The sequence below is a fragment of the Bradyrhizobium sp. genome (assembly GCF_049519115.1).
Lineage (GTDB): Bacteria > Pseudomonadota > Alphaproteobacteria > Rhizobiales > Xanthobacteraceae > Bradyrhizobium.
Genome location: NZ_JBEKRB010000044.1, coordinates 1 through 51,236 on the forward strand (window position 1 = coordinate 1; position 51,236 = coordinate 51,236).

Below are 51,236 nucleotides of genomic sequence, written 5' to 3' on the forward strand. Positions count from 1 at the left end.
AATGGTGGGCGCACAAGGGATCGAACCTTGGACCTCTCCCGTGTGAAGGGAACGCTCTCCCGCTGAGCTATGCGCCCGGCCGCCATGGGTGAGGGCCAGAGCCGGGATTTACGAAGCACGGGGCAGGGGTGTCAAGCGCAATACTGGTGATGGCGGCTTCAATTGCCGTCGTCCCTGCGAAAGCAGGGACCCATAATCACCGGATCACCGGCCGTTGCTACGGGCAGAGAGCCGTCCAGAAGCCTGCGTCAAGAGAGGTCCCGGCGTATGGGTCCCCGCGTGCGCGGGGACGACACTTGAGGTGGGTGATGCCCAAGCAATTGCCGATCACTTGACACGATTTCCGCCCGCGCACCTGATTTGCCCGTCGTGTTAATCGGTCGCAGCTGGTTGCGGCGCTCTGCCAAATCACCGGCAGAATCCGGCCCATCCCGTGCCCGATCAAGAGGGACGTTTCGCGATCGTCACGAACGTTGGGCGCGGGGAGCGATGGACGCTTTGGGCGCGAAACGACGAGCGCGTGTGAGGCGGACGGCGAAGTCGTGTGGTCCTGACGTCTCGACGCTGGCGTCAACTTGGCGATGATGCTTCGCATCACGCCGGGGATGGTGACAAGAAAGCCCGATCAGAGCTCGGAATAAGCCGTTAAAACCATTCCCTGCGCCCTCTGATGTTTCGAGGGGCGTTGTTGTGCAAAACTCGGGCGGGAAGCGTCGCGGGAATGTATCAGCGCGTCATTGCGAGCGCAGCGAAGCAATCCAGTCGTACCAAAGAACAGATTCTGGATTGCTTCGTCGCTAACGCTCCTCGCAATGACGAAGAAGAGGCGAGATTCTCAGGTGCGCAATTGCGCACCATAGTTCGCGCTATCGCGCGCCCCGGAATGACGGAAGACGAGAAGGCTGCGCATCGCCCCAGCAATGACAGAAGAAAGAGCCCCGGAATGACGGGAGCGTCACGCCCCTTGCTGGCGGGCGCGGGAGGCGTGGGATTGCAGCGCGCGGATTCGTTCGGCGAGCGTGCCGCCGCCCTCAGTCGGGCTGCCATGGGGCGCTGTGCCGTTGACCGCGCCGTTGGCGGGTTTGGCGGGCTCCGCCGCAAGCAGGGCCTCGATCGGCGAGTTCGGCCCTTCAAGCTGCATCGCGAGCTTGGCGACTTCGGCGGCGATGTCGTTGATGCGTTCGCGTAAGAGCGCATTTTCCATGCGCTCGGTGGCCCAGGAGCTTTCCGCCTGCTGCTGGATCGCGTTGACGTCGCGTTGCAGCTTGGCGCGCTCGTCGCGGGCGACGCGAAGCTGTTCCTCGACCGCGGCCTTCTCCGACTTCAACTTGTCCAGCGCCGGCCACGCGCCCGAATTGGTCTGCGCCAGCTCATCGCGCAGGTCCTTGATGGTGCGTTCGGAGACGTCCTTGGCCTGACGCAACTGGTTGGCTTCATATTCGCGCTCGGCCAGCAGTTTGCCTTGCGTCGACAACCGCGCCTCGAGATCGTTGACTCGATTGCCGAGTAACTCGGCTTCCTTGACCTGAAGGATCAGCTGGCGATCCAGATCCGTGACCCGCTGGCTCAGGTTCTCGACCCGGCCGCGCGCCTCGGTAAGTTCGCGGCTTGCGGTCTCCGACGCGTTGCGTTCCTGCTCGAGCCGGGCTTGCGTCGCCGAGAAATCCTTCTCGGCATCGCCGACGCGATTTTTCAGCGCGTCGATCTGGGCGTGCACGGCGACAAGCTCGACCTGCCGGCTTTCCGCCATCACCGAACGGTCGTTCAGCTGGGTGTTGATCCTGCCGAGTTCGCTTTGCTTGTCGGTCAGCGCCTTTTCCGCCTGGCGTAGCGCCTCGGTCTTGGCGGCGAATTCCTCTTCAGTGGCGCGAAGCTGTTCCTTCACCGCCTTCTCGCGCGCTTCCAATGAGAAGATCGTCGCGTTCTTCTCGCCGAGTTCGAGCTTCATGCGATTGATCGCGTCGGTCTTCTTGCCGAGTTCGGCGAGCTGGCTCGTGGTCTTGTGCTTGAGCTGGTCGACGCTCATCTCGAGCCGCCGCGCCGACATGGCAAATTCCGCGCGCAGCTGGTCCTTGTCGGCCTGGATCTCGGCCATCGACAGCGGGGTTGCCGCTTCCATGCGCCGCGTGGTGAGCCGCACCGCGCGGTTATGCACCAGCGGCACGATCGTCAGACCGAGCAGCATCGCGACCAGAAAACCGATCGCCAGATACATGATCGGCTCGACCATGGGACCTCCACACGACGACACTTACAGTATTTGTTAACAATGCCACGAGGCGCAGGGTGAAGGCCAGCCCCAACACCATTCGAGCGCCGTTAACATTGACCGGGCTGCATCACGCGTTCCAATTTGGAAACCCGCACCTTGTTACGGCTGCAATCTCAGAACGGATTCCAGGTCGCGCGCGGGGTGTATTTCAGGTAGCCGATATTGGCGCCGAGACGTAAGCCCAGGCCGGAGCGGATCGGAACCAGCACGATGTTGTTGGCGGTGAGCGCCGTCATGCCAAAGCCGCCGATGATGTAAGCGGAACCGTCGATGCCGGCGAAGCGCTGATAGATCGCGGCTGTCGCGGGCAGGTTATAGACAAGCGTCATGGTGCGCGCGCCGTCGCCGCCCCAGTCGAAGCCGACCGACGGCCCCTGCCAGTAGACCCGCAGATCGCCGGCGTTCTTGGTGTAAAGCGTTCCCTCGCCGTAACGTAAGCCGGCGACAAACGCGCCCGAGCCTTCCTCGCCCAGCACATAACCATTCGGCAGGCCCCACTGGCTGACCGCGCGTTCGATCACTGATGCGAGACCCCGCGAGACATTGCCGAAGAACTTGTGGCCGGCGCCGACCAGTTCATCCGGCCCGTAGGTGGTTGGACCTGGCTGACGTTGCGGCGGCTGCAGATCCGGCGGAGGTGCTCCCGGCGGTGGTGCCCCCGGCGGCGGTTCGTAAACCGGCGGCGGTAGCGGCGGCGCGGCCTGCTGCGCCGAAACCGGCACAGCCCAGCACGTCAGCGCGGTGAGCGTCGCGGCAAGCGTCACAGCGGCGAAGCGCGTGGCGAAAGTCATGAAAAGTCCCCTAGGCGTCGATTCCGAGTGTCGTCCTTAACCTAATGCTGACCAGCATGAACTTAGGCTGAACCCGATAACCCCCCGACTCGGACGTTATCAGGGTCAACTATGACGCTACAACGGCAGGAAGCAAACGCCATCGCGGCGAGGCCGCAATTCGGTCCCCGGATGGCCCTGATTGCGGTCAGCCTTCTTCTGGGATTGGGCGCAACTGTGGCATTCGGATGCTTGGCGGGATCCCTGGCCCTGGCCCAAACAACGGAGCGGGTCATCACCAACCGCTATAGCGGTCTGGCCATCGGGGGCTATGACGTGCTGGCCTATTTCATCGACTCCCGTCCGGAACTCGGCCTGCCGGACTTCGAGGCCGCACAGGGCGGCGCGGTCTGGCGTTTTCGCAACGAGGGCAACCGCGACTCCTTTGTCGCGCATCCCGAAGTTTATGGCCCCCAATTCGGCGGTTATGATCCCGTGGATTTGGCGCGTGGCATTACGGTCGCCGGAAACCCGCTGTTCTGGCTCGTCTCCGGCGATCGGCTTTATCTGTTCGGGCACGAGGACGCCCGCGACGCCTTTGCCGCCAACCCGGCGCCTTATCTGAAGGAAGCCAAAGCGCGCTGGCCGGCGATTGAGGAGCAACTGGCGCAGTAGACCTGCTGCTAAGCGCGATTGCGTTTGGTTGAGGTAGCCTATCGGCCGAGCAGCTCACCTCTCCCAAGGGGAGAGGTCGGATCGCATCGCGATCCGGGTGAGGGGGTTCGGTACCAACAGAAACCGTAACCCCTCATCACCCCACCCCTCTCCCACGGTGAGAGGGAGCCGTCTTCCGTTGTCGCGCCATTCGAATCAATCCTGTTAGCTCCTAACCCTCCGTCGGATCGCCCCAGGCGATGAAGGCCGGCACGATAAAATCCTTCGCGCCTATTCCGGATCCTTGTCGAAGGCATCGGCCGTAGCGCAAGTCGCCTCCTTCCGCATCGGTGACCTTGCCGCCGGCGGCCGTGACGATGGCGTGACCGGCCGCGATGTCCCATTCGCTGGTCGGCGCCAGCCGCGGATAGATATCGACCGTGCCCTCCGCGACCTTCGCCAATTTGACCGCCGAGCCGAGCCGCTCGCGGATCGCGCCGGGACGGGCGTCAATAAAGGCTTCCGTCGCGGCGTCGCCATGCGAACGGCTCACCGCCGCGATCCAGGGTTTTCCGGGCGACGGGAAAGGCCGGGTGCGGATCGGTTGCGCAAGTCCGATCTCAAGTCCGATCCCAAGTCCGATCCCAAGTCCAATCCCAAGTCCAACTCCATGGCCGGTCCCGTTGTTGGTGACGACAAGCCGCTCGGCGTGCTTGTCAGTGCCTTGCTTGTCAGTGCTTTGGCCGACCAGGCCGCGCCAGATCAGTCCGAGCGCCGGCGCGCCGATAATGCCGAGCAGCGGCGTTCCATCGACCACCAACGCCAGATTGACCGTGAATTCGTCGCGGCCGGCGACGAATTCCTTGGTGCCGTCGAGGGGATCGATCAGGAAGAACGCCCTTGGGCAGTCCTTTGGGCAGCCGCCGCTTCCCGGCGCTACGCGCTCTTCCGACAGCGCCGGAATATCAGGCGCCAGCCGATCGAGGCCCTCGGCAATGACGCGATCGGCGGCGAGGTCGGCTTCCGTGACCGGCGAGCCATCGGCTTTGCCGTCGATGCGCATCCGCGTGCGATCCGCTTGAAGGATCGCGGCTCCCGCGTGCGCGACGAGCTCGGTCAGGGGCGCCATCAAGCGGGCCGCGGCTTCCCGGTCGATCGTCGCGGACAAAACGGGTCGGTCGGTTGGCAAGCCCATCAAAAGCCTTATCTCGTGTGTAATTTTCTCTCGTATGTAACCAATTGTCGCACCCGGCGGGTCCGTGCCGCGACGATTGCGGGCGGAAGACCGAAAGGATCCGGCGTCCCGCCGTGCTGGCACCACGGGGCTGCCCAGTGTATCAAGCCTACCGGCCGGATAGTGGTCCGATTCGCATCATCCGCGCTGTCATCGATTTTCAGGAACACTCTATGTCCGATGCCCCGTCCTCCGGTCCCGCCCCCGATGCCCTTGAGCTGGCGGCGTTGCTCTGCTCGCGGGTATGCCACGACCTGATCAGTCCGGTGGGGGCCATCGTCAACGGGCTGGAAGTGCTGGACGACAATCCCAAGCCCGAAGACCGTGACTTTGCGCTGGACCTGATTCGCAAGAGCGCCAAGACCGCATCCGCCCGTTTGCAGTTCTGCCGGCTGGCGTTCGGCGCGGCCGGCTCCGCAGGCGCCCAGATCGATCTCGGCGACGCGCAGAACATGGCTCGCGGCCATATCGAAGACGGCAAGATCACCATCGCCTGGAACCTGCCGCGGCTGCTGTTGCCCAAAAATCGCGTCAAGCTGCTCTTGAACATGATGGTGATCGCGCAGCAGACCATTCCGCGCGGCGGCACGCTCACGGTCGACCCGATCGGCGAAGGCGAGGGGCTGAGTTTCCGCGTCACCGCCAACGGATTGAATGCCCGGCTGCCGCAAAATATTGCCGATCTGTTAAGCTCCGAGCAGCCGCCGGCGAGCGACGCGCATTCGGTGCAGCCTTATTATACGCGCCTGCTCGCGCAGTCCTGCGGACTGAAGGTCAGCCTTGTGCCTGAGGGCGAAGCCGTGGTGGTCACCGCTTCGTAGAGGCGCGCCGGCGCTTGAAATGACGGCATTTTTCGCGCGCGTGGCCGATCGTGCGGCTTTGCGATTCGCGCTCGGCCCGCGGCAAAACGTTAATCAAAGGTTGATCGATCAATGACCCCGGTATTTTACGGGAGTACCTTATCTCTTTGTTGAGCCCGTTCTTTTCCATTTGCTCAACCAATATTAAACGCTTTGCATAGAAGCTGGCCACACTCGGAAAGCGCATCGAACGCGCGCGCGTGGGTGAAGGCCAGATTTCATGGACGATCTTTTGAGAGAGTTTTTGACGGAAACCAGTGAAAGCCTGGACACCGTCGACAATCAGCTGGTGCGGTTCGAACAGGAACCGAACAACGCCAAGATTTTAGACAACATCTTTCGTCTGGTCCACACCATCAAGGGGACGTGTGGTTTCCTCGGCCTGCCGCGGCTGGAAGCGCTGGCGCATGCCGGCGAAACCCTGATGGGCAAATTCCGCGATGGCATGCCGGTCACCGCCGAGGCGGTGACGCTGATTCTGGGCAGCATCGACCGCATCAAGGAGATCCTTGGCGGGCTGGAGGCGACCGAAGCCGAGCCCGAGGGCAACGATCAGGATCTGATCGTGCAGCTTCATCAGATGGTCGAACGCGGCATGGCCGCGATGGAGGCTTCTCCTGAAGTGGCGGCGGCGCCGCCGCCGCTTGCGCCTGTCGCGCCGGCCCCTGAAAAGGCTGCCACCGAAGGCAAGTTGACGTACCAGGTATTGGAGCGCGAGTTGCGACCGGGCGAAGTGTCGCTCGACGACCTTGAGCGCGCTTTCCGCGAGACGGCACCTGAGGTCGCTCCGCCAGCGCCGGCCCCGGCGCCAGTATCAGCGCCCGCGCCGGTCGCAAAGTCGGCCGCGCCGAAGGCCGAGGTCGCCGCTCCGCCGGCTCCCAAAGCTGAGGCCGAGCCACATGCAGCGCCTGAAAAGGCCGAGAAGGCCGCGAAATCCGTGGCCAAGAAGGCCAAAACCGCGGTCGAGGTTGACCCGGCCGCAGCCGACGGCGATCGCGTCGCCAACCAGTCGATCCGCGTCAATGTCGACACGCTGGAACACCTGATGACGATGGTGTCCGAGCTCGTGCTAACGCGTAACCAGCTCCTGGAAATATCGCGGCGTAACGAGGACACCGAATTCAAGGTGCCGTTGCAGCGGCTGTCGAATGTCACCGCCGAACTGCAGGAAGGCGTCATGAAGACGCGGATGCAGCCGATCGGCAATGCGTGGCAGAAGCTGCCGCGTATCGTCCGCGATCTCTCGAGCGAATTGCACAAGCAGATCGAACTCGAGATGCACGGCGCCGATACCGAACTCGACCGGCAGGTGCTGGACCTGATCAAGGATCCCCTGACCCACATGGTGCGCAACTCGGCCGACCATGGGCTTGAGACCCCGGCCGAGCGTGCCGCCGCCGGCAAGCCCGAGACGGGTACGATCCGGCTGTCCGCCTATCACGAAGGCGGCCACATCATCATCTGCATCGCCGACAACGGCCGTGGTCTCAACACCGAGCGGATCAAGGCCAAGGCGGTTCAGAATGGCCTCATCACCGAGGCTGAGCTGGAGAAGCTGACCGAAGCGCAGATCCACAAATTCATCTTCGCGCCGGGCTTCTCGACCGCAGCCGCCGTCACCAGCGTGTCGGGCCGTGGTGTCGGTATGGATGTGGTGCGTACCAATATCGACCAGATCGGCGGCACCATCGACATCAAGTCGGTGGCCGGCGAGGGCTCCTCCGTCACCATCAAGATTCCGCTGACGCTTGCGATCGTCTCGGCCCTGATCGTGGAAGCCGGCGGTGACCGCTTTGCCATTCCGCAGCTTTCGGTGGTCGAACTGGTTCGGGCCCGCGCCAATTCCGAACATCGCATCGAACGGATCAAGGACACCGCGGTGCTGCGTCTGCGCAACAAGCTGTTGCCGCTGATGCACCTGAAGAAGCTGCTCAAGATCGACGACGGTTCGTCCTCCGATCCGGAAAACGGCTTCATCGTCGTGACCCAAGTCGGCAGCCAGACCTTCGGCATCGTGGTCGACGGCGTGTTCCACACCGAGGAAATCGTGGTCAAGCCGATGTCGACCAAACTGCGTCACATCGCCATGTTCTCCGGCAACACCATTCTGGGCGATGGCGCCGTCATCATGATCATTGACCCGAACGGCATTGCCAAGGCGCTCGGTGCTTCCGCCAACGCGACCCACGAGATCAACGACGAGAACGCGGCGCATCGCGCCGCCGGTGCCGAGCAGCTGACCTCGCTTCTGGTGTTCCGCGCGGGCTCGAATCAGCCCAAGGCCGTGCCGCTGGGTCTGGTCACGCGTCTGGAAGAAATCGCCGCCGAGAAGATCGAACTCTCCAACGGCCGTTCGATGGTGCAGTACCGCGAGCAGCTGATGCCGCTCGTGCAAATGAACGGCGTGACCATCCGCACCTCCGGCTCGCAGCCGATCCTGGTGTTTGCCGACGACGGCCGCTCGATGGGGCTCGTGGTCGACGAAATCATCGATATCGTCGAGGAGCGCCTCCACATCGAGGTCGCCGGGTCGAGCGAAGGCATTCTTGGCTCCGCCGTCATCAAGGGGCTGGCGACGGAAGTGATCGACGTCGGTCATTTCCTGCCGATGGCGTTCGCCGACTGGTTCCACCGCAAGGAAATGCGGCCCTCGCTGTCGGCGCAGCAGGTGCTTCTCGTCGATGACTCCGCGTTCTTCCGCAACATGCTGGCCCCGGTGCTGAAAGCGGCGGGCTACAAGGTTCGCGTGGCGCCCAACGCCCAGGAAGGCCTTGCGGCATTGCGTTCCGGCCAGACCTTCGATGCGGTGCTGACCGACATCGAAATGCCCGACATGAACGGCTTCGAATTTGCGGAGACGATCCGGGCCGATGCGCATTTTGCGTCGATGCCGATCATCGCGCTGTCCTCGCTGGTATCGCCGGCGGCGATCGAGCGCGGACGTCAGGCGGGATTCCACGACTACGTTGCGAAGTTCGACCGCCCAGGGCTGATCGCGGCGCTAAAGGAGCAGACCGCCGAGATGAACCGGGCGGCGGCATGAGTTCGGGCATAGGGATGACAGTATGAGCAGCAAAACCGACAACGTCGAAGGCACTGTGGCCGAATACGTCACCGCCATGATCGGGGGACAGTTGTTTGGCCTGCCGATCTCGCGGGTACAGGACGTGTTCATGCCGGAACGCGTCACCCGCGTTCCCTTGTCCTCGCGCGAAATCGCCGGCGTTCTCAATCTGCGCGGCCGCATCGTCACCGTGATCGACATGCGCGCCCGGCTCGGCTTGCCGAAAAACGACGACGGCAAGCCGCCGATGGCGGTTGGCGTCGATCTGCGCGGCGAATCCTATGGCCTGTTGATCGATCAGATCGGTGAAGTGCTCAGGCTTGCCGACGAAAGCCGTGAAGAAAATCCGGTCAACCTCGACCCTCGCATGACCAAGCTCGCCGGCGGTGTGCACCGCCTCGACGGTCAGTTGATGGTCGTGCTGGACGTCGATCGGGTACTCGAAATTCAGCCCGACATGATGGCGGCTTGAGATTCGACGAACGCATAACGGAAGTGTGGTTTGGGAACAAAGGCAACGACAATGAAAACATGTCTGGTCGTGGATGACTCGAGTGTCATCCGAAAGGTCGCAAGGCGCATTCTGGAAGGCCTGGATTTCCAGATCGTGGAAGCCGAAGACGGCGAGAAGGCGCTCGAGATCTGCAAGCGCGGATTGCCCGAAGCGATCCTTCTGGACTGGAATATGCCGGTCATGGACGGGTATGAATTCCTCGGCAATCTCCGCCGCATGCCCGGTGGCGACCAGCCCAAGGTGGTGTTCTGCACGACGGAAAACGATGTGGCTCACATCGCGCGTGCGCTTCACGCCGGTGCCAATGAGTACATCATGAAGCCGTTCGACAAGGATATCGTCACGGCCAAGTTCCAGGAAGTCGGCCTGATCTGATTTTTATGCCTGCCCGGGGGCTCGCCAGCCTCCGGTGATATTGCGGAACAGTGCGTTTTAGTACGGCCATCGTGTCGCGTTCGGCGGCTGATTTGAGTTCGGTGAGTATGAGTATTGCGTTGACAAATCCCGTGGCTGCAAGCCCGGTCCACCAAGAGCCCCTGCGGGTCATGCTGGTTGACGACTCCGTCGTCATCAGGGGCATGATTTCCCGCTGGCTCAGCGCCGAGCCCGACATCGTTGTCGCGGCATCGTTGCGTACCGGCCTTGAGGCGGTCAATCAGGTTGAGCGCATCAACCCCGACATCGCCGTGCTGGATATTGAAATGCCCGAGCTCGACGGCATTTCCGCGCTGCCGCAGCTCTTGGCCAAGAAGCGCAATCTGATCGTCATCATGGCGTCCACGCTGACCCGCCGCAATGCGGAGATCAGCTTCAAGGCGCTGTCGCTCGGCGCATCGGACTATATCCCGAAGCCGGAAAGCACCCGCGAATCCTCCGCCGCCGAGACATTCCGCCATGATCTCGTGCAAAAGATCCGCCATCTGGGCGCCAAGGTTCGCCGCTCGTCTTCCAATACGCATGCACACCCGCATGCGCCTGTCGCGGATCGCGCGCTTCGTGCGCCGGTCGCACCGGCCGTCGCCGCCCCGATCGCGCGCCGCAATTTCTCGACGCAGAATCCCCGCGTGCTGCTGATCGGTTCGTCAACGGGCGGCCCGCAGGCGCTGATGAGCGTCATTGCGGAAATCGGCCCGGTGATCGACCGCTTCCCCGTGCTTATCACCCAGCATATGCCGCCGACGTTCACGACCATTCTGGGCGAACATCTGGCGCGCGCCAGCCATCGGCCGGCCCGGGAAGCGATCGACGGCGAAGCCGTCAAGGCGGGCCATATCTATCTCGCGCCCGGCGGTCGTCATATGCGCGTGGCACGTCACGGCACTGAGACGGTGATCGTCCTAGACGACGGCGCGCCGATCAATTTCTGCAAGCCCGCGGTCGACCCGCTGTTCACCTCCGCGATCGACGTCTGGCACGGCGGCATTCTGGCGCTGGTTCTGACGGGAATGGGGTCGGACGGAATGCGCGGCGGCAAGGACATCGTTGCCGCCGGCGGCAGTGTAATTGCGCAGGACGAAGCGACAAGCGTGGTGTGGGGCATGCCGGGCGCGGCCGCCCATGCCGGGATTTGTTCGGCCGTGCTGCCACTCAATCAGATCGCACCAAAACTGGTGAGGTTGTTTTCAGGAGATCGCTCGTGACGCCGTTGGATTATGAGTTCTTGCGGAAGCTCCTGAAGGAGCGTTCCGGACTCGATCTGTCTGCCGACAAGCAATATCTGGTCGAAAGCCGGCTGGTGCCGCTCGCGCGCAAGGCGGGCCTACCCGGCATCAGCGAACTCGTGGTGAAAATTAAGGCGGGATTTGCCGAGGCGTTGACGGCGGAAGTGGTCGAGGCCATGACCACCAACGAAACCTTCTTCTTCCGCGACAAGCTCCCCTTCGATCATTTGCGGGACACCATGCTGCCGGCGCTGTTGCAGGCGCGTAGCGCGCGGCGCTCTTTACGCATCTGGTGCGCGGCTTCGTCCACCGGACAGGAGCCTTATTCGATCGCGATGTGTCTGAAGGGCCTTGGCGCCGCTATTGCCGGCTGGAAGATCGATATTGTGGCGACTGACCTCTCGCAAGGCGTTCTGGAAAAATCGAGGGCCGGCATCTTCAGCCAGTTCGAGGTTCAGCGCGGACTGCCGATTCAACTGCTGGTCAAGCATTTCACGCAGATCGGCGACATGTGGCAGCTCAATGCCGATATCCGCTCCATGGTTCAGCACCGCCAGCTCAATCTGCTGCAGGACTTCGGTCACCTCGGAACGTTCGATGTGGTCTTCTGCCGCAACGTCCTGATCTATTTCGATCAGGATACCAAGGCCGGCATCTTCGAGCGCCTTTCCAGGGTGGTCGAATCCGACGGCTTCCTGGTGCTGGGCGCGGCCGAATCCGTGGTGGGCATCTCCGATGCCTTCAAGCCCTATCCGGAGCGGCGCGGGCTCTATCGTCCGAACGGCACCCGCAACGCCAAGCCCAGCTTTGTCGGCATGATACCGCAAAAGGTCTCGGCGCTGGCGGCGCGATAGATCTGCTCTTTTGTTTGACGCGTTTTCTACCGCAGATAAGTCGACGCAATCTGCGTAAACTTGATTGCTGTGCGAACCGGTTTCCACCCCCGGATCAAGTCCGAGGGCATGCTTCGCTCGAAAACGCCCTGGCTCAAAGGATCGCGTGCGGCAAAAAGCGCGATGTGTTGCCCGTGATCGGATTTTCGTCCTCGCGGATCGATAGCCCGCAAGGCACGTGATCGACAAGCCAGCTTCCGAGCACCGGATATTGGCCGGAGAAATTCGGCAGCGGCGCGAGCGCTTGGCGGATGTAGCCCTCAGCCCCGTATGGCCCCTGTTGTGAGGCGACGACATCGCCGTGACGCACGATGGCGATATTGGCGCCTTCGCGCGATAGCAGCGGCTTGCGCACAAAAGAAGAGCTGAGGGTTTTTGCGCCCGGCTCGTCTTCGAAGAAAGCCGGCAACAGATTCGGGTGGCCCGGAAACATCTCCCACAGCAGGGCCAGCAGGCCCTTGTTGGACAGGATCGCTTTCCACGGCGGCTCGATCCAGCGGGTAGAGGCGCCCGCGAGTTTTTCGCCGAACGCGTCGTGAAACATCCATTCCCAGGGATAGAGCTTGAAGGCGAGCGCGATCGTCTCATCGTCGAGACCGACGAAGCCGCCAGGCTCGCGCCAGCCGATGCTTTCGATGGCAAGTAGAGTGGTTTCGAGGCCGGCTTGTTTCGCGGTGTCTTCGAGATAAGTGAGCGTGGTTAAGTCTTCCGGATTGTCGAGCATTCCCGCCAGATGCAGATGGCTTGCGGCGCCAAGCTTTTTCCACGCCTCGATCAGGCGCTCATGCAGCGAGTTGAACTGGTCGGCGCCGCCCTCAAGCAGACGCCGTTCGATCGCCTGTTCGAGCCATGTCCATTGAAATACCGCGGCCTCGAAGATCGAGGTCGGGGTGTCGGCGTTATATTCGAGAAGTTTTGCAGCGCCACTACCGCCATAGCTGAGATCGAGGCGGCCATATAGGCTGCCATCGTGGCGGCGCCAGGAGTCGCGGATCAACGGCCAGAACGCCTCGGGTATTCGCAGTCGCTTCAGATGCCGCTCGTCTTCGACCACCGAACCGCAGAGCTCGCGGCACATCGCGTCGATCTCGCCGGTCGGCGCCTCGATCAGGTCCTCGATCTCGGCGAGCGTGAAGGCGTAAAAGGCGCGCTCGTCCCAGTAGCGCACACCGTCGATGGTATGAAAATCGAAGCCGCAGGCTTCGGCCGTCGCCTGCCAGTCGTCGCGCTCTCTGCAGGGGATACGCTGCACGGGAGTTTACCCGCCGCCGGAAAAATGCGCCGAAATGGCGTGTGCGAAGCCGCCGAATCCGCCACGCGTCGTTTCGGTTGAACCTGAGGCGCCCGACGTGCCGGACGATGACGAACCATAGAAATTGCTGTGCGACCACCATCCGCCCGAACCGCCGCCATGGGCGCCGCCGGAAGATGAGCGCGTGCAGGCGGCGGCCGCTTCCGGCGACGCCGGCGCTGCCATGCCAGGGCTATTCGGCTGGCAATTTCCGCGCGGCATCAGCGCATAGGCGCCGCCACCGACCGCCATCGTGCCCATCACCAGAAGCGCCACATGGCTGGACCGCTTCACCGGCGGCGATGCCACCTCCGGCATCGCCGGCTTGCGCTTTCCGAATTCTCCCCGCGGCGGGCTTTCCATGTCGGCCGGCCGCCGTCAGTAGATCATCGAGGCGGCATTGAGCGCGCCGGCTGCGAGCGAGGACAGCCCGAGCCAGATCGCCGGCGCCAGCTCACCCGCCGCGATCTTGGCCGACAGGTTCGGCACCGGAATCTTGATTACGAAATAGACCACGATCTGAACGATCAGCGCGATCAGGCTCCAGATCAGGCAATCCACGATATTGGCGGAATGGGCGATGGCGCTGACCAGCGGCAAGGTGAAGCCGAGCAGGCTCAAGCCCAGCGCAACCGCGGCTGCCGGATCGTTGTCGCGGATCAGCTTGAATTCGTCATGCGGGGTGATGCGCGTATAGACGAACAGATAGACCACGACCGCAAAGATCGCCGTGCAGAAATAGACCAGGAAAGCCGGCAGGCCGGTGAGCGATTGCAGGATCATTCATTGCCCCTTGGAGTCGCGGGAATAGTGCACCGGCTTGAGATTCGCACAAACCCATCCGTCGCGACACGCTAGTGGAGTGGATTTGACATTCGCTACCCACCTGGCCACGCGCTTCGTCAGGCGAATGTCAAATCCCAAACTCCACTAGAAAATTCGAATTTGCTAGTGGTCCCTTGATTCTAACATTCGCAAAGGTGCCTGCTGAGAAGGGATGCGAATGTTAGTATCGGACCACTAGGAGCCGGTTCAATCCCCAAATAAAAACCCCGCCGTTTGCGGCGGGGTCAAGTCTTGGGAGGAGTGGGCCCAACGGCCCACTTAACGTAAGGATCAGGCGGGAATGCGCTCTTCGACCTCGTGCGGCTCGCGCAGCACGTAGCCGCGGCCCCACACGGTTTCGATGAAGTTGCGGCCTTCGGAAGCGTTCGCAAGCTTCTTGCGCAGCTTGCAGATGAAGACGTCGATGATCTTCAGTTCGGGCTCGTCCATACCGCCATAGAGGTGGTTGAGGAACATTTCCTTGGTGAGCGTGGTGCCCTTGCGGAGCGAAAGCAGCTCCAGCATCTGGTATTCCTTGCCGGTCAGATGCACGCGCTGACCGCCGACCTCGACCGTCTTGGTGTCGAGATTGACCACGAGATCGCCGGTCTGGATCACCGACTGGGCGTGGCCCTTGGACCGGCGCACGATCGCATGGATGCGGGCAACCAGTTCGTCCTTGTGGAAGGGCTTGGTCATATAGTCGTCGGCGCCGACGCCGAGACCCTTGACCTTGTCCTCGATGCCGGCGAGGCCGGAGAGGATCAAAATGGGTGTCTTGATCTTGGACACCCGAAGCTGCTTGAGCACGTCGTAGCCGGACATGTCGGGCAGGTTGAGGTCGAGAAGAATAATGTCGTAGTCATAAAGCTTACCGAGATCGACACCTTCTTCACCGAGATCCGTCGTATAGACGTTAAAGCTCTCGGATTTCAGCATCAATTCGATCGACTGCGCGACGGCGCTGTCATCTTCTATCAGCAATACGCGCATGCCAGTCCCCTATCGTCGCCGCTCCGGGCGTCAGGTCGGCCGCACTTGCGGCACTCAAAACGCCTTTGAACAACTGATTCGGATCCTGACGAGATATGGTTAACAAAATCTGATTCTGATCCGCAAGATACTTCAGTGCAATTTTTTTCGAATCGCCCTAAGATATTGCGTCGAAGCAGCTTTTCGTATCCGATCTCGCTCAAGCTCTACATTAAGAGGCGGGTTTAACCGACTCTCAAGACTCGCCCTTCCTTCGCAGGTCGAGCGTCCTCAGTCACCAAAGACAGTGACGTAATGATTAACGATGCGGGTAAACACCAAGTTAAGGTCCGGCCGCTAAGTCGCGAAAACTTAAGGTTTTCGCAATGAAGGCGCTTGCCGAACAGATCGGCGATATCGACGGCATCAACATCTATGGCCGCGTGGTCGGGGTTCGCGGCCTGATGGTGGAGATCGCAGGCCCCATCCACGCCATGAGCGTGGGGGCGCGTATCGTGATCGATACCGGCGGCAACCGCCTCATCCCCTGCGAGGTCATCGGCTTTACCGGCAACAACGCCGTCGTGATGCCATTTGCCGGTCTCGACGGGGTGAGGCGCGGCTGCCGCGCCGTGATCGGCAATTCCGGCAATCAGGTGCGGCCGTCGCCGCTGTGGCTGGGACGGGTTCTCAATGCCATGGGCGAGCCGATCGACGGCAAGGGGCCGTTGACGCAAGGCGCTTCTCCCGTGCCCTTTCGCAATACGCCGCCGCCGGCGCATTCCCGCAAGCGGGTCGGCAACCCGCTCGATCTCGGGGTGCGGGCGCTCAATACATTCCTGACCTGCTGCCGCGGCCAGCGGATGGGTATCTTTGCCGGCTCCGGCGTCGGCAAGTCGGTGCTGCTGTCGATGCTGGCGCGCAACGTCGATGCGGATATCACCGTCATCGGGCTCGTCGGCGAACGTGGCCGCGAGGTGCAGGAATTTCTACAGGACGATCTCGGCGATGAGGGCCTGGCGCGTTCGGTGGTGGTGGTGGCGACCTCCGATGAGCCTGCTCTGATGCGGCGGCAAGCCGCCTACCTTACGCTTGCGATCGCCGAGCACTTTCGCGACGAGGACAAGGACGTCCTGTGCCTGATGGATTCGGTAACGCGTTTTGCGATGGCCCAACGCGAGATTGGCCTCTCCGCCGGCGAGCCGCCGACCGCCAAGGGTTACACGCCGACCGTGTTCACCGAACTGCCGAAGCTGCTCGAGCGCGCAGGCCCCGGCGCCGGCGGGGGTACCATCACCGGCATCTTCACGGTGCTGGTCGATGGCGACGATCATAATGAGCCGATTGCGGATGCGGTTCGCGGCATCCTCGACGGCCATATCGTGATGGAGCGGCGGATTGCCGAGCGCGGAAGGTTTCCGGCGGTTAACATTCTCAAGTCGGTCTCGCGCACGATGCCGAAATCGGCCGATCCGGCCTTTCTCCCGGTTATCACCAAGGCTCGCCAGGTGATGTCGACCTATTCCGACATGGAGGAATTGATCCGGCTCGGAGCCTATAAAGCAGGCTCAAGCCCGGAGGTTGACGAGGCGATCCGCCTCCACGAGCCGATCGAGGCCTTTTTGCGTCAGGCCAAGGACGAATCGACTGGCCTTAAAGACGGTTATGGGCGGTTACAGCGAATCCTTCAGGGTTTGGAAACGGAACGCTAACTTTGTCAGGCCATCATCCGCGCCACAGTTGGTATGCCGGCGGGGCCCCAGTGGGGAGCCGGCCCTGTCCCGCGAGTAAATCGGGACTTCTGGGGAGTACGAGTCGATGAAGTCACGTGAAACGCTGATCCGTCTGAAGAAGTTTCAGGTCGATGAAAAGCGCCGTCGGGTCTCGCAGATCGAAGGCATGATCGCTGACTTTCAGCGCATGTCGGTCGACCTGGAGCGCGAAATCCAGACCGAACAGGAACGCGCTGGAATCAATGATCCCTCGCATTTTGCCTATCCGACCTATGCCAAGGCCGCGATCCAGCGCCGGGAAAATCTGACCCGTTCCGCTGAAGAGCTGCGCGTCCAGCTCGAAGACGCGCGCGGTCTTCTCTCTGAGGCCTTCGATGAACTGAAGAAGGTCGAACTGCTCGACGAACGCGATCAGGCACGTGAGCGTGCCGAAGAGAGCGCCCGCGAACAGGCCGATCTCGACAGCATCGGTTTGATGCGTGCGCGCATCGGGGCGATCGCCTAAAACCTTTCGCCGCTCACAACGCCGTTTTGAATTGTCGAAACCCGGGTCTTCCAAGACCCGGGTTTTTGGCTTGGCGTTATACCGTCCGGGTGTTGCGAAAGCGGCCCACGCGATGCCGTGCGCACTTCGGAATCGGAACTCCGGCCGCTTTCCCGATGGACGGTTTTGGCCCAAGATGTGATACGACACGCTGATGCATGCGGAAACGACGGGCATCGCGATTTGGGGGACGCTAAATGCTGACGCCAGCTGAGCTGGTCTGGCTGATTGCCGCCGTGGCGAAGGGTGATGAGGCCGCTTTCGAGCGGCTCTATGCCGCCACGCGGGCGAAACTCTTCGGCGTCGTTCTCCGTATCTTGCGGCGACAGGATCTCGCAGAGGAGGTCATACAGGAAGCCTACGTCAAGATCTGGCACAGCGCCGGATCGTTCGATCCTGGGCAATCTTCGCCGATCACATGGATGGCGTCGATTGCGCGCAATCGGGCGATCGATGTCGTGCGCAAGCGCAGTGAGGCGTCGATCGAAGACGAGCCGTCTGCGATGGAAGTGGCAGCCGACACGCCGGATCCGCTGGCGCGGCGGGAGATGACGGAAGACCTGAAGCGGCTTCTGGAGTGCGTCGGCCGGCTGGAGCCGGATCGTCAAAAGCTGGTGCTGCTCGCCTATTACAACGGCTGGAGCCGCGATCAACTGGCGGAGAAATTCGCGGCGCCGGTGAACACGGTGAAGACATGGCTGCGTCGTAGCATGATGGACATCAGGGAGTGTCTCGGACTCTAGGGTCCCGATTCCGAAGTTCGTAGCATTTTACGAAGCCACGTTTCGAACTTCTGAACCGCCACACTAGCAGTGCCTTGAGGAATGGTTTGGACTTTGAGGAGTGATTTGGATTTTAGATGATGGCCTATAGCGAGGACCATATCGCGCTCGCCGCGGAATACGCGCTCGGCACACTCGATGCCGACGAGCGGGCGCAGGTCGAAACCATGATGTCCGCCGATCCGGGCTTCATAGCGGTGGTCGTCGCATGGGAGCACAAGCTCGGTGCCCTCAACCAGATGGTCGGTTCGGTCGAGCCGCGGCCGGAATTGTGGGAGAAGATCAGAGCCGCGGTCGGTCACGTCGAACGCCAGTCGCAGGTCGAGCCCCCGGAATCTGCGTCGTTGTCCGCCATAGCCGAGGCTCTGGCGTCACACGGGGTTGTCGGCCCCGTCGCTACCCCCGCTGTCGTCGATATGCCTAGCGTCGATACGCCAAGCATCGACGCTTCTGCTGTCGATCCTTCCAACGTGATCCGTCTGGCCAGAAGTGCTCAACGTTGGCGCATGATTGCGACCGCGACCTCGGCCATTGCGGCGGCGCTGGTCGTGATGATCGGTGTCGGGGTTTCGCTACCGGACCTGCTTCCCGACGGCATGCGGCCGAAGCCGAAGACGCAGGTGGCAGCGGTCCAGGCGCCGCCACCGGCGCCGAGAGCGTCGGGACAATATGTGGCCGTGCTTCAGAAGGATGGGGGCGGACCGGCCTTCATTCTCACGGTGGACCAAGCGACGAGGAATTTCACGGTGCGCAAGGTCGGCGCGGCCGCAGAACCCGGCTCGAGTTTCGAACTGTGGCTGATCTCAGACAGACTGCCGAAACCGCGCTCGCTCGGCGTGATCGGCGCCAACGACTTCACCTCGCGTCCGGTGCTATCGTCGTATGATCCCGAGCTGGTCAGGGCTGCGACTTACGCCGTGACGGTCGAGCAGGCCGGTGGATCGCCGGACGGCAATCCGCATTCGACGCCGATCTTTGCGGGCAAGCTGATCGAAACCGTGCCGCCGCCGCGTTAAATCGACAATTTGATTGATTTTCAAGTGAAGCCGCATCGGCCAACCTCCCCTTGAAAAGGGGAGGTCGCTTTGCTCTGCCAAGAGCAAAAGCGGGTGGGGATCAAATATCCATCCGAAATTCTGCCCCCCTCCCTAACCCTCCCCCTTGCAGGGGAGGGGACTCACGAAAGCTATCCCACAAAAAGAAAACGCCCGTGGGGGGCGGGCGTTTTCGTGGGGCCAACTTGGGGACAGTTGGGTCTTCCATTATCCACGCTGCGTTTTGGGGGCTGGTAAAGCGCCGCGTGAATTCGCAAAAACTCTTATCTTACCACCGACGTGTTCGAACTGGTTACCACCACCGGCTTGCCTGCTTTGATGACCCGCGCGGTTTGCGTCGAGCCGTCGTCTGAGAACGTGCGAGCCGAAATTCCAAAACCTGCCACTACTATGCCTGCGACGAGCGCCATCACGACGATCTTGAGGTGCGTCGTACGGTCAGCGCTGTAAATCGAGTAGTTCATCACAAGCCTCCTGCCGCCTACCCCTTTGCCGGATTCGTCGCGATCACCCGCCGTCAGGTTCATTATCTTGTGTCTAGAAACGTAGGAACTAGCCCGTTGTTTCCAAAGAGGCGATCACAAGGCAGTGATAATACGTGATCTTTCGAGAGCTATTTTGCGCCAAAAAGCTATAAAATCATAAAAATCGTAGCAATTACAGATATTTATGAATTTTGTCATGGTGAAATTTTAAAACGGGCAGATTACAGAAAATCAAGAAATCAGTTGCCTGTGGCTAAAAAACAAGCGCTGCGCCGCACTGATTTGCGGGCCAAGGTTTGCGGGCCAAGGGCTTCCTGGGGCTTTCGGGCTTGGAATCTGGCTAGACGCTGCCGACGGTTTTCAGCCGGGCGCGGGGATGGATTTCCGCCTGCGACAGCACGGTGGTCTGGGCGCGGAAACGCTCGACCAGCGAACGCACGAAGGGCCGGATCGAAGCGGACGTGACCAGCACCGGCGCCTCGCCCTCGCGTGCGGCCTGCTCGAACCGTTCGCGCACGATCGTCATGAATTCGGACAGGCGTGACGGCTGCATCGCGAGGCTGCGCTCCTCGCCCTGGCCGATCAGCGATTCCGCAAATGCCTGCTCCCATTTCGCCGACAGCGCGATCAGCGGCAGATAGCCGTTGATCGAGGTGTTCTGCGCGCAGATCTGGCGGGCCAGGCGGGCGCGGACATGTTCGACCACGGTCGCCGGGTTGCGCGAGAAGGCGAGCGCGTCGGCGACGCCTTCGAGGATGGTGGAGAGATCGCGGATCGAGATGCGTTCGGCCAACAAAAGCTGAAGCACGCGCTGGATGCCGGAGATCGTGATCTGGGCCGGCACGATGTCCTTGACCAGTTCGCCCTGCTCCTTCGGCAGTTCCTTGAGGAGTTTCTGTACCTCGCCATAGGACAACAGGTCGGACATGTTGTTCTTCAATAGCTCGGTGAGATGGGTCGACATCACAGTGGCGGCATCGACCACGGTATAGCCTTTGAGCGAGGCTTCTTCCTTCAGGCTGGCATCGACCCAGGTCGCGGGCAATCCGAAGGTCGGCTCGGTGGTGTGGATGCCCGGCACGTCGACCTGGCTTCCGCCGGGGTCCATCGCCATGAATTGGTTGGGCCAGATCCGCCCCGTGCCCGCATCCACTTCCTTGATCTTGATGATGTAGGTGTTGGCCTCGAGCTGCACATTGTCGAGGATGCGCACCGAGGGCATCACAAAGCCCATCTCGATGGCGAGCGACCGGCGCAGCGCCTTGATCTGTTCGGTCAGCCGGTCGGTGCCGTCGGGGCCGTTGACCAGCGGCAGCAGCGCGTAACCGAGTTCGATCTTGAGATCGTCGATCTTGAGCGCTGCCGAGATCGGCTCTTCGGCCGCAGCCGCCGCGGCGGCGGCCGCCGCTGCAGGGGTCGGCGCCGCAGCGCTAGCGGCCTCAGCGGTCGCCGTGCGCTTGCGCTTGCGCGCCGAAAACGCCAGCACGGCCGCGCCGCCGCCGAGCGCCAGGAACGGCAGCATCGGAATGCCCGGCAGAAGCGAAAGCACCAGCATTACGCCGGCCGACATGCCGAGTGCCTGCGGGTAGCCGGAGAGCTGCTTCATTAGCGCCTTGTCGGCCGCGCCGGAAACGCCGGCCTTGGAGACCAGCAGGCCCGCCGCGGTCGAGACGATCAGCGCCGGGATTTGCGTGACCAGGCCGTCGCCGACCGTGAGCAGCGTATAGGTGTGGCCGGCTTCGGCAAAACTCAGGCCCTGTTGCGCCACGCCGATGATGATGCCGCCGACCACGTTGATGAACACGACGAGCAAGCCCGCCACCGCGTCGCCGCGCACGAACTTCGAGGCACCGTCCATGGCGCCGAAAAATCCGCTTTCGTCTTCCAGCGCCTTGCGGCGTTCCTTGGCGACCTTCTCGTCGATCAGCCCCGCCGAGAGATCGGCGTCGATCGCCATCTGTTTGCCCGGCATGGAGTCGAGGTGGAAGCGGGCGGCGACTTCCGCGATACGGCCCGAGCCCTTGGTGATGACGACGAAATTCACGATCACCAGGATCGCAAAGACGATGATGCCGATGACGAAATTGCCGCCCATCACGAAGCTGCCGAAGGCCTCGATGACGTGGCCGGCCGCGTCCGTGCCCTCATGCCCGCGCGAGAGGATCAGCCGCGTCGAGGCGAGGTTGAGCGACAGCCGCAGCATCGTCGAGATCAGAAGGATCGTCGGAAACGACGAGAATTCCAGCGGCGCTTGAATGAACAGCGACGTCATCAGGATCAGGATCGACAGCGTGATCGAGATCGCCAGAAACAGGTCGAGCACGATCGAGGGCAGAGGGAGGATCAGCACCACCAGAATGGTGAGGATGCCGAAGGCGAGCGCGAGATCGCCACGCTTGAGGATGGCGCCGATTTCACTGAGGCTCGGGAAGTTGGTCGAGGGGGCGGCGACACCCTGACCTGCCGTGACGTCAACCATGGAGCCTACACCCTCTCGCGACTGCCGTTCACGGCGGCCAAACGTCTGCGCGGCGGCCGCAGGACCACCGTTTCGAAAGTGAGGCACCGCACTGGCGTCCACGGAGTACTCCCCCGTTTTACGCGGCTGACGACACTCGACTTCGCAACTGGGCAAATTTTGCCCGGTGTATGGTTAGTAAAGGGTTAATGCGGGGGTGATTTCGGCGAATCGGCCGCAAATGGCGGCCATTCGCCGCTAGTGCCAGTCAGATGTGCTGTCGCACATCTGGAAATCTCGAGATTCCGGGTTCGCTTCGCGCTTTGCGCAAACGAGAGCTGCAATCAGGCGAACGCCTTTCCAGGGTTTCGATCACGACTTTAAACGACCGGTCGTGACGGGTGATGGCAGGCACGGGACGGGCGATTTTCAGGAGTTGGTAGACCGCCATCTGCGCCGCCCGCACCGAATATTCCACCGTGAATACGACGTCGTCCGCGATTTCGACGAACTGGCTGACAAAAGCCAGATTCCTGGAATTTGCCGGCACTGGCAACGGCCGGTCGGATTTCTGGCGCGGCATGAACATGCTGGTGATGTAGGGCATCCGGCAAGGAATGCAGCTTGCCTGCTCGAAGACGGCCGAATCGAAGTTCAGATGGCCGCACAGTTCGCGCAGGATATCCGCACCGCCGCAGTCCGACATCGGTTTGGCGACGAAGTCGCCGACCTGGTCCGGGTGCAGAGCGTAGCCCCAGAACACCTGCTCGTTGTCTGATTTATCCGTAAAATGCGGCTGGCGATAGAGCACGACCGACATCAGCCAATTGGAGTCCTTGAAAGTGAGGAGGCCGCCGGTGCCGGCTTCATTGCCGGTAAACGCCTGCATCTGGTCGAAGAAGCGGCTGTCACGGCAGGTGACGGTGAAGGAAGCCCAGTAGGATTCCGGGATCGAAGCGTTGAAGGCGGCTGGATTGCCGAATTCGGGGTGGCCGATCCCGATCTTCTCCCAGAGTTCCCATCCCCGGCCATCGGCCTTGGTCAGCCGCGGCGGCGGCGCCGTCATCGAACCGAGACCTGAGGCGTCCGTCATCGAGCCGTTCTGGAAGAACACGAGGCCGTCGTCGTCGAGCGTGACCTTGCGGCTCGCACCGTCCTGTTCAATCGAAAGAGTCTTGACCGCGAGCTTGCCTCCTGCGTCCGCGAATTGCATATCGACCACCCGGGCGCCGCGCTCGAACCGCACGCCCTGTTCGCCGAGCCACTTCGTCAGGGGCCGAACGATCGCGTCGTATTGGTTGTAGACTGTGCGCTTCACGCCGGCGAGCGTCTCGACGCGCGGAAACTCGTTCATGAAGCGATGCAGATAGCGTTTGAGCTCGACCGCGCTGTGCCAGGGCTGGAAGGCAAAGGTGGTCTGCCACATGTACCAGAAATTGGTCTCGAAAAATGGCGGCGACAGCCAGTCGATGATGCGGCTGTTGCCGAGCTTGTCCTCCGAGGCTTCGACCAGAGCCAGCAGTTCGATGCGGTCGTGCATGGTAAAGCCCATGGCCGCGACATCGACCTTGAAGCGGTTGCGGTCGACCAGACGGGCGCGCGAATGGGCCGGGTGTTCTTCGTTGAAGGTGATGGTCTCATCCCGCACCGAGCGCCCGGGATGGGCGAGCGAGGGAATGGGCGAGAGCAGGTCCCAGGTGCATTCATAGAGGTCTGTCGTCAGCATGCGGCCGCCGCGCAACGAGTATGAACCGTCCGAAAGTCTGGCGCCGTCCAGGCTGCCTCCGAGCAAGGGCGACTGCTCGTAGATGGTGACGTCGGTGCCGGCGACGCCGCCGTCGCGGATCAGGAAGGCGGCCCGCGGCAAGCGATCCGATGCCGCCGCCGATAAAGTGAGCTTTCATTGGAGAATCCGGTCAATTGGAAAAATGCCAAGTCGGATTGTCCGTCTCCGGACCCGGCCACTGCCGCGCATTGTTCAGAGGCCGCAGCCTCACAGGTTGAGCTGGATCAATCGGAAAATCGCGCCGTCGTGGCTGCATATGCATGCCTAATATCGCGGCAATGTGGGTTGACCTTGAGCAGCGTGCCGACCAAGTTGCCCGCGCCGTGGACACTTCCGTTGATCTAAGCCGACCTTCGCCGCTGTTCATTCCCGATTCGCGCCGGGCATGGATCCGGCTTGCCGTGGCTGTGCTGATCGGCTCGCTCGGCAGCGTCGGCATGTGGTCGGTCGTGGTGACGCTGCCCGCCGTCCAGGCCGAATTCGGCGTGGCGCGCGGCACCGCCTCGCTCGCCTTCACGCTGGTGATGCTTGGTTTCGGCATCGGCCAGGTCGTGACCGGCAAGATCAGCGACCGCCACGGCATCGTTATCGCGATCGGCGTCGGCATCGGTCTTCTCGGCGTTGGCTATGTCGGCGCCGGGCTGTCGCCTGCGATCTGGCAATACATCCTGCTGCATTTTTTCATCGGCCTGTCATCGGCGGCGACGTTCGGACCGCTGATGGCCGAAGCCTCGCACTGGTTCGAGCGCTATCGCGGACTCGCCGTCGCGATCGCCGCCAGCGGCAACTACATCGGCGGCACGATCTGGCCGCCCATCGTCAACTGGGGCATGCAGACTTACGGCTGGCGTCCCACCCACATCGCGATCGGGATTTTCACCGCGGTGGCGATGACGCTGGCGCTGATCGTGCTGCGCATGCTGATGGGGGCGGGCATTCGGCGCAGCCATGCCAATGCGCCGCCGCCGCGGATTGACCTGCGGCTTTCCACCAATGCGCTGACCGCCATTCTGTCGCTGGCGAGCATCTCCTGCTGCGTGGCGATGTCGATGCCGCAGGTGCATATCGTCGCCTATTGCGGCGACCTCGGCTATGGCGTGGCGCGCGGCGCGCAGATGCTGTCGCTGATGCTGGGCTTTGGCATCGTCAGCCGCATCGGCTCAGGCTTTCTCGCCGACAAGATCGGCGGCATCCGCACCCTTCTGATCGGCTCGATAGCGCAGGGCTCGGCGCTGTTGATGTACCTGTTTTTCGATGACCTCGTCTCGCTCTACATCATCTCCGCGATGTTCGGCCTGTTCCAGGGCGGTATCGTGCCGAGCTATGCCATCATCGTGCGCGAGGCGATGCCGGCGTCGGAAGCCGCCACGCGTATCGGCATCGTGATATTTGCGTCGGTGTTCGGGATGTCGTTCGGCGGCTGGGTGTCGGGCGTGATCTTCGATGCCACAGGCTCTTATGGCGCGGCGTTCCTCAACGGGCTTGCCTGGAATGCGCTCAACATCACCATCATGGTCGGGCTATTGATCCGCGCCCGGCAACGATTGGCGATGGCGTAACGCGCCCGAGCAGGCCGAGCGATAGCGAGGCCGTTAGCGAGCGGCGCAAATCAAACGCTGCCCGAGCAGGCCGAGCGATAGCGAGGCCGTTAGCGAACGGCGCAAATCAAACGCTGCCCGAGCCGTTCGTTTCATCATGGGGATCGGAGCGTATGGAAAACGACGATGTCAAGCGCACGGTTTCAATAGGCTACGACCGCGTAGCCGACGATTACCTCGAACTGTTCGGTGTATCGTCGGTTCGTCAGAGGAAACTCGATGAATTCATCGAGCGACTTCCGCCGGGAGCCGCCGTACTCGATCTTGGATGCGGCGCTGGCGTGCCAGTTGCAAAGGCACTTACTGAACAGAACTTCGAGGTAACTGGCGTCGATATCTCGATCGGTCAAATCGAGCGCGCCCGTCGCAATGTGCCAGCGGCAACCTTCGTGCAGGGAGATATGGGTTCGCTAAATTTCGCGCCAGACACTTTCGACGGCGTTTGTGCGTTCTACTCAGTCACGCACGTGCCCCGCGACGAGCATCGCACTCTTGTCCGTCGCATTTCCGAATGGCTTCGGCCCGGGGGTATCTTCATAGCCAGTCTCGGAGCGTCTTCCGGAGATTGGACGGGGTCTTGGCTGGGCGTGCCCATGTTCTTCAGCCACAGCGATCCGAGCGAGGCCGAACAGATCATTCGGGATGCCGGGCTTGTTCTCGAACTGTCTGAACTGGTTGAACAGGATAATGAAGCGGCGACCTTTCTATGGATGATCGCGCAAAAGCCTTCGCGCCCATAGCCCTCCAGAATTCTACCTCTTACACACCCTGGCCGGTCTTGATCAGCGCGCAGCCTGAGATTTTGAGGCTGCCGTCGCCTTGCTGCTCGAGCGTATAAAGCGCTTCCCACGGCACGCCGTCGGCATCGACGATGTGAACCTGCTGGGCGATCTTGCCATCAGCTGAAACCGCTTCGCCGAATTCGAAACTCTTGTGGCGATAGACCGGGGCATAACTGTGCGCGACCATGCCGAGGAAGGCGTCGGCCTGCGGATACAATTCGTGGATTTCCGGCGCGGCGTAGGCATAGGCGGCTGCCGCATCGTCGCGGGCAAAGGCCTCGGCCTGCGAGCGGATGATACCTTGCGCAGCGGCGACGTCATCACCGGCGACGGCTGGCGAAACGCTGACGATCAGAAACGCGAAGAGCAAAGCGATGATGCGCATGGGATCGGCTCGCACGCGATGGCAATGTTCGAGCCTATATCCGGCGGGGAGGTCGCGCAAACGGGGCGAGCCGTCTTCCACGCGATTGTGAGAGCTTCGTTGTCCCGCCTGATGCCGAAATAGGCGGGATAAGTAGAAGGATTGGGCAGGCGAACGCGGTCTTCGGCACGACTCTTGTATTCATCGTCAATTGAGTGTCACTGCTAGACTTTATTTCAGCGTGATTCGCCTCGGGTGTTGAGGCCTTCTCTTTTTGCATTCAGCTTTTGGATTTCATGACCGATCTCATTTCGACGTTGCCGACGCCGGACGAAACAGAAGATAGTTTGCGGTTCTTGCGCAGATTTGCCGACCTGATGTCGAGCGGCAGCAATTCGGACAATCTGCTCCGCGCGGCCACGACACTCGAAGCGCAGGCCGAACTCCTGAAGGAGACGCGGGAGCTGCTTGGGGTCGAGCGCATCCGGGGCGATGCGAATGCCGAGACGCGCAAGACGCTCGAGGCCAGGATCGGTGAGCTCGGGCGCGAAATCCTCGCGCTGAAATCAAAGCTCGCCGAGCAGCAGTCGCACGCCAATCAAATCGTTGTCGAGATGGAGCGGCGGCAAGGCGAATTTCTATCGCGCGCCGAAGCGGCCGAGGCGGAACTCGCAGCGATCAAGGCGGCGCCTCCCGCGATTCCCTTCGGCTCGATTGCCGTGCCGCTGTCGACCTTGCGGGTAGCGAAAGCCCAGTTTGAATCGCTCGCGGCGGCGTTCGAAAAGTCGGGCAATATCGTCTCGCAGGTGAGGTGCGAAGCCAGCGCCTCGCACCTCGAGCGCGTCATGGCGGATTCAGGCGCTGCTGAAGACGCCGAAGACCGCTCCCAGCACGCGGCCTGATAAATTTCGAAACGCTTTACGCGAATTTGGCGGCCTTTTTGGCGGCCTTGGCGCGGTGCGGTCGTGATTTGTTGGCGACGAAGGGCTCGAAAGCCTTCATGCGCTTGATCAAATGTTGCAAGAGGCCGAGCGTGGCCGGAGGCAATCTGCGGCCGTGGCGGGTGATGATGTGGGCTTCGGCGCTCCGCAGAAGCGGATGATCGATCGGAAGCGCGATCACTTCTCCATCCTGCACCTCCCTGGCGGCCGCGAATGCCGGCATGAAGGCGATGCCGAGATTGGCGCAAACGAAACTCTTCAGGACCAGGAAGGAGTTGGTCCGAACGACGGGATTGAAGCTGGTGCGTTCGGATGCCGCTGCCACTTCCATGAGCTTCTGGGTGCCGAAGGACCCCCGTAATTCGGCGATCGGATAGAGCGCCACGTCGGACAGTTTCGGGGCGCGTCCCAATTTCGCCAGCGGATGTTTCGGGTGAACGATGGCGCAGATAGGCTGTCGGATCCTGGCGTGCGATTGCAATCGCCGGTCGGCGGGTGGGAAATAGACGATGCCGATCTGCGCCTCGCCCTCAATGACGGCCTGCACGATGCCGTCGGTCCCGGTGATTTCCAGCGAAAATGTCAGATCGGGAAAGCGCCGGCAAAACTCCTGAAGCGGTCCTCCGAGCAGGTCCCCGATATAGCCTTCGCCGGTGACGAGTTCGATATGGCCGCGTTTGAGCGTCTTCAGGTCCGCGAGTTTCGCCAGCGTATCCTTGCGGGCGGAGTCTTGAATGCCGGCGTATTCGACCAGCAACTGGCCGGCTTCCGTTGCCCGGACGCCGCGGCCATACCGCTCCAGCAGCGTCGTCGATACCTGCTTTTCCAGGAGTGCGATCTGCCGGCTGACCGTCGAGGGATTGACGTTCAACCGCTCCGCCGCGCCGCGGATGCTCCCGAGCCTGACGGCCTGGCGCAGATAGTGAAGTCGTTCCTGGTCGAAATCCGAGGGCATTGCAACGATCAGAATGGTTGAGGGTAAAGCGTTGCGATTTATGCAACGATAAAATCCGAACACGGCCATATCACGCAACAGCGGAATTCGCAATCATGCCGGCGCACCGAACAGGGAAGGCCGCCTCGATGAGTATTTCAGCCGTGCTGCTCGACACCGGAAGTCTCGACGTTGGCAGCCGCTCGCGGGTACTGGCGCTGGCCTTGCTCATCGTGGTCGCGGCCGAGTCGATCGGGAGCTTTACCGTTCAGGCGGGGCCCGGCCAGATCGTGCTGCTGCCGCTATTGTGGGCGCTGTTGCTCGGATGCGCGGTCGGCCTTGCAAAGGACCATCTTCCTCGGGTCGTGAAGATGGACGCTCGCTCGCAATGGTATGCGTCCGCTGTTCTGCAATCGGCGTTGCTGCTGTTCATTGCCAAGCTGGGCCTTCTTGTCGGCGCGTCGCTGCCGAAGATATTTACTTCCGGCTATGCGCTCTTGCTTCAGGAACTCGGTCATTTCTTCGGCACCATGGTCTTCGGATTGCCGGTTGCACTCCTGCTCGGCATCAGACGCGAGGCCGTCGGCGCCACCTTCTCCGTCGGCCGTGAGCCTAGCCTTGCGATTATCGGCGAAAAATACGGCATGGATTCTCCTGAAGGCCGCGGCGTGCTCGCCGAATACATCACGGGCACGGTGGTCGGCGCTGTCTTTATTGGACTGCTCGCAGGTTTTGTTGCAGCACTTGGTATCTTCCGGCCGTCTGCTCTGGCGATGGGCGCGGGTGTCGGCTCGGGCAGCATGATGGCCGCGGCCTCTGCGGCGATTGCCGCGCAGCAGCCCTCCGAGATCGCGAAGGAGGTCGCGGCATTTGCCGCGGCGAGCAACCTGATCACGACGACGATCGGTACCTACTTCACGCTGTTCGTGTCGTTGCCGTTCGCGAACTGGTCTTATGGCGTGCTCGAACCGGTGCTGGGTCGTATCGGGCTCAAGCCGCGGGTCCCATCGACCGATGCGGGCGCTGACGCCGTGATGGACGTTGCCCGGATAGAACTTTCAGGGCCGGAACGTGCGATCGCCTGGATCGCGACAGGTGCTCTCGCGATGATCGGAAATTGGCTGGCCTACAGCAACGCTCCGCTGGATGCGTTGCCGGGATTGGCGATCATGCTCGTGACTGTGGCTGTCGGATACATGCTTTATCGATCGACCGGCTCGCGCATTCCGGCAGTCTGCTGGGTCTCGCTGGCAGGCATGATCACGACCTACCCCGGCGTCCCCTACGCGGCTGCGATCGCCGCGTGGACCGGAAAGATCAACTTTCTGGCGTTGACCACGCCAATGCTGGCGTTCGCGGGGTTGTCGATCGCCAAGGACATACCGGCGTTCCGCAAGCTCGGTTGGCCGATCGTGGTAACGTCGCTGATGGCCAATGCCGGCACTTTCATTGGCGCGACCCTGATCGCCCAATATTTTGGTCACTGAGATGGTAAGATAGATGTCGTCGGCGGAGACCGCCGATGTTGCCCGCGTTGACGTCATCCGAGACTTGATGCCATGACCAAGAATACGAAAACATCCCCGACAAAATTGCCGGTCACCCTCCGCGACGTCGAGGCCGCGGCAGTGACGCTCGCCGGTTTCGTCAAGCGAACGAATTTCGACCATAGCCGGACGCTGTCGGACATCACCGGCGCCGATATCTGGCTCAAATTCGAGAATTTGCAGTTCACCGCGACGTTCAAGGAGCGCGGGGCGCTCAACCGGCTTTCGGCTTTGTCCGCCGATCAGCGCCGGCAAGGCGTGGTTGCGGCTTCCGCCGGCAACCACGCCCAGGGCGTGGCCTATCACGCCGCGCGTCTTTCAATTCCGGCGACCATCTTCGTTCCCGCCGGCACGCCGACCGTGAAGATCGAGAACACCCGCCGTCATGGTGCAACCGTCATCGAAGGCGGCGCGACACTGGAAGACGCCGCCAATCTGGCAAAAGAACACGGCGCGAGCTGTGGCCTCACCTATATCCATCCCTACGACGATCCCCTGATTATCGCAGGCCAAGGCACGATCGCTCTCGAGATGCTGGCGGCGGTGACTGATCTCGACGTGCTGATCGTGCCGATCGGCGGCGGCGGTCTCATCTCCGGCATCGCGGTCGCGGCCAAGTCGCTCAAGCCGGACATCGAGGTCATTGGCGTGCAGGCCACGCTTTACCCGTCAATGTATAATTTGATCAAGGCGCAGTCGCTGCCGATGCGCGGCGATACGCTGGCGGAAGGCATTGCGGTCAAGGCGCCGGGCGCGATCACTTCCGAGATTGTGCGGGCGCTGGTCGACGACATCGTTCTGGTGACCGAGCAGCATATCGAGCATGCGCTCAGTCTGTTGCTGACCATCGAGAAGTCGGTCACCGAAGGCGCCGGCGCGGCCGGCCTCGCCGCCGTGCTCGCCGACCCCGATCGCTTCAGGGGTCGCAAGCTAGGCCTGGTGCTGAGCGGTGGCAACATCGACACGCGGCTTCTGTCAGGCGTGCTGACCCGCCAACTCGCGCGCGAAGGCCGCCTGTCGCGGCTTCGGTTCGACATTGTCGACCGCCCGGGTCAACTGGCCGCGGTTGTCGCGGTACTGAGCAATGCCGGCGCCAACATCGTGGAAGTCTCCCATCAACGAATCTTCACCGATCTGCCGGCCAAAGCGGTGGTGCTCGAAGTTGTTATCGAGACACGTGATCGCTCTCATCTCGCGTCGACGATCGGGGCGTTGCGCGCGGCGGACATCCGGGTGGATGCAAATACCTAACCGACGTTTCGATTTCTGAAGGAGACACCTATGAACGTTAGAGATGCTAGACTTCTAATGAAATCGTTCGACGTCCTGGTTGAACAGCTAAATCTGCCTTTCTACGTCGCTGAGAATTTCTGCGACAGCGACGTCAAGGAGGCTGTCTTTGCCGTCTTCGCCAACGTGATAAAAGAAATTGACTATGAAATCCTACCGAAACTCATCTCGAAGTTTCCTGAACTTAAAGAGGACCTAAAACGATCGCAAGAAATGATGACATAAAGATCGCCGCGCGAGTTCGTCAGCTAATTGAAGTCCGCTTAAGCCAGATGGCGCCATTGCAGATGACGTGTTTTCTTCAGGCGAAGCAGCGCCGGCGCTCTAACCGCCGCCCGTAAACGTCTCGCTGCGCACCGCCCAGCCCGTCACCCGGCCTTCGATCAGCGAAAAGCCCGCATAGAGCGCCACGCCGAGCGCCGCGAGGATGAACAGGCCCGCGAATACCAGCGGCACGTCGAAGCTCGAGCTTGCGATCATCATCAGATTGCCGATGCCGCGGTTTGAGGCCACTGTCTCGGAAATCACTGCGCCGACGAATGCCAACGTGGCGGCGACTTTCAGCGAGGCAAAGAAGTAGGGCATCGTGCGCGGCAGCCCGATATTCCAGAGGATTTCCCACTTCGTCGCCCGCAACGTCCGCATCACGTCCTGCAGCTCCGGTTCGGTGGCCGCCAGCCCCGTGGCGACGTTGACGACGATCGGAAAGATGCACATGATCATCGCGGTCAAGACGGCAGGCACTGTGCCGGCGCCGAACCACAACACGAAGATCGGCACCACGGCGACTTTCGGGATCGAGGAGAACCCCACCAGCAGCGGATAGGCGACGTCATAGGCGAGGCGGGAGGAGCCGATCAGGATTCCCAGCAGCACGCCGATGATAATGCCGAGCGCGAACCCGACCAGCGTCGTGTAGAGCGTCTGCACCGCGTGCGGCCAGATCGCCGGAAAGCGGGTCCATAGCGTGATCAGGATCTGGCTCGGCCGTGGCAGCACGATGTCGGAGACATTGAAGATCAGGCACAGCACCTCCCAGCCCATGAAAAAGCCGATGATGCAGACGATCGACAGGATGCGGCGGCGGGTGGTCTCGTTCATGATTGTGCCTCCTGGACGGCGCGGGCGGCCATGATGCGTTCACGAAGCCGCTGGGTGAGCGAGACGAATTCCGGCTGGAAGGAAATGTCGATGATGCGCGGCCGCTCGAACGGCACCACAGAGTCGTCGACAATACGTCCGGGCCTTGCCTGCATCACACAGATGCGGCTGGCGAGATAGGCGGCTTCCTTGAGGTCATGCGTCACAAGCAGAACGGTGGGACGCTTGTCGATCCACAACTGCTGCATGATTTCCCACAATTCTTCGCGGGTGAACTGGTCGAGCGCGCCGAAGGGTTCATCGAGCAGCAGCAGCGTCGGATCGTGGATCAAGGCGCGGCACAGCGAGGCGCGTTGCTGCATGCCGCCGGACAATTGCCAGGGAAACTTGTCGCCAAAGCCGGCGAGGCCAACGCGAGCCAATGACTGTTCGACGCGGTCGCGGTACTCGGTGCGTTTTTTGCTGGAAAACTCTTTCTTGAACGGCGGCACGATCTTGAGCGGCATCATGACGTTGTCGCGGATGTTCAGCCAGGGCAGCAACGTCGGGTTCTGGAACGCCATGCCGACCCGCGCGCTCTCGGCGCCGACCTCGCGCCCCGCCACGAACACATGGCCTTCGGTGGCTTTGAGCGTGCCGGCGACGAGTTTCAGAATGGTCGACTTGCCGCAGCCCGAAGGCCCGACGAGGGCGACGAATTCGCCATGGCTGATGCGCAAGGAGGTTTCCGCCAGCGCCGTGACCTGATTTTTGGCGCCGCCGAACGTCACCCGGACTTTTTCGAGATCGATGACATTCCCTACCGGCAGCGCGAGCGCATCGGACATCGTGCTAGCCTTTTTTGCCGGCGGTGATCGCGGCCATGGTGGCGTCGGTGTTTTTCGGTGACGGCGTCGGCATCCGCTGGATCGCATGGACCGAACGGCCGGTGCTGCGGGCTTGTTCGTTCAGCACGCGGTTCTTCATGACAAAGTTGCCGCGCACGATGGTGTGGATCGGCAACGCGGTGCATTGCCAGCCCTGCCACGGCGAGATTTTCGAGTGCGACTGGATTTTGGCGTCGTCGATGGTCCAGCGTCGGTTCATGTCGACGATCGCGATGTCGGCGTCGGAGCCGACCGTCAGCGTGCCTTTGCGCGGATAGAGTCCCCAAAGCTTGGCAGGATTGGCGGCGCTCCAGCGCACGTAATCGCGGATGGTGGCGCGGCCGCGATTGATCTCGGTCAGCATCAGCGGCATCTGGGTCTCGACGCCGGGAAAACCGCAATCGACGGTCCAGATGTCGTTGCGCGTCTTTTCTTCCGGTGTATGCGGGGCGTGATCGGTCGCGACTATGTCGACGGTGCCGTCAACAAGCGCGTTCCACAGCGGCTGCTGGTTGGGCGTTTCGCGCACCGGCGGATTGACGCGCACGACGCCGCCGGATTTTTCGTAGTCCTTTTCCGACAGCAACAGATAATGCGGGCAGGTCTCGCCGGTGATATCGACGCCGCGCGCCTTGGCTTCCGCCAGCGGCCGCAATTCGGCGGCCGAGGAGATGTGAAGCACATGAATGCGCGCGCCGGTCCATTCCGCCAGGATGGCCGCGCGTGCGACCGCCTCAACGGCGACAACTGCGGGGCGCGACGCCAGATGCGCGATCGGCTCGGTACGGCCGGCGGCACGCAAACGTTGCTCCCGTCGCTCCATGATCGAGTTGGTCTCGGCATGCAGCGAAATGCGTTTTCCGGTCGGAGCGACGAGTTCGAACAGCTCTAACATCGCGCCGGTGGAGGGGGAGGGGATGCGGCCGAACGTGTTCCCCATGTAGCACTTGAAGCCGATGATGCCGCCTTCGACCAGCGAGGGAATGTGTTCGAGGCTTTCTTCGCCGAGCACCGCGTAGAGGCCGTAGTCGACGTACGCCTTTTCCGACGCGATCTTGTGTTTCGCGGAGAGCGACTCGGCGTCGGCAATGGTCGGCAGTGTGTTCGGCATGTCGAACACGGTGGTGACGCCGCCGAACGCAGCGGCTGCGGTACCGCTGCCGAAATCTTCCTTGTGCGGGTACCCAGGGTCGCGGAAATGCACGTGGACGTCGATGGCGCCGGGCAGGACATGCATGCCGGTCGCATCCAGCGTCTCGGTTGCGGCCGGCATCGCCTCTCGCGCGCCGATCGTGTGAATTTTCCCGTCCTTGATGGCGATGCTGGCGCGAACTTCCGCATCCGGCGAAACGAGAACACCGCCGAGGATGACGAGATCGGCTTTGTCAGGATTGGTCATGATGGCCTCTCGTCACAGCATCGCCCAGCCGCCGTCGACCGGCAAGTCGACACCCGTGATCTGGCGCGAGACGTCGCTGGCAAAAAACAGACAGGCGTTGGCGACGTCGTCATCGACGGTGATGCGCTTCAACGCATAGTCGGCGGCATGCCGTTGCGCGGCTTCTTCTTCCGTTATGCCGAGCTTTTGCGCCATGTCGCGGCAGACTTTTTCGCGGAAACGGGGACCGTCAACCATGCCCGGCGCGACGCAGTTGACGTTGATGTTGTGCTGGCCGACTTCGAGCGCAAAACTCTTGGTGATGCCGCGCAGCCCCCATTTGGAGGCCGAATACGCCACGCGTCCGGCGCGGCCGCGCATGCCGAAGGTGCCTCCGACATTGACGATCTTGCCGTAGTACTGGTCGATCATGGCCGGCAGCACCGCGCGCATGGTGTGGAAGCAGCCGTTCATGTTGAGCGTGACGATCTCGTCGAACTCTTCCGGCGTCGTCTGCACGCCGGTCTTGCCGATCGGGCCTGAGCCGCCGGCAATATTGACGAGCACGTCGATCCGCCCGCCGAACGCCTCTTTGGTGGCCGCGGCCGCAGCGTCGCATTGTTTCGCATCGGTGAGGTCGCAAGCGATCACGATGGCGTTGCCGTTGTGGGACCTGACTTCTTTGGCAACGGGCTTGATCGCGTCGGTGTCGCGGCCGATCAGCGCCAGTTTGCAGCCTTCGCGCGCGAAAGCGTGGGTGACCGCTGCACCCATGCCTTTGGCGGGACCCGTGATCATCACGACGCGATCTTCTAGCGAGAGTTTCATGGCTCTGGTCCGTTTTTGAGATGATGCGTCAGGTCGCGGGCCGCACGGAGGTCGGGCGCTCGCTCGCCGGCGGCAGGAAGCTGCGGTCGAAGATTTCGGTGACGGTGGGCGTGCGCGGCAGTTCCTTGGCCTTGACCAGGATGTCGATCGCCTTCGCCATGCGGTCGTCGCTGATGTCGCCGATGCCGATCTTGGCGATTTCCGGATGGCTCATTTCGTCCGCCATCGTCGCATCGATGCGTGCGCGCTCGATCGCCGGCTTGATCAGGGGCTCGCGTTTGGCGACCGCGTCGGTCGCGGCCTGCGGATCGGCGATCGCGTCCTTGATGCCGTGATTGATCGCCTTCAGGAAGCCTTTCACGGCTTCGGGGTGTTCCTTGACGAGCTTGCGCGAGACGATGATGGCGTTGGAATAAAGGTCCATGCCGTAGTCCTCGAACTTGATGAAGCGGATCTGCTTGTCGGGATCGATGCCGGTGAGTTTGGCGCTGAAGCGGATGGTGGTGACGTAGCCGAACACGCCGTCGACCTGGCCCTGCATCAGCATCTGCTCGCGCAGACTGGGCTGAAAGTTGACGATCTCGACCTTGGTGCAGTCGATCTTGGTCGCGGCACACAGCGCCGGAAACAGTTTCAGCGCGCCGTCATTGGCGGCGCCGCCGAGCTTGCGCCCGACAAAGTCGGCGGGGGTCTTGATCGGGCTGTCGGCCTTTACCGCAACCGTGAACGGCGGTCGGTTGTAGAGCATGAACACGCCGACCGGCGCGTCTTCGGGTTTTTTCGCGGCGAGCTCGATCAGCGCGTTGATGTCGCCGAAGCCCGCGTCATAGGCGCCATTGGCGACCTGGGGGACCGCGGCGCCGGAGCCATTGCCCTGGTCGAAGGAGACTTCGATGCCCTCTTGTTTGAAATAGCCGCGGTCGTCGGCGAGGAAGAACATTCCCTGCGGCCCCTCATATTTCCAGTTCAGCACCATCCTGATTTTGGTCTGCGCCTGGGCCGCGGCTCCAAAGCCGGCGGTAAGGGTGAGAGCGAGGGCGAGCGCCTGCATTCCACGAAATGCGTGGGTCCTGATCATCGGATTTTCCCCTGTGGCTGAAGCAGATGGTTTTCAGGCTTCGCTTTTTCCGTCCGAAGCCGCATTGATGCAAAGACTACAGACCAAAAACTACGCCTTTCCAGTGAGCAAATCTGTTGCTATCTTTTGACTTGAGCGGTGCAAAAAAGGCATCACTCGCTGGAATTGGACCACCGGAACCATGCGCCATTTGAGACTGCTGAGCCATGTCGTGGAGGTCGCTCGCACCGGCTCGATCCGGAAAGCCGCCGAGCAGTTGAACCTGACGCCATCGGCCATGAACCGGCGCATTCAGGATCTCGAGGCCGAAGTCGGCACGCCCTTGTTCGAGCGGCGTCCGCGCGGGGTGAAGCTGACGACCGCCGGCGAAATGTTCGTGCGCTACGCGCAAAGCCAGATGGCCGACGCGGAGCGGATGAAATCGCAGGTCGAGGATTTGCGAGGCTTGCGCAGGGGTCCGGTGCTGATGGCTTGCAGCCAGGCGCTGGCGCTCGACTTCCTGGCCTCGCGCATCGCGGGCTTTCAGAAGCAGCACCCGCGCGTGACGTTTGACCTGAAGACCATCGACCACGAACGGGCCCTGGCCGCGCTCGCCGCCTATGAGGTCGATCTGGCGCTGATTTTCCGCCCGTCGATGCGGCCGACCTTGCGTGTCATCGCGAGCGTCCCGCAGCGGCTGGTCGCGGTCGTTCGCGCCGACCATCCGCTGGCGGGGAAGAAATCCGTGCGGTTATCCGAATGCGCCGCTTACCCGGCGGTCTTGCCGGATCGCTCGCTCGGCGGGCGGCAAATTCTCGACGAGGTTTCGGCGCGGCGCGATCTGCGCTTCAACGTGATGGCTGAATCCAATTCATTCGAGATGCTAAGGGGATTGGTGTATCGCTGCAACGCGATCTCGTTTCAGATCGAGATCGGCGCGCCCTCCGGCGATCTCGGTATGAGCCTGGTTGGATGTCCGATCGATACCCGCGACGTGCCGACCGCCGAGCTGGTGCTGTGCCAGTTGCGCGGCCGGGTGCTACCCATTGCGGCCGCGGCCTTCTCGGAAACCCTGTCCAAGAGCCTGCACGACATCAAGGCTTCCTAAATTTAGTTTTAGGCGACGAATATATTCCGTCCGCTCGGGTTTATCCTTGGATCGGGAGGAGAAGCTCATGAGCCCATTTGCGATCCGGCTATCAATGCTGACCATTTGCGCGACCGCGCTGGTCGTGGCTCCCGCGGTGACGCCGGCCGAGGCGGCCCAAAAGCATATGCATATCAAGAAACATCGCGGACACAGGCAACATCTCGGTGCGGCGTGGTCAATCGGTCCGGCTCAGCCGACCGCCGGATACTACGCTCCGTCCGAGCCGATCTGTCCGGCGATCGGCAAGAGCTTCGACTGCAAGATATGGCCGCCGCCCTATGCGGACGATCCCGATCGGAAAACGTCGCGGTACTGAAGGCTTCGATCGCGCGGCTTCAGTCGACTTTCGTCTCCGTCCCGGACACTGGCAGACCGGACCGGACGGAAGCTTGGCCGGCCCCGCGCGGAAGGCGGTAGCCAGCGACGATCAAAACGAGCTGGAATCCGCACAGCAGCGCAAACGCGTCGCCATATGCGCTCGATACCGGCGCGGCTGCCTGCGCGGCCAGCCGCCATCCGAGAAACGTTGCGCATATCGTGGTTAGCGTCGGCCCGCCCATGCGCATGATGAGGTTGAGCGTGGTTGTCGCCATCGGCAGGTCTTCGCGTTTGACCGACGCGTAGGCGGCCGAGATCGAGGGAATTCCGATGCAGCTCAAGCCCATGCCTCGAACGAACAACGCGCCGGCAGCCAGCGAAATGGCGAGGCCGTGGCTGGCCAGATAGATGAAAGGGACGATGCCCGCGAGCGCTGTCACCGCGCCGCCAAGCAGGACGTTGCGATTGCCAAACCGCTCCACAAGCGATCCGACCAAAGGATAGGTGCAGATCATTCCAAGCCCCTGCGAGCCCAGCAGCAAGCCGACGTCGCTTGGCGAGAGACCGCCGGCGCGCGCGAGGTACGCGGGAACAAGCAGCTGACTGGCGAACGAGACCCCCTGCGCCAGGAAGAGCGCGATCACGGCGGCGGAAAAAGTACCGTCGTTGAACAGGCGCAGGTCGATGATGGCGCCGTCCTTTTTCTTGGTTGCCCACCAGAAAAAGACGGAAAGTAGCAGCAAGGACAGCGCGATCGCCGTCAGACCGAACGGGTCGGTCGTGCGTTCCGATCCGTACAGAAACAGCGCGACGCCGGGACACAGCAATACGAGACCGAACAGGTCGAGACGGCGCGGCCGCTTCTCGTGCCCGTCATGGGGCAGAAATAATGCGGCAAGCCCGATTGCGAGCACGCCGAAAGGAAGATTGATCAGGAAAAGCCAGCGCCAGGAGGCAAACCGCAAAAGCGCGCCGGCGATGACGGGCCCCAGAAGCGGCGCAAGCAAGATCGGCATGGCCGCGAAACCGAAGACACGCGCCATTCTCTGCCCGGCGGCGCGAACCATGATCAACTGCGCGAGCGGCGCCAACAGGCCGCCGCTGATGCCTTGCAGGACGCGAAACCCGATCAGGGAGTTCGCGGACCATGCCAAGCCGCAGAGTGCCGAAGTCAGCGTGAAGGCCGCAAAGGTCCAGAGGTAGACGGCCTTGGTACCGGCGCGGTCGACGATCCAGCCGCTCAGGGGCAACGCGAGCGCAAGCGCGAGCAGATAGCCGCTGGTCACCCACTGAATGTTCGAAAGTGTCGTATGCAATTCAAGCGCAAGGCTCGAAAGCGAGACATTGACGACGGTCGCGTCCATTTGGGACAGAAACGAACCGAGGATGGCGACGGACGAAATCTTCCAGAGGTGTGGATCGGGCGGCGCGGCGTTGAACTGCTCATCGGATGCCATTCGTCTACTCAGGGGAGTTGCCGCCGTGGAAACGGCCGAAGTGGCGCGCGGCGAACAGGCCGATCAAAAGAAAACCAAGCCCGAGAACCGCCACGTCAACGGTGGAGCGCAGGTTGAAGTCTCCGACACGGCAGATCAGGACATAGGCGACAGCGAGGTTGAAAAAGCCCCACAAGACGTTGACGGTCGACGAGGAGAGGCCTTCGCCGCGCGGCGTGGCGAAGGGGCTTTGAAACGGCCGCCCCATCGAGCCAGCGGCGAGGTGGGGGATTGCGTTGCAAAGAAACACCCCGCCGAAAAAATACGAGACGAGCGTCAACCAGTTCATCGTGCACGGTCCTTTGGTTTGATCAGAAGTCGGCAAGCCGGCTGAGTAATTTCACCGCAACGGCGAGCTGCTCATGCTCCCGTGGCGATAGCTGCGCCTGAAGGGCGCGGAACAGCCAGTCCTCCTTCGCCGCGCGGCCGGTCTTGATCGTCTTGACGAAGGAAGGCGTGAGACTGACGAAGGTCTGCCGGCCATCGTCGGGATCGGGCTTCCCGCTCACGGCGCCTGCCGTTTCCAGCGCAGCAACCGTCATGCGCATCGATTGCGGGCGCACGCCTTCGGCGCGCGCGAGCATCGAGACGGTTGCGGGGCCGCCGCGCTCCAGACGCAGCAGAACGGATTTCTGCGCATTGGTGAAATCCCCCGCGTCCGTCTGCTCCCGCGCGCGGCGAACGAGCTTGCCGATCGCGACCCGCAGTTCACCCGCGAGGGCGGTAAGCGGCAGGGATTCCGGCGTTTGCGAGGTCTTGATCATGATGAGACTTATATACAGTTTATCTGTACAGTTATTCTGTATGTTGCCGCGCCGGTTCCGTCAAGGGCTGTTGGGGGCGTAACTCGCTGCGATGCCGTCGCATCAACAAGGCTTCGCGGGGCAGGGCGTTTGGTCTGCACCACGGGCGCGAGGTGCTGCTATGCGCCTCATGGACAGCGGCATGCATGACGGCCTCCGCCCTCTGGACACAGACCTCGGGCAATGTCCTAAATCGCGCAAAACAAGAGGAGCGTCCGGATGCCGATTATCGATTCCCAGGTCCATGCCTACGAGGCCAACACGCCGAAACGGCCCTGGCACAACGTGCCGAACTGGCCCGATCACGTCACGGGTGACGAGATGGTGGCGGCGATGGACAAGGTCGGCGTCGATGGCGCGATCTTCATCTCGGCTTTTTCAATGTACAAGTATGACGCAAGCTATGCGGTCGAGGTGGCACGCGCGCACCCCAACCGGATGGCTATCGTCAAGCCGGTCGATCCGGACGATCCGGCGGTCGATGACGTCATCGCCGAGTGGAAGAAGACGCCGGGCACGGTCGGAATCCGCATCATGCTGACGAAGGAGAATAAGCGCGACCCGAAGCATCCCGGCCTCGACCGGATCGCGAAATCGGCTGTGCGCTATGACTTTCCGGTCAACGTGTTGTGCTGGGACAACCTGGAAGCAGCCACCACGCTGTTCGATCGCAATCCCGACACCCGCTTTATCATCGATCATCTCGGCATCTTGCAGCCGCGCGTGCCGCCCGCGCCGGCGGAGCGGTTTGAACCTTGGGCCGATCTGCCGAAGGTGCTCGATCTCGCAAAGCGGAAGAATCTGGTGATCAAGGTCTCAGGCGCCTGCACGCTGTCGAAAAAGCTTTATCCTTACCCGGACATCTGGGATCCGCTTGCCCGCGTGTTCGATGCCTGGGGTTTTGAGCGCTGCCTCTGGGGGACCGACTGGACGCGCGCGTTTGCGGTCGTCAATTACGAGAACGCCGTCAAACCGTTCTTGGAAACGGATCGCCTGAGCGCCACCGAGCGGGCGATGCTGATGGGCGGTGCCTGCGCCAAGGCCTATGGCTGGTCGCCGGAGAAAAGTTAGCGGCTTACGGCGGACATTCCGCGCCGCTGTCGATCCAGGCTTGCACCAGTTGCCCGGCGGCCTCCTGGTTGCCGGGCGCGGGCTCGCGCCCTTCACCGGGATCCCAGCCATGTGCGACGAGGTCGTCCTTGGCGATGTGTTCCTGCAGCAATGCGAGATCGCGCCCGCCGTTGAGATTGACGTCTTTCAATTGCCGGCAGATCTCGCCCAGCGACTTGTTTTGCCAGGTCATTGATACCGGAGCGATTGCCCAGCGTGGATTGCCGGGGATGCTTTTATAGCTTGCGGCTTCGTGAAGCGTGACGTTTCGCTCGGTGTGACAGCCAGCGCAATTGGTTTCGAGATGTCCGGTTTCGCCGCGCCACACCGGCGGCATGTGTTCGTGCTGGTCGTCGCCCTGCAACGGATGATCGCCCGCCGGATGGCAATTCATGCAGCGGGGGTGCGTGACGAGTTTGCCGATTTCGCCGAACATCGCGCGCGAACGTTCGGTCCTGTTCGTGATGGAGGCGAATTCAGCCGGGCTCTTGAGCGGTTCACCGCTTGATGGGACCGCCGCCAGCGCCGACGATAGCAATACGAACGCCGCGGCGATTTTTCCTCGCGCGATGAACTGGTGCGGCTGGTTTCCAAGATTCGCGGTCATGAGGCAGTAACCGCTTGATCCGCCGATAGTTCCGCGCGGCGCGAAAATCGTGTGAGCGTGCTGGAGGTCTCCATCGAGAATGCTTCGCGATTGATTGCTATCCCGCGTTGCTCGTATTGGAAGTCGAGAGATGGAGGCCGTCGACGGTTGAACCGAATGCTATCGTGTTTCAGCTATACGTGTCTTCCTTGACGAAATTATTTTGTCGCAAAGGTGCGCACGCCGGACTTGCTCCAGGTAAAGACGTTTATTCCTGTGCTGAAAATTTTTTATTCAGGAATAAATTGTGATGTGAAACGGTCGCGTCACAAAATGGCATAACAAGTCGACAATATTGCGCGACGTTTCTCGTCGTTGCGGCTCGTTGCGCCGCGCCTCGCTGTGTCACGTCTCCTCGTGTCACGGCGATGCTTGCGCGCAAGCCGCGCTCAATCCGCGCCTTTGGGGTAGTCAATGATTGGCAAGCGAGTGGCTCTGAGCCTCCTACTGGCTCTTGCCGTTGGCGCGCGCGTGGCCGATGCCGCCACGCTCGACGAGGCGGCCGAGCGCTATCGCCCGTTTGCGATTGAGGGGATCGGATCGGCGCTGGCCGGCGCGCGCGATCTGCGCGAGCGGGCGGCCGCCAAGGATCTCGCCGGCGCGCGGAAAGCCTGGCTCTCGGCCCGCGCCGGTTGGGAGCGTTCGGAAGTCTTCACCGCGGGCTTCGTTCCGGAACTCGACGCGCTGATCGATGCATGGCCCAACGCCGATAGCGGCTTCCACACCATCGAAGCGAAATTGTTCGGCACCGGTCAAACGGATATCGGACCCGATGCCGACGCGCTGGTTCAACATCTCGACGAACTTCACACCAGGCTCCGGAATATGCCGCTTTCGCCACAGGGCCTGCTCGATGGTACGGTGCGGCTCGCTTATGAGGTCGGGGAGAGCAAGGCCGACGGCGGCGAATCCCGAATCAGCGGCACGTCGCTCGACGATATGCGCAACAACGTCGCCGGCGTCGAATTCGCCTATCGCACGATTTTCGCCGACCGCCTCAAAGAGGTCGACGCGGCGTTAGCCGACAGAGTGACGGCGCGGATCGAAGCGCTCAAGACCATAGTGGCCGCGCCCGACCTGCCGCATGTCAATGTTCGCGCGCTGCGGCGCGTCAGCGAGGAACTGGTGATCACGCTGCAGGCTGCTTCAGCCAAGCTGGGATTGCGGCGGTCCACGCTGGAGGCTCAATCGCGATGAGCGTTCGTCGGTGGAGCGGCATCGCTGCCGTCATTGGACTCCTGATGGTGGGCTTGCATGAACGCGTGCTGGCGTTCCCGGTGGACGGCGATCAGGCGGCGTTGCCGGCAAAGACCGAACTGAACGAGGACGCGCTGCGCCGGCCGCGTGAGGTCTTTCATTCGGAGATTACCGGCCGCAGGTCGGAACTGATCAAGCTTGGTAATCTGGCTTTCTCGTCGCCATCGATCCTCGGCAATGTCGCGCAGCAGGCCGGCATCAGCTGCGAGACCTGTCATGTCAACGGCGCCGGTAACGCCAGGCTTTTCGTGCCGAAGATGTCGACGCGCCCTGGTAATTTCGACACCACAGGCCCCCTGTTCAATCCGAAGGCGGACAACGGCGTGCTCGACCCGGTGCGGATTCCCAGCCTGCGCGGTGCGCGCTATCTCGCGCCCTATGGCGCCGACGGGCGCATGCCTTCGCTCCGCGACTTCGTTCGTAACGTCATCGTCAACGAATTTGCCGGAGCCGAACCATCGCCGGCCATTCTCGATGCCATCGTCGCCTACATCCAGGACATCGATTTTCTGCCGAACCAGAGTCTTGGTCCCACAGGCCGGCTCGTCGGCAAGATCAGCGACTCAGAACGCCGCGGCGAGGTGCTGTTCACAAAGCCGTTCCCGCACGATTCCGGATTGAGTTGCGCCGCCTGCCATATTCCTTCCGCCGCCTTTGTCGATCACAGGCAGCATGACGTGGGCTCGGGCGGACTGTTCAAGACGCCGACGCTTCGTAACGCCGATTTCAATGCGCCCTATTTTCACGACGGCCGCTTCGACAGCTACGATCAGGTGGTGGCGCATTTCGACCGCGTTTTCGAACTTGGCCTGAGCGCGCAGGATCAAAAGGACCTGGTGGCCTATCTCACCGCCGTTGGGGACGCGGCGATGCCGTATGACCAGGGGGCCGGCGCCACGCTGAAGGAGATCGACGACTTCGCGAGCCTGCTGGCGACCGCGATCCCGGCCGGCGACAAGGAAACCGTCGCCCTCGCGGTCGACACCATCGGGGGAGAATTGCGCGAATTGACCGAGCATTATCCCGATCGCAAGGACACCAGCGTGCCGGGCGGTGAAGACGAGCGCGCCATGGCGCGTGCCTCGCTCAAGGAAGTCGTGCTGCTGCTGCGGCGAATCGACATGGCGGTCGGCGAAGGACGGACCTCCGATGCGGCCGCCGACTACCGGAATTATCGCTCGCTGATGTTCGCCGCCGTTCCTTCGATATTGGCCCGCGCCGATCGATGGTCGCTCTTTAATGCCGCGGTGCACGACCGGCACTATGAGGCTCTTCGTCAAGTCATGCAGTCGAAGCACATGTCGCAGTAAAGGCGCGCCCAACGCTGAGACTTGACCGACGTGTTTTGTTTTGAGTCCTGTCGCCGATAAAATCCTGCGCGAACTAGCGCGGCATGAACTGAATCTCGCGTCGTCGCGCAGACGACGCGAGCAATGTGCATTGCGATCACATCAGAAAAAATCAACTAAACATATTTCGATCGTCATACCAAGGCCGTTATCGAAAAAGTTTTTGGAATAATACTGATCTTTTCACGCGCGTTCACAACCTTGATACGCGTGCGTCACGTTGATGCACTACCTAGCGCGTCGTTAACAAACCTCTTTTGGAGTCGATGATGACTTTTAATTTCAAAACTAACTGGCGAACTAGCACGGCGCTGTGCATCGTTTCGACGATCTCATTCGCCACCGCAGCCTACGCCGCCAACCCTGGCGGCCTCATCCAGCAGTTGATCGCCGATCTCGAAAGCGACATCAACAAGATCGAGAACGACAACAGCGGCAATAAGGGCGGCAGCAAGAATCCGAGCGACGGCGTCAAGACCGCCTCTCCGATCAAGCACGTCATTGTCCTGATCGGTGAAAACCGTGGCCTCGATCACACCTTCGGTGTCTACAAGCCGAAGGGTGCGGGACAAACGATCTCCAACCTGCTGTCCAAGGGCATCGTCAATGAAGACGGCACGCCGGGTCCGAACTTCGCTCTCTCGCGGCAATTCTCGGTCGCGGGTCAGCCGTCCTATTACATCGGCGCCCCCTCCAACGCGAAATTCGCTTACACTCCGTCGACCAACCTGATGCCGCAGCCGAACACCAACGGTGCGCCTGAGGCTCAGAGCGCGACCGGTGCGCCGTTCCAGACGATTGCCGAGGCAAGCGTCGAGAAGGACATCAATCCCGCCAGCCTCAACATCCTGACGACCGGCGCTGTCGGTCTGACAGCCGACGCGCTCGACACCCGCGTTCCCGGTGCCGGCACCGTCAACGGTTCGTTCCAGTTGCAGGGCCCACAGCTCACTGACGACGACTACACCGGTGACACGACGCACCGTTTCTACCAGGACTGGCAGCAAAGCGATTGCAGCATCGGCTCAGTGACGAAGAGCAACACGTCGGGCTGCCTGGCCGATCTGTTCCCGTTCGTGATGGACACCTATGACCGTTCGAGCGCCGCGGTCCAGAAGAACTTCAGCGAAGGTAACTCGATGGGCTTCTACAATGCCCAGCAGGGTGAAGCCTCCTTCCTGAAATCGCTGGCTGACCGCTTCACCCTGGGCGACAACTTCCATCAGTCGTTCCATGGTGGCACCGGCGCCAACCACTTCATGCTCGGCACCGGCGATGCGGCCATCTGGACAGACGGCAACGGCAACATCGTCACGCCGCCCGCGAGCCAGATCGCCAACCCGAACCCGTTGGCGGGCACGGTCAACAAGTATACGGCCGACAACAACTTCTCGGCTTGTTTCGACGTCACTCAGCCGGGCGTGGGTCCGATTGTGGACTATCTGAACAATCTGCCCTATGCGGCCGAGCCGAACTGCGCGCCCGGTGCCTACTACATGCTCGACAACAGCAACCCCGGCTACCTGCCAAACGGCTCGCTGGCCAACGGAGAAGGTGGCATTCCTCCGTCGCCGGTTCGTACGATTGGCGATTCGCTGCTGGCGGCCAACATCTCGTGGGCTTACTACGGTGGTGCGTTTAACCACGCGGTAGCGCTCTCGAATATCGCTGTTGCGGCGAATGCGGCCAACCCGAACCTGAGTGCTGCGGCGGTCACTGATCCGGCCGACGCACTTGGCGTTGCCTACTGCCAGATCTGCAACCCGTTCCAGTACGCCACTTCGATCATGGCCAATCCGGCTGTGCGGACGGCGCATATGAAGGACACGAGCGATCTGATCACGGCGATCCAGAACAACACCCTGCCTTCGGTGTCGTTCGGCAAGCCGGACGGCCTGCTCGACGGTCATCCGTCAAGCTCCAAGGTCGACCTGTTCGAGGCCTACGTTACCAACATCCTGACGGCGCTGGATGCCAATCCCACGCTCAAGGCCGAGACCGCGGTGTTCATCACCTGGGACGAGGCCGGTGGATACTGGGATTCGGGCTTCATTCAGTCGATCGACTTCTTCGGCGATGGACCGCGTATCCCGATCTTGATCCTCTCGCCGTACTCGACCGGCGGCAAGGTCTACCACAACTACGGCGATCACGTCTCGATCCTGAAGTTCATCGAGCGCAACTGGAGCCTCCAGCCGCTGACGGGCCGCAGCCGCGACAATCTGCCGAACCCGACCTTCAAGAAGGGCAATGCGTATGTGCCGACCAACAGCCCGGCGCTTGCTGACCTCTTTGACGCGTTCGACTTCAGCAACGCGGTCAATCTCTCCTACACCGAGTGATCCAAAACCGGATCACGACGTGAAGTAATACTCGAAAACTGGTGCCGATCGAACCCACGCGGTTCGGTCGGCGCTTTCTTGTTTAATCGTGTGATTTTTCCGGATGTCGAAGATGATCGGAGAGGCGATACCAGTTCGGTTGCGTAAAACGTCGTGGCGCGTGCTTGCCGTGGCCGCTCTCTTTGCAGGCGCTGGTCTTGCGGCCTCTTCGGCTATTGCTGCGCAGGCCCGGCAGTTCTCCGCGGACATTGTCACGCGGCAGGATGACGTGCCGGCGCCTGCGGGACGTTTGCGTGTGCTCGATGGCAAGGTGAGGATCGAGACCACGGAAAATCAAGACGGCTTTTTCCTGGTCGATACCGAGAAACCGTCGGCTTACCTCGTGCGGCCCGGCGCGCGCCTTTATATGGAGGCGCGCCAGTCAAGCCGGCTGACCCGGCTGTTCGTTCCCGTCGATGCCGATGCACCGTGCCGGCAGTGGCAGGCGATGGCGCGCCTCGCGGGCGTGGTCGCTGAAGGCGAATGGCGCTGCGAGCGGACAGGCGAAGAGACGATCGATGGCCATAGCACCGTGGCTTTCCGGGCTTTGTCCGCTGAGGGCCAGGAATTCTTCGGCTGGATCGATCGCGAACGCCGGTTTCCGCTGCAAATCAGAACCGAAGACGGCGTCCTCTTCAAACTCGAACGAATCAAGGACGAGTCTTTGCCGGAATCTTCCTTTGAACTCCCGGCTGGCTATCGGAAGTTCAGTCCAGAAGCGCTGATCGAGCGGATCAAGCAAAGTGACGTCTGGGTTGCCAAACCTGGCGAAGATAAGCCTGGTGAAGCCAAACCTCGCGAAGCCAAGCCCGGCGGGGGAAGCCCATAACAAAAATGGCGGGCCAAAATCCTGGCCCAACATTCCCTCACAGGACTTAAGTTGCCGCTATCGCGCCATCAGATGCGATGCGGCGACAATTATTCAAGTTCGATCGGCTGGAAATGGCCGGTCTCATCGAGCGCGGTTCCCCAGATCTTGTGCGAAGCCTGGTGCTCGCCACGGCCGAAATTGAGGGTCGCGCCGAGGCCGAGATCGAGATTGTGAAGCTCTTCCAGACTGTCGACCAGTCTTTCGTTATCGAGCTGCGGGCCGACGCGCTTCATGGCCTGGATCAGGACATTGGCGGCGACATAGCCCTCCAGCGATACGTAATCCGGTGCCTCGCCTGGAAAATACTTGGCAAGGGCGTTCTTGTATTCGAGCACCACGCTCGAATAGCCGGCAACGGCCGGCACCACCTGGGTGACGACCACCCCATTGGCGAAACGCGGGCCCAACAGCGTGAGTTCGTCGGCGAGCGCAGTAGAGCCCACGAACGATACGTTGGTGTAGACCAGGCCCGGAAACTGGTCATGCGTCTTCTCGATGAACTTGGTCGCGGCCCGGTAGGTCGCCACCATGACCACCGCCTTGATCGCCGGCTTCTGCAGTTTCAGCTGATCGATCGCGTCGTCCACGTCGACCGAGTTGCGCTGGTAGTTGAGCCGCACGATGGCAGAGTCGCTGATGCCAAGCGCACGGAAGGCCTTTGCGACCCCGGCAAAGCCGGCATCGCCGTAGGAATCCTGCTGGGCGAAGACCGCGATCTGCTTCGGCGGAATCCGGCGCAGCTTCACCAGATAGTGCACGGCCGCGTCGGTTTCCTCGGCATAGCTCGCGCGATAATTGAACACGTAGCGGTCCGGAGGATCGTGGCGCAGGATGTTTGCGCCGGTGAAAGCGCTGAAGAACAACATCCGCCGCTCGAGCGCATAGGGCACCGCGACACCGGCCGTCGGCGTTCCGACATTTCCGATGATGCCGAACACCTGGTCCTTTTCGTAGAGCTGCTTCATGGCGTTGGCGGTCCGTGTCGGCTCATAGCCGTCATCAGCCGCGAACAGTTTGAGCATGCGGCCCTCGACGCCACCGGCCTCGTTGATCCGGTTGAAGGCGGTGTCGATCCCGAGCTTCATCTGCCGCCCGAGCTCCTTGGACGCGCCGGAGAAGGGGGCTGCCATTCCAAAGCGGACTTCGTGATCGGTGACGCCGCGGATCGCGCCGCCTGGTAAGGCGGCGATGGGCACGGGGGCGACGGCAACGGGAGCGGTAACCACGGCCGCAGCCCTAGCCGTAGCAGTTGCCGCAGCCGTAGCCGTAGCCGTAGCAGTTGCCGCAACCGGAGTTGCAGCGGGGACGGCAGCGGCCGGCACGGCCGGTATCCCGAGCGATTGTTCGAGATCGGCAAGCTGGCGTCCTGCCGTGCGGCAGTCGATCCGGCCCGCGGTCACGGCCACGCGGCCGTCCGCAACGGTGCGATCGAGCAGCCGGGCAAGATCGCCGCGCTCTGCGTCATTGGACGCGGATTCCCGGATCACGGCGGTAAATTTTCCAGCGATGGAATCAATTCGGGGCCGGGCGATATCGACGCAGGCTGAGGCCGAGCCAATGATCGGCCCGACGCGGCCGGCCAGGTCGCGGACGACATCCGCCCTGCCGGCGGCGTGCGCTTGCACCGAGGCGCCGGCAAGCAAGGCGCTATAAAAAATGGTCATCCAGCGCGGCGTCATTGCGGCCTCCGCGCGAACATCAAAATGGTTTCGCTATTTGACAAAATCGCTCTCCGTATCGGCTATTGCGGTGGTGCATCGGTCGAGTCGAGCTTCTGCTGCCATCGAACAAACTGGTTAAGCAGTGCTTCTGACTGCTCATGCGTTCCGGCGTTCTCTGCCGGTTGGGCGGCCCGATCGGCCGCCAGGATCGTCTCGAACTGCGCCAGGGAAGGCTTGGATTCTGCGGGCCTGGATTCCGCGGACCTGGATTCGCTCGCGCGGGGAGCCTGCGTTTGGGAGGCGGTCTTCGACGATGCGGGCACAAGAGAGGCGGTGCTGTCCTGTACTTGATCCTGGACACGATCTTTCGAAGCCGGAATCACGGAGACAAAGAACAGCGCCACCAAGGCTGAAACGCCAACGGCCGCCGCGAAACGCATCGCAACCGGGATCAGCTCCCGCCATTGGCCAAATCGGTTATCGTATCCGGGAGGCTCATCCATGACCTCGGGGTCGAGCCGATTGCGAAGGGACTTGCTGACCGCTTCGCTGAAGGTGTCGAAGGAAGACGGCGAGGTCGCGCTGCGCTCGGGCAATTCCGGCCTGGTTTCATTCGAAGCGATTGATCGGGATCTCGCTTCCTCCCTGATCCAGCGCGGTGCATAAGACATCGGATTGTTCGGATCGAAATGATCCTCTTGGGTACTCATACGTCACTCCCGCTCACGCTCGAGATTTGCACCGGTGAGCGGCGAAATGAACTCCCAGTACGCGTGCTGAAATTAACTCTAAAAAACCGAGACATTGTAACCGTCATCCGATCGAAAACTGGCGCTCTGTTTTGTTCGCCGACAGTTCGCCGCATGCATCGAAAATGTTAACTACGCAATTGCGATTTCGTATCACAACGCGCACCGGCGGCGGGAAAAACGCCGCAATGTAGTTAACTCGTCTGGGTCGGGAAACGGCCGTATTGCGGCGGCCGCGCGCATGTTTGCATCATATTCGCCGCAGCCGTCATGATAGGTTCAGCATCATGCAATCGGTGGCGCAAGCGCGCGGATAGCGCGACGCTCGATCTGACTCCGACAAGCGTCCGCGCATTAAGGATGCAAGGGGCGAAGCGTTAATCTTCCGATGCGCCGTTGAAATCAGCGCTCCATGGCTCGCGGTCAGTACGCGGGTGGATGGAGATCGGGATCTTCGCCGCCGATCCTCGTAGGGGTCGCGGCCTCTGAAGTCGTCTGTGTTGCGCTGAAACTGCGGGTTCGGATCGAAATGATCGGTCCGCTGGTTATAAGCGCCGCGAAAATACCGATCCTGGAGGTCGTGATGCGCCGGCCCGCGATGGATCCGCAAAGGCATGCCTCAAATGCTCATGGCTCGCGTCACGCGCAAAAACGGGTGCCGCAAGTGTGGTCGAAAGAAGTGCCATCACGTCAGCGCTCTTGCCACCGCCATTTGATTTCTCCTCGCGCCAAGCCGCACGGCTGAGCAACCATAGTTATCGATACTGAGACTTCATCGATACTAAGTGTCTGTCCGGGAAGAAGTTGAATCCTATGAATCATTTGTGATTCAAGAGAGGTGGCCTGATTCGGAGGGGCCGCCGATGTGGACGAATGAAAACCGCGCGCGGTATGACCGCAGCCAAT

46 protein-coding genes, 1 tRNA gene and 1 pseudogene are annotated in these 51,236 nt (G+C 61.7%); 24 read left to right on the plus strand and 24 right to left on the minus strand.

From position 1 onward, the window contains the following. Positions 1-2 precede the first annotated feature (2 nt). The 3 genes from ABSE61_RS26980 to ABSE61_RS26990 form a co-directional block, all read right to left on the minus strand. Positions 3-77, minus strand: a tRNA-Val gene (locus tag ABSE61_RS26980). An 878-nt stretch (positions 78-955) separates the two neighbouring features. Next, on the minus strand, positions 956-2,230 hold the full coding sequence (locus ABSE61_RS26985; RefSeq protein WP_423874200.1) for a coiled-coil domain-containing protein: 1,275 nt from the start codon (positions 2,228-2,230) through the stop codon (positions 956-958). Positions 2,231-2,385: 155 nt separating this feature from the next. Next, positions 2,386-3,063, minus strand: a complete 678-nt coding sequence (locus tag ABSE61_RS26990) for a DUF1134 domain-containing protein (protein ID WP_423874201.1) — start codon at positions 3,061-3,063, stop codon at positions 2,386-2,388. A gap of 111 nt (positions 3,064-3,174) precedes the next feature. On the opposite strand from ABSE61_RS26990, the gene ABSE61_RS26995 reads away from it, so the two are divergent. Next, the gene (locus ABSE61_RS26995) at positions 3,175-3,717 is read left to right on the plus strand and encodes a YHS domain-containing (seleno)protein (RefSeq protein ID WP_423874202.1); all 543 of its coding nucleotides are present in this window, start codon (positions 3,175-3,177) and stop codon (positions 3,715-3,717) included. 211 nt (positions 3,718-3,928) lie between these two features. Here the strand turns inward: ABSE61_RS26995 and ABSE61_RS27000 are convergent, their stop codons facing one another. Next, positions 3,929-4,891 (minus strand): 3'(2'),5'-bisphosphate nucleotidase CysQ family protein, encoded by a 963-nt coding sequence (locus ABSE61_RS27000; RefSeq protein WP_423874203.1) that lies wholly within the window; start codon positions 4,889-4,891, stop codon positions 3,929-3,931. 212 nt (positions 4,892-5,103) lie between these two features. Here ABSE61_RS27000 and chpT point away from each other — a divergent pair, with 212 nt between their 5' ends. The 6 genes from chpT to ABSE61_RS27030 all read left to right on the plus strand — a co-directional run bounded on the left by chpT (position 5,104) and on the right by ABSE61_RS27030 (position 11,883). Continuing rightward, positions 5,104-5,751 (plus strand): histidine phosphotransferase ChpT, encoded by a 648-nt coding sequence (gene chpT, locus ABSE61_RS27005; RefSeq protein ID WP_423874204.1) that lies wholly within the window; start codon positions 5,104-5,106, stop codon positions 5,749-5,751. A gap of 259 nt (positions 5,752-6,010) precedes the next feature. After that, positions 6,011-8,833: a hybrid sensor histidine kinase/response regulator gene (locus ABSE61_RS27010; RefSeq protein ID WP_423874205.1), complete on the plus strand. Its 2,823-nt coding sequence runs from the start codon at positions 6,011-6,013 to the stop codon at positions 8,831-8,833. A 22-nt stretch (positions 8,834-8,855) separates the two neighbouring features. Further along, positions 8,856-9,326 carry a chemotaxis protein CheW gene (locus ABSE61_RS27015; protein ID WP_423874206.1) on the plus strand — a complete coding sequence of 157 codons (471 nt, stop codon included), beginning with the start codon at positions 8,856-8,858 and terminating at the stop codon, positions 9,324-9,326. 51 nt (positions 9,327-9,377) lie between these two features. Further along, the gene (locus ABSE61_RS27020; protein WP_423874207.1) at positions 9,378-9,743 is read left to right on the plus strand and encodes a response regulator; all 366 of its coding nucleotides are present in this window, start codon (positions 9,378-9,380) and stop codon (positions 9,741-9,743) included. Between the two features lie 107 nt (positions 9,744-9,850). Beyond that, on the plus strand, positions 9,851-11,008 hold the full coding sequence (locus ABSE61_RS27025; RefSeq protein ID WP_423874208.1) for a protein-glutamate methylesterase/protein-glutamine glutaminase: 1,158 nt from the start codon (positions 9,851-9,853) through the stop codon (positions 11,006-11,008). Beyond that, positions 11,005-11,883: a CheR family methyltransferase gene (locus tag ABSE61_RS27030; RefSeq protein ID WP_423874209.1), complete on the plus strand. Its 879-nt coding sequence runs from the start codon at positions 11,005-11,007 to the stop codon at positions 11,881-11,883. The genes ABSE61_RS27025 and ABSE61_RS27030 overlap by 4 nt, the downstream gene beginning before the upstream one ends. 133 nt (positions 11,884-12,016) lie before the next feature. Here ABSE61_RS27030 and ABSE61_RS27035 read toward each other — a convergent pair whose 3' ends face one another. The 4 genes from ABSE61_RS27035 to ctrA all read right to left on the minus strand — a co-directional run bounded on the left by ABSE61_RS27035 (position 12,017) and on the right by ctrA (position 15,031). Further along, the gene (locus tag ABSE61_RS27035; RefSeq protein WP_423874210.1) at positions 12,017-13,174 is read right to left on the minus strand and encodes a glutathionylspermidine synthase family protein; all 1,158 of its coding nucleotides are present in this window, start codon (positions 13,172-13,174) and stop codon (positions 12,017-12,019) included. 6 nt (positions 13,175-13,180) lie between these two features. Further along, the gene (locus tag ABSE61_RS27040; RefSeq protein ID WP_423874211.1) at positions 13,181-13,576 is read right to left on the minus strand and encodes a hypothetical protein; all 396 of its coding nucleotides are present in this window, start codon (positions 13,574-13,576) and stop codon (positions 13,181-13,183) included. A gap of 15 nt (positions 13,577-13,591) precedes the next feature. Beyond that, on the minus strand, positions 13,592-13,996 hold the full coding sequence (locus tag ABSE61_RS27045; protein WP_423874212.1) for a DUF350 domain-containing protein: 405 nt from the start codon (positions 13,994-13,996) through the stop codon (positions 13,592-13,594). Between the two features lie 333 nt (positions 13,997-14,329). Next, positions 14,330-15,031 carry a response regulator transcription factor CtrA gene (ctrA, locus tag ABSE61_RS27050; protein WP_007600544.1) on the minus strand — a complete coding sequence of 234 codons (702 nt, stop codon included), beginning with the start codon at positions 15,029-15,031 and terminating at the stop codon, positions 14,330-14,332. A 365-nt stretch (positions 15,032-15,396) separates the two neighbouring features. Here ctrA and fliI point away from each other — a divergent pair, with 365 nt between their 5' ends. From fliI to ABSE61_RS27070, 4 genes are all read left to right on the plus strand, one after another. After that, complete coding sequence (gene fliI / locus ABSE61_RS27055; RefSeq protein ID WP_423874213.1) at positions 15,397-16,722, plus strand: flagellar protein export ATPase FliI; 1,326 nt, start codon at positions 15,397-15,399, stop codon at positions 16,720-16,722. Positions 16,723-16,828: 106 nt separating this feature from the next. After that, positions 16,829-17,248, plus strand: coding sequence for a flagellar export protein FliJ (gene fliJ / locus ABSE61_RS27060; RefSeq protein WP_423874214.1), 420 nt, complete (start codon positions 16,829-16,831; stop codon positions 17,246-17,248). Positions 17,249-17,484: 236 nt separating this feature from the next. Then, the gene (locus ABSE61_RS27065; protein ID WP_423874215.1) at positions 17,485-18,030 is read left to right on the plus strand and encodes a sigma-70 family RNA polymerase sigma factor; all 546 of its coding nucleotides are present in this window, start codon (positions 17,485-17,487) and stop codon (positions 18,028-18,030) included. Between the two features lie 119 nt (positions 18,031-18,149). Further along, complete coding sequence (locus ABSE61_RS27070; protein ID WP_423874240.1) at positions 18,150-19,085, plus strand: anti-sigma factor; 936 nt, start codon at positions 18,150-18,152, stop codon at positions 19,083-19,085. Between the two features lie 302 nt (positions 19,086-19,387). On the opposite strand, the gene ABSE61_RS27075 is transcribed toward ABSE61_RS27070, so the two are convergent. The 3 genes and pseudogenes from ABSE61_RS27075 to ABSE61_RS27085 all read right to left on the minus strand — a co-directional run. Beyond that, positions 19,388-19,588, minus strand: coding sequence for a hypothetical protein (locus ABSE61_RS27075; RefSeq protein WP_423874241.1), 201 nt, complete (start codon positions 19,586-19,588; stop codon positions 19,388-19,390). 361 nt (positions 19,589-19,949) lie between these two features. Then, positions 19,950-22,088: a flagellar biosynthesis protein FlhA gene (gene flhA, locus ABSE61_RS27080; protein WP_423874242.1), complete on the minus strand. Its 2,139-nt coding sequence runs from the start codon at positions 22,086-22,088 to the stop codon at positions 19,950-19,952. A gap of 334 nt (positions 22,089-22,422) precedes the next feature. Further along, positions 22,423-23,971: pseudogene (locus ABSE61_RS27085) on the minus strand (oleate hydratase); the annotation flags it as partial. Between the two features lie 205 nt (positions 23,972-24,176). On the opposite strand from ABSE61_RS27085, the gene ABSE61_RS27090 reads away from it, so the two are divergent. Next, a complete protein-coding gene (locus tag ABSE61_RS27090) occupies positions 24,177-25,412 on the plus strand; it encodes an MFS transporter (protein WP_423874243.1) in 1,236 nt (411 codons plus the stop codon). Positions 25,413-25,564: 152 nt separating this feature from the next. After that, positions 25,565-26,191, plus strand: a complete 627-nt coding sequence (locus ABSE61_RS27095) for a class I SAM-dependent methyltransferase (protein ID WP_423874216.1) — start codon at positions 25,565-25,567, stop codon at positions 26,189-26,191. Between the two features lie 19 nt (positions 26,192-26,210). Here the strand turns inward: ABSE61_RS27095 and ABSE61_RS27100 are convergent, their stop codons facing one another. Next, positions 26,211-26,618, minus strand: a complete 408-nt coding sequence (locus ABSE61_RS27100; protein WP_423874217.1) for a DUF4864 domain-containing protein — start codon at positions 26,616-26,618, stop codon at positions 26,211-26,213. A gap of 275 nt (positions 26,619-26,893) precedes the next feature. On the opposite strand from ABSE61_RS27100, the gene ABSE61_RS27105 reads away from it, so the two are divergent. Further along, positions 26,894-27,499 carry a hypothetical protein gene (locus ABSE61_RS27105; protein WP_423874218.1) on the plus strand — a complete coding sequence of 202 codons (606 nt, stop codon included), beginning with the start codon at positions 26,894-26,896 and terminating at the stop codon, positions 27,497-27,499. A gap of 16 nt (positions 27,500-27,515) precedes the next feature. Here the strand turns inward: ABSE61_RS27105 and ABSE61_RS27110 are convergent, their stop codons facing one another. Continuing rightward, positions 27,516-28,493: a LysR family transcriptional regulator gene (locus ABSE61_RS27110; protein WP_423874219.1), complete on the minus strand. Its 978-nt coding sequence runs from the start codon at positions 28,491-28,493 to the stop codon at positions 27,516-27,518. A gap of 128 nt (positions 28,494-28,621) precedes the next feature. On the opposite strand from ABSE61_RS27110, the gene ABSE61_RS27115 reads away from it, so the two are divergent. The 3 genes from ABSE61_RS27115 (at position 28,622) to ABSE61_RS27125 (ending at position 31,534) form a co-directional block, all read left to right on the plus strand. Continuing rightward, the gene (locus ABSE61_RS27115; RefSeq protein ID WP_423874220.1) at positions 28,622-29,959 is read left to right on the plus strand and encodes a DUF3100 domain-containing protein; all 1,338 of its coding nucleotides are present in this window, start codon (positions 28,622-28,624) and stop codon (positions 29,957-29,959) included. Between the two features lie 72 nt (positions 29,960-30,031). Then, on the plus strand, positions 30,032-31,270 hold the full coding sequence (locus tag ABSE61_RS27120) for a threonine ammonia-lyase (RefSeq protein WP_423874221.1): 1,239 nt from the start codon (positions 30,032-30,034) through the stop codon (positions 31,268-31,270). 30 nt (positions 31,271-31,300) lie between these two features. After that, positions 31,301-31,534, plus strand: a complete 234-nt coding sequence (locus ABSE61_RS27125) for a hypothetical protein (RefSeq protein WP_423874222.1) — start codon at positions 31,301-31,303, stop codon at positions 31,532-31,534. A gap of 99 nt (positions 31,535-31,633) precedes the next feature. Here the strand turns inward: ABSE61_RS27125 and ABSE61_RS27130 are convergent, their stop codons facing one another. From ABSE61_RS27130 to ABSE61_RS27150, 5 genes are read right to left on the minus strand one after another with little or no spacing between them, the layout of a single operon-like run. Continuing rightward, positions 31,634-32,410: an ABC transporter permease gene (locus tag ABSE61_RS27130; protein WP_423874223.1), complete on the minus strand. Its 777-nt coding sequence runs from the start codon at positions 32,408-32,410 to the stop codon at positions 31,634-31,636. Continuing rightward, positions 32,407-33,237 carry an ABC transporter ATP-binding protein gene (locus tag ABSE61_RS27135; protein ID WP_423874224.1) on the minus strand — a complete coding sequence of 277 codons (831 nt, stop codon included), beginning with the start codon at positions 33,235-33,237 and terminating at the stop codon, positions 32,407-32,409. The genes ABSE61_RS27130 and ABSE61_RS27135 overlap by 4 nt, the downstream gene beginning before the upstream one ends. Before the next feature lie 4 nt (positions 33,238-33,241). Then, positions 33,242-34,675 (minus strand): allantoinase AllB, encoded by a 1,434-nt coding sequence (gene allB / locus ABSE61_RS27140; RefSeq protein WP_423874225.1) that lies wholly within the window; start codon positions 34,673-34,675, stop codon positions 33,242-33,244. Positions 34,676-34,687: 12 nt separating this feature from the next. Then, positions 34,688-35,482 (minus strand): SDR family NAD(P)-dependent oxidoreductase, encoded by a 795-nt coding sequence (locus ABSE61_RS27145; RefSeq protein ID WP_423874226.1) that lies wholly within the window; start codon positions 35,480-35,482, stop codon positions 34,688-34,690. 28 nt (positions 35,483-35,510) lie between these two features. Continuing rightward, the gene (locus ABSE61_RS27150) at positions 35,511-36,560 is read right to left on the minus strand and encodes an ABC transporter substrate-binding protein (protein ID WP_423874227.1); all 1,050 of its coding nucleotides are present in this window, start codon (positions 36,558-36,560) and stop codon (positions 35,511-35,513) included. Between the two features lie 181 nt (positions 36,561-36,741). Here ABSE61_RS27150 and ABSE61_RS27155 point away from each other — a divergent pair, with 181 nt between their 5' ends. Further along, positions 36,742-37,647 carry a LysR family transcriptional regulator gene (locus ABSE61_RS27155; protein WP_423874228.1) on the plus strand — a complete coding sequence of 302 codons (906 nt, stop codon included), beginning with the start codon at positions 36,742-36,744 and terminating at the stop codon, positions 37,645-37,647. 67 nt (positions 37,648-37,714) lie between these two features. Next, entirely contained in the window at positions 37,715-38,005 is a 291-nt protein-coding gene (locus ABSE61_RS27160; RefSeq protein WP_423874229.1) for a hypothetical protein, read from the plus strand. A 19-nt stretch (positions 38,006-38,024) separates the two neighbouring features. On the opposite strand, the gene ABSE61_RS27165 is transcribed toward ABSE61_RS27160, so the two are convergent. Genes ABSE61_RS27165 through ABSE61_RS27175 form a run of 3 tightly spaced genes read right to left on the minus strand, consistent with a single transcriptional unit; the run spans position 38,025 to position 40,267 of the window. After that, positions 38,025-39,464, minus strand: coding sequence for a DHA2 family efflux MFS transporter permease subunit (locus tag ABSE61_RS27165; protein WP_423874230.1), 1,440 nt, complete (start codon positions 39,462-39,464; stop codon positions 38,025-38,027). 4 nt (positions 39,465-39,468) lie between these two features. Then, on the minus strand, positions 39,469-39,792 hold the full coding sequence (locus tag ABSE61_RS27170) for a hypothetical protein (protein WP_423874231.1): 324 nt from the start codon (positions 39,790-39,792) through the stop codon (positions 39,469-39,471). 22 nt (positions 39,793-39,814) lie between these two features. Beyond that, complete coding sequence (locus ABSE61_RS27175; protein WP_423874232.1) at positions 39,815-40,267, minus strand: MarR family winged helix-turn-helix transcriptional regulator; 453 nt, start codon at positions 40,265-40,267, stop codon at positions 39,815-39,817. Between the two features lie 258 nt (positions 40,268-40,525). Between ABSE61_RS27175 and ABSE61_RS27180 the strand changes: the two genes are divergently transcribed. After that, complete coding sequence (locus tag ABSE61_RS27180; protein WP_423874233.1) at positions 40,526-41,377, plus strand: amidohydrolase family protein; 852 nt, start codon at positions 40,526-40,528, stop codon at positions 41,375-41,377. 4 nt (positions 41,378-41,381) lie between these two features. Here the strand turns inward: ABSE61_RS27180 and ABSE61_RS27185 are convergent, their stop codons facing one another. Further along, the gene (locus ABSE61_RS27185; RefSeq protein ID WP_423874234.1) at positions 41,382-42,023 is read right to left on the minus strand and encodes an Isoquinoline 1-oxidoreductase subunit; all 642 of its coding nucleotides are present in this window, start codon (positions 42,021-42,023) and stop codon (positions 41,382-41,384) included. Positions 42,024-42,476: 453 nt separating this feature from the next. Between ABSE61_RS27185 and ABSE61_RS27190 the strand changes: the two genes are divergently transcribed. From ABSE61_RS27190 to ABSE61_RS27205, 4 genes are all read left to right on the plus strand, one after another. After that, positions 42,477-43,259 (plus strand): EfeM/EfeO family lipoprotein, encoded by a 783-nt coding sequence (locus tag ABSE61_RS27190; protein ID WP_423874235.1) that lies wholly within the window; start codon positions 42,477-42,479, stop codon positions 43,257-43,259. After that, positions 43,256-44,629, plus strand: a complete 1,374-nt coding sequence (locus ABSE61_RS27195) for a cytochrome c peroxidase (RefSeq protein WP_423874236.1) — start codon at positions 43,256-43,258, stop codon at positions 44,627-44,629. The genes ABSE61_RS27190 and ABSE61_RS27195 overlap by 4 nt, the downstream gene beginning before the upstream one ends. Positions 44,630-44,937: 308 nt before the next feature. Further along, positions 44,938-47,010: an alkaline phosphatase family protein gene (locus ABSE61_RS27200; protein WP_423874244.1), complete on the plus strand. Its 2,073-nt coding sequence runs from the start codon at positions 44,938-44,940 to the stop codon at positions 47,008-47,010. A gap of 103 nt (positions 47,011-47,113) precedes the next feature. Beyond that, the gene (locus ABSE61_RS27205; RefSeq protein WP_423874237.1) at positions 47,114-47,878 is read left to right on the plus strand and encodes a hypothetical protein; all 765 of its coding nucleotides are present in this window, start codon (positions 47,114-47,116) and stop codon (positions 47,876-47,878) included. A gap of 89 nt (positions 47,879-47,967) precedes the next feature. Here ABSE61_RS27205 and ABSE61_RS27210 read toward each other — a convergent pair whose 3' ends face one another. Together ABSE61_RS27210 and ABSE61_RS27215 are read right to left on the minus strand one after the other, a co-directional pair. Beyond that, positions 47,968-49,599 carry an ABC transporter substrate-binding protein gene (locus ABSE61_RS27210; RefSeq protein WP_423874238.1) on the minus strand — a complete coding sequence of 544 codons (1,632 nt, stop codon included), beginning with the start codon at positions 49,597-49,599 and terminating at the stop codon, positions 47,968-47,970. A 62-nt stretch (positions 49,600-49,661) separates the two neighbouring features. Beyond that, positions 49,662-50,177: a hypothetical protein gene (locus tag ABSE61_RS27215; RefSeq protein ID WP_423874239.1), complete on the minus strand. Its 516-nt coding sequence runs from the start codon at positions 50,175-50,177 to the stop codon at positions 49,662-49,664. Between the last annotated feature and the right edge of the window lie 1,059 nt (positions 50,178-51,236).

Coding starts and splice junctions, on each gene's coding strand:
- ABSE61_RS27135 (WP_423874224.1), bottom strand. CDS start 33,237: ATGTCCGATGCGCTCGCGCTGCCGGTAGGGAATGTCATCGATCTCGAA.
- ABSE61_RS27075 (WP_423874241.1), bottom strand. CDS start 19,588: ATGAACTACTCGATTTACAGCGCTGACCGTACGACGCACCTCAAGATC.
- ABSE61_RS27105 (WP_423874218.1), top strand. CDS start 26,894: ATGACCGATCTCATTTCGACGTTGCCGACGCCGGACGAAACAGAAGAT.
- ABSE61_RS27040 (WP_423874211.1), bottom strand. CDS start 13,576: ATGGAAAGCCCGCCGCGGGGAGAATTCGGAAAGCGCAAGCCGGCGATG.
- ABSE61_RS27210 (WP_423874238.1), bottom strand. CDS start 49,599: ATGACGCCGCGCTGGATGACCATTTTTTATAGCGCCTTGCTTGCCGGC.
- allB (WP_423874225.1), bottom strand. CDS start 34,675: ATGACCAATCCTGACAAAGCCGATCTCGTCATCCTCGGCGGTGTTCTC.
- ABSE61_RS27045 (WP_423874212.1), bottom strand. CDS start 13,996: ATGATCCTGCAATCGCTCACCGGCCTGCCGGCTTTCCTGGTCTATTTC.
- ABSE61_RS27095 (WP_423874216.1), top strand. CDS start 25,565: ATGGAAAACGACGATGTCAAGCGCACGGTTTCAATAGGCTACGACCGC.
- ABSE61_RS26990 (WP_423874201.1), bottom strand. CDS start 3,063: ATGACTTTCGCCACGCGCTTCGCCGCTGTGACGCTTGCCGCGACGCTC.
- flhA (WP_423874242.1), bottom strand. CDS start 22,088: ATGGTTGACGTCACGGCAGGTCAGGGTGTCGCCGCCCCCTCGACCAAC.
- ABSE61_RS27175 (WP_423874232.1), bottom strand. CDS start 40,267: ATGATCAAGACCTCGCAAACGCCGGAATCCCTGCCGCTTACCGCCCTC.
- ABSE61_RS27020 (WP_423874207.1), top strand. CDS start 9,378: ATGAAAACATGTCTGGTCGTGGATGACTCGAGTGTCATCCGAAAGGTC.
- chpT (WP_423874204.1), top strand. CDS start 5,104: ATGTCCGATGCCCCGTCCTCCGGTCCCGCCCCCGATGCCCTTGAGCTG.
- ABSE61_RS27110 (WP_423874219.1), bottom strand. CDS start 28,493: ATGCCCTCGGATTTCGACCAGGAACGACTTCACTATCTGCGCCAGGCC.
- ABSE61_RS27125 (WP_423874222.1), top strand. CDS start 31,301: ATGAACGTTAGAGATGCTAGACTTCTAATGAAATCGTTCGACGTCCTG.
- ABSE61_RS27170 (WP_423874231.1), bottom strand. CDS start 39,792: ATGAACTGGTTGACGCTCGTCTCGTATTTTTTCGGCGGGGTGTTTCTT.
- ABSE61_RS27185 (WP_423874234.1), bottom strand. CDS start 42,023: ATGACCGCGAATCTTGGAAACCAGCCGCACCAGTTCATCGCGCGAGGA.
- ABSE61_RS27195 (WP_423874236.1), top strand. CDS start 43,256: ATGAGCGTTCGTCGGTGGAGCGGCATCGCTGCCGTCATTGGACTCCTG.
- ABSE61_RS27180 (WP_423874233.1), top strand. CDS start 40,526: ATGCCGATTATCGATTCCCAGGTCCATGCCTACGAGGCCAACACGCCG.
- ABSE61_RS27065 (WP_423874215.1), top strand. CDS start 17,485: ATGCTGACGCCAGCTGAGCTGGTCTGGCTGATTGCCGCCGTGGCGAAG.
- ABSE61_RS27200 (WP_423874244.1), top strand. CDS start 44,938: ATGACTTTTAATTTCAAAACTAACTGGCGAACTAGCACGGCGCTGTGC.
- ABSE61_RS27130 (WP_423874223.1), bottom strand. CDS start 32,410: ATGAACGAGACCACCCGCCGCCGCATCCTGTCGATCGTCTGCATCATC.
- ABSE61_RS27155 (WP_423874228.1), top strand. CDS start 36,742: ATGCGCCATTTGAGACTGCTGAGCCATGTCGTGGAGGTCGCTCGCACC.
- ABSE61_RS27070 (WP_423874240.1), top strand. CDS start 18,150: ATGGCCTATAGCGAGGACCATATCGCGCTCGCCGCGGAATACGCGCTC.
- ABSE61_RS27160 (WP_423874229.1), top strand. CDS start 37,715: ATGAGCCCATTTGCGATCCGGCTATCAATGCTGACCATTTGCGCGACC.
- ABSE61_RS27165 (WP_423874230.1), bottom strand. CDS start 39,464: ATGGCATCCGATGAGCAGTTCAACGCCGCGCCGCCCGATCCACACCTC.
- fliJ (WP_423874214.1), top strand. CDS start 16,829: ATGAAGTCACGTGAAACGCTGATCCGTCTGAAGAAGTTTCAGGTCGAT.
- ABSE61_RS26995 (WP_423874202.1), top strand. CDS start 3,175: ATGACGCTACAACGGCAGGAAGCAAACGCCATCGCGGCGAGGCCGCAA.
- ABSE61_RS27015 (WP_423874206.1), top strand. CDS start 8,856: ATGAGCAGCAAAACCGACAACGTCGAAGGCACTGTGGCCGAATACGTC.
- ABSE61_RS27120 (WP_423874221.1), top strand. CDS start 30,032: ATGACCAAGAATACGAAAACATCCCCGACAAAATTGCCGGTCACCCTC.
- ctrA (WP_007600544.1), bottom strand. CDS start 15,031: ATGCGCGTATTGCTGATAGAAGATGACAGCGCCGTCGCGCAGTCGATC.
- ABSE61_RS27025 (WP_423874208.1), top strand. CDS start 9,851: ATGAGTATTGCGTTGACAAATCCCGTGGCTGCAAGCCCGGTCCACCAA.
- ABSE61_RS27000 (WP_423874203.1), bottom strand. CDS start 4,891: ATGGGCTTGCCAACCGACCGACCCGTTTTGTCCGCGACGATCGACCGG.
- ABSE61_RS27150 (WP_423874227.1), bottom strand. CDS start 36,560: ATGATCAGGACCCACGCATTTCGTGGAATGCAGGCGCTCGCCCTCGCT.
- ABSE61_RS27190 (WP_423874235.1), top strand. CDS start 42,477: ATGATTGGCAAGCGAGTGGCTCTGAGCCTCCTACTGGCTCTTGCCGTT.
- ABSE61_RS27205 (WP_423874237.1), top strand. CDS start 47,114: ATGTCGAAGATGATCGGAGAGGCGATACCAGTTCGGTTGCGTAAAACG.
- fliI (WP_423874213.1), top strand. CDS start 15,397: ATGAAGGCGCTTGCCGAACAGATCGGCGATATCGACGGCATCAACATC.
- ABSE61_RS27010 (WP_423874205.1), top strand. CDS start 6,011: ATGGACGATCTTTTGAGAGAGTTTTTGACGGAAACCAGTGAAAGCCTG.
- ABSE61_RS27145 (WP_423874226.1), bottom strand. CDS start 35,482: ATGAAACTCTCGCTAGAAGATCGCGTCGTGATGATCACGGGTCCCGCC.
- ABSE61_RS27115 (WP_423874220.1), top strand. CDS start 28,622: ATGAGTATTTCAGCCGTGCTGCTCGACACCGGAAGTCTCGACGTTGGC.
- ABSE61_RS26985 (WP_423874200.1), bottom strand. CDS start 2,230: ATGGTCGAGCCGATCATGTATCTGGCGATCGGTTTTCTGGTCGCGATG.
- ABSE61_RS27100 (WP_423874217.1), bottom strand. CDS start 26,618: ATGCGCATCATCGCTTTGCTCTTCGCGTTTCTGATCGTCAGCGTTTCG.